Origin of the sequence: Sphingomonas sp. Leaf23, assembly GCF_001421585.1 — a bacterium.
Taxonomy (GTDB): Bacteria; Pseudomonadota; Alphaproteobacteria; order Sphingomonadales; family Sphingomonadaceae; genus Sphingomonas.
This window is the reverse complement of record NZ_LMKR01000006.1, coordinates 1-57,671: the sequence shown is the minus strand read 5'-3', so window position 1 is coordinate 57,671 and position 57,671 is coordinate 1. Positions and strand designations below refer to the sequence as shown.

Here is a 57,671-nt window from a genome sequence, read left to right as displayed (position 1 = left end):
GGCGCCCGGCCGAACAGCCGGGCATACTCACGGCTGAATTGCGATGCGCTCTCGTAGCCGACGGCATAGCCTGCAGCAGCGACGTCTCGCCCTCCGACGATCAGCCGGCGGGCTTCCTGAAGTCGCAGGCTTTTCTGGTATTGCAACGGGCTCATCGCCGTGGCGGTACGAAAGTGGCGGTGGAACGAGGCAGGGCTCATGCCCGCTGCCTCCGCCAACGTTTCGCTGCGGATCGGCTGATCGAACCGATCGCGGATCATCGCGATCGCGCGGCGCACCTGCGAGAGGCGGCTGTCGGCCCGTGCGATCTGGCGGACGATCGATCCCTGGGGGCCTTGCACCAGTCGGTACAGGATCTCGCGTTCGTACAGCGGCGCGAGCGCGGCGATATCGTGCGGCGTGTCCAACAGGCGCAGGAGCCGTAGCCACGCGTCGAGCAGATCGGCTGTGACCGGATTGACAGCGAAGGCTGGCTCGGCGGAGGGAAGTTCCGTCTCGATGTCCGTCAGCACCGACGCCAGTCGCTCGCTGTCGAGGTCGAGGCTGACCGCCAGATAGCGTTGATCCGGCAGATCCAGCTTGACGCAGCCCGAGGCCGGCAGTTCGACCGTGGCAATGAAGTAGCTGGCCGGGTCATAGCGGAGGCGGCGGTCGCCGATCGCGATCTCCTTGACGCCGCTAACGATCAACGCCATCATTGGCGGGTAGACGCCGGCGACCGGCTGCGGCGCGGCGCCGTCCTTGTAGAGCGCCACGCGTGGCAGCGCACCGGGCCGGTAGCGACCGGCGGCATGCCGATCGACGATGGTGCTCAGCCTGTCCAACATGTCGTCCATACCGACAAGGTGTGTCGGTTCGTCGCGCAAGGCAAGGTGACTGATCCGATCAGGCAAGTTCTCGCGCGGATCGCGCATGCCGCACACCAGCGGCATCCCATCTCCAGGTCACCGTATGGAGGAATGACGATGACCGACAAGCGCACGGCCGTGGTGACGGGAGCGAACAAGGGTATAGGACTGGAAATCGCACGAGGGCTCGGCAGGCTTGGCTATACCGTCTGGCTGGGCAGCCGCGACCAAGAGCGGGGCGAAGCGGCGGCAGACATCCTGCATGACGAAGGTCTCGACATCCGCTTGCTGACGATCGACGTCGCCGACGACGTCAGCGTCGGAGCGGCTGCCGAAGCACTGGCGGGCGTGACGAGCAAGCTCGACGTGCTCGTCAACAATGCCGGCATATCGACGGGCTGGGTCGCGCCGAGCGCCGACCGGATCTCGGATGTGCGGGCGATCTACGAGGTGAACGTATTCGGCGCGATCCGGGCGACGCAGGCCTTCCTGCCCCTGCTGAAAGCATCTGCCGCCCCGCGGATCGTCATGATGTCCAGCAGCCTGGGCTCACTGGCGTGGGCGTCGGACTTTGACGCGCCGATGGCGCACGAGGCGAACCTGCTCGGCTACAACAGCTCGAAGTCCGCCCTGAATGCCGTGACGGTGGCATTCGCCAAGGAACTGGCGCCGCTCGGCTTTAAAGTGAATGCCGCCTGTCCCGGCTACACGGCAACCGATCTTAATCAACACGCTGGCCCTCGTACCCCGGAGCAGGGTGCCGCCATCGCAGTCCACCTTGCCTCGCTAGCCGATGACGGCCCGACCGGCAGCTTCTACGATGATGCAGGCGTGGTAGCCTGGTAACCACCGCGACGCGGACGCTTGTTCGTGCCGATGAACAAGCGTCCGCTTCAGGTTCGCCTTATCTGAACTATCGCTCCGGATCGCCAAAGTGGCTGCGGTGCGTTTGATCGATCAGGATGCGATCCCGCTCGCTCGTCATCGCCGCCTTCGAGCGCTCCGCCGCATCGTGCGCTTCCTGTGCGATGAGCGATCGAGACGGCTCGGCATGTCGGGCCAGGGCAGCGAGGGTTTTTTGGAGCCGGATGCCGACTTCGACAAAAGCCGCGCCATCGCGCGCGATCGGACGACACCAGTCGTCGAGCAGGTCGGCAAAGTGGATCGGCGGGACATGAACCCGGGCGGGCACCTGCGCACCATCCCTTGTTCGATGATCCGCCAGGCGCAACATCACGCGGGCGATTGCCTCGATGACCGCGATTGCCGTGCCGGGATCGTTCACTGCCGGTGACAACGCGCGTGACGCGATCTCGGACAGTACGACCAGGCCGAAGCGTGGATCGTGATCGAAGGTGCGGTGATGGGACATGGTGAACGCCTGTCGAACCTTGTCGACCGCGCTGTCGTCGCACCCGCCCGCCACCAGCGCGATCGGCCGCTCGGGTTCGACGAGCTTGCCGGGCAACGCGAGGACGTGGATATCGGCACCGATCGCCTCTGCCAGCATTCCAAGTACCGCGACGTCGACGTGGGTGACCCGCGCCATCGTTCTTGGCATGACCGGCGTCATGCTGCCAGCGTCCGGCTGCGGTTGTTCGGTGCCGAGCGCCAGTGGCATGTGGATCGTGTCGACCGCCGCCATCGCCGCCCGCTCGACACGATCGATCGTGTCGGACACCCGTCCGAAGCGCGCGATATGCTCGATCCAGCGCAGCAGCGTGACGACGATAAAGAGGATGACCGCGATCGTGCCGACCAGGAGGATGACGCGCCCGGTATCGCCATAGAGCCCGGTCGACAGCGCGATGATGCCAACGATGGCGAACAGGAAGCTGCCCAGGAACGTCGCGAGCGTGTTTTGCGCCGTGCTGTCGTCGATCAGCAATTGGACCGCGCGGGGCGTGATCGTGCTGGTCGCGCCCGAATAGGCCGACACCATCGCGGTCAGCGAGAAGGTGGTCACCGCCAGCATGCTCGACGCCAGGATCGTCAGGATGCCATCGACCGATTGCGCGCCGATCGTCGCGGCGAATTCGTAGGATATGGTGTGTCCGACCAGTGCGCCTGCAAGGGCGAGCGCACCTCCGAACGCGCTGACCAGCGCCGCCCTGAACCACATCCTGCGTGTAAGCAGGCGGATGAGCCACTGCCACCGCATCAATGCCGTTCCCCTTCAAGCGTCAAAGCATCGGCGAGCCGCGCCGGTTCCGCTTTGGGCCGTCGCAATGTTCCGTCTCGGCCGCTTCCATCAGATTCCAACGACGGAGCAGCTGCGGCATCGTCAATCCTGCGAAGATCGAGAAGGCCGCCACGCCAAAGGGGATCGCGACAATCTCGCCCCGTTCGGCGACGCTGGCGGGATCATATTCCCGGTCGAACGCCGCGTTGGTCGGCGTGAAGGTGATCCGAACCTTTCGAGGCGCCGGGGCGTTCGACCCGCCAGTCCTGCCGCTCGTGCGCCACCCCGGCGTAGGTGGTTCAGGAGGCTTCGGGTTCGTCGCCGCAATCCGGGCGCGCTCGCACCCGCGTCCATCAGAGCTTCACCCCAGGACCCAGTACGGCAACGAACGCCACTACGGCGACGCCGGCCGCGGCACATAGGGGCCAGCTCGGTGACGCCGGAGGTTGCGCCGTCGAGGTCGCTGGCTTCACGAAGCGCGCGACGCTCAACAGGCCGGCATTGCCGCCGAGCGCGACACCGATCGACGCGCCGATGGTCGCGCGCCAATCGCTTCCCGCCGCTACAGCCGCCATGAGCGAGATCGCCCCCGTCGTCACCCACACGACGATCGCCATCCGCCGTACGTCGGCGACATTGGCCGCGCCGTCCGCCTTCTGGCACAGCATCGCCGCTGCCATCCGAACGATCGCGAAATAGCCCGCGACGCCGACGGCGGCGAGGGCACCGCGCGTCAGGATGGAGTCCGGCGAACCTGCCATCACGCCGGCCCGGTTCCAGTCGCCGATGTCGAACGCGGCGGAGAAAACCAGATAACCGAACGATGTCAGACCATTCAGCGCGAAAACGACCCAGCCAGCGAACCATCCCCTCGCCGTTGCGCTGTTCCGCCACCACAGCCAGCCCAATGCCATCAGGGTCAGATTGACGGCCGTCCCGGCACCGGCGACGATCCGCCCGCCCCAGGCCGAAACGGCCTGGCGTCCGCATTCGAAATGGAAGGTGCTCCACGCAAGTGGCTCTCCTCCCACAGCCTTGCAGGCCAGGCCATGGCCCGCACCCTCATGCAGGGTTGCCGCTGCGATCCAGGCCAGCGCCGTCAGCGCCACGATATCCGCTGTCGGCAGGCGTCCAGTGTCGCGAGCACCGGTCATGCCGGCGCTCCTGTCTGGACCAGACGGGTGCGGACCAGCCATCCGCCGATCAGGAACAGGGCGACGTTCAGCGCGACCATGAGAGGCCAATGGCTTGCTGGATTGCCGAGGCTGCTCAGGCCCATCATCGGATTGACCAGAAGCTCCGTAGCGAACGCCATCTAAAGGCCGACATAGTTCATCGCCATGCGGCGCTGATGCGTGACGAGGTCGCGCGGATTCTGCGTCCTGCGCCATCGACGCAGGGCGATAAGCCCCATCGCCAGCGTAGCGAGATTGACGATCGCAATCGCATGAAAGACGTTGGGCCGCCCCGTCAGGTCGTAGATCGATAGCGCCGTCGTATTGATGGCAACGATCGCAACGGCATACATCCGACCGACGTACCGATGGGCAACCGTGCCTTTTCGCATCATCAGAACGGCAGCGCCGCCTGCCAGCGCCATGCTTCCCACCGCGACATGCGCCGCGCCGATCACCGATATTCCGCTCATTCTCGTTCCTGCCCCTTTGGAAGGGGAGGCCTTATCGAGCGGCGGCGATCCGTGGCGGCGGATTGCGCCGTCTGCGTACGGTATTTCGTGAAACCGACTTCGCGTTACGCCAGTCCGTCACCGGGCGTCAGCCAGCCACGTGCGCGGCAAAGGGCGACGCTCGACTCGCTGACGACGACGCTTTCCCCGTCGGTCAGCTTCAGCGACCAGCGCCGTCCGCTGCGCTGCGCGCCAGTGACCGCATGATCCGCGACCCAGGTGCTGCGGTGGACTTGAGCGCCGGGCACGTTGGCAAGATCGGCAATGGCGTCCTTGAAGCGATAGTGGACGAGCAAGGTTTGTCCGTTGCGCAACGAGAGGCGGCAGTAATGATCCTCGGCGCACACACACAGCACGTCGAAGGGGTCGCTGATCCCGGCACGGGCCAAAATACCGGCACGCGGCGACTGTACCGGCGTGATCACCTTGTCGGGCGGCGGCCCGTCGACTTGTGCGGCCGGTCGTGCAAGTCCGGCTTTCAGGAAGACGACGAACGCCGTGGCCAGCAAGCCGTAAAGCGCCGGCCGCCAGTCGATCGTCACATCCGATCGGCCCATCAGCCGGTACAGCAACGGTACCTCGAGGCAGAGCAGGCCGTTCAGCAGCACGGCGCCCAACACCCAGCGACCATCGATCCGATCCCCGCGCAGGATAGTGTGTCGCCAACCATGCCAGCCAACGATGTTGACGCCCACGAGCACCATCCAGAACGTCAATGCGCCCGCCGATCCGAACGCACGCACGACCCCGAAGGCGTCCACGATCGCTAGCATGAGCGACAGCGTGAACCAGATGATCGCAGACCGCGTCAGCAGTCGGGTACTCGAGATGGCTCGTGGCGCCCTGGCGGTATTCACTTTTTCTATTCCTCAGGCCTTTCGGATCTGTGGGATTTAAGGGGCTGCATGGTGTTCGCAAAACACTATGATTTTTGAAGACATGCTTTCTGCCGTTAGGCAGGTGAGGAAGCCGCGAGAGGGCACGCGCGGCGTTACGTGCCGATGCGCGGATGGTCGAGCATGCTGATCGGGGTGGGTGTGATCCAGTCGGCACCCAGCATCGGATAGGGGCCGTAGAACAGGTCCCCGAGCGCGCGCCGGTAATGCGCATTCCTCCAGCGTCGGCGTCGATGCTCCGGACCATCGTGGAGCATATGGCAACGCTGGCACAGCGCTGCCAGCTGATGGAGTGCGCTGTCGCTGGGATCATGGTTGAGGTGGGCGCAGGCCAGCACCACCGGCGTCCAGGCACCGTGCGCCAGGATGTTCTCGACCGGACGCCGCACCCGTCGGCCCTGACCGCTACGCCAATATTGCCGCTTTCGGTCCCACCAGCGGCCATCGCGCATATGGAACACTCGTTGCCCGTGGGGACGCCCGCAATGCTCGCAAGCACCTCTGGCCCGCACGAAGCGCACATGATGCGAAAGCTGCGGCCAGTCGATCGGATACAGGAAAATGTGCTCCGGACGGATCGGCATCAGGCCTCCGATTGCGGCGACGTCACCGGACGCATCAAACCAGCGCCGCGGCGGTGAGGGCGCGATACAGGGTAGCGTGGTGACACTTGAGCAGCTTGGCGGCTTCCCGTACCGACGTGCCCTCGCCTACCAACCGTTCGCCCAATTTGATCTGGTCGGCTGTGAGTTTGGGTGGTCGCCCGAAGCGTACCCCCCGCTCCTTCGCGGCTACCCGCCCGCTGCTGGTACGCTGGTGGATCAGGTCGCGCTCAAACTCGGCGATACCGGCAAACACCGTCAGCACCATGCGTCCTGCCGGCGAAGTCGTATCTGCCCAGGGCTCCGCCAGCGAGCGCAGCCCGGCACCGGCATCCTTGAGCCTTTCGGCAATATCAAGCAGGTCGCGGGTCGAGCGTGCCAGTCGATCGAGCCGCGTGACGACGACCGTGTCATCATGGCGCAGCTGCTCAATCATTTTTGCCAGCTCGGGTCGATCGCGCTTCGCACCCGACACCTTCTCTTCGAACGTCCGGCCGCAGCCGGCCTCTTTCAACGCCGCGCGCTGCAGCCGCAAATCCTGGTCATCGGTCGAGACGCGGGCATAGCCAATCAGCATGTCGCAAATATGCATCGAAACTAAAAGGTTTTGCAACAGAGTTTTGCGACATAAAGGCGCGCAGAAATGCGTTTATCGATCAGCTGTCGCAAAACTTAGCATATAAGCGACACCGGCACGTTCACCAAACTTCGTCGCCGTGTGTCCGTTTCGGGAATGCGTGCCTGCTGGCGAGAGAGTGCGACTTCCCCTTCCGTTTGTAGCGCCAGCTGAGGTTCCCGATCGGGAAAATCGCGGACGTGCGCAGGTAGGGGGCGATTTGACGAAGCGGCGGCGCTAATTGTCGTGTCATGGAACTCCTGTTCGGTTGGCGTGCCGCGGCTCTGACGGTGGCGGCAGCCATTCTCTTGCCGTTGGCGGGCGCGCTTGCGACCTCGATCCGTCACCGATCCGCGACGCGGACATTGGCTGCGTTGCTGGTGGTCATGACCGGCGTCATCATTCCCTGGCTGATCGGGTTCGCCGGTTTCTATGATCGCTGGTGGTGGCTGACGTTCGCGCCGTTCTCCAACGCGCTGTTCGTTCCGCCGCTGCTGTACCTTCATGCCTGCGCGCTGGTGACCGGGCGCTGGCCCGATCGGGGCTGGCGTCATCTGCTGCCGGGTTTTGCGCAGTTCGTTTATCAGGGGGCGGCGTTCCTCCTGCCGCTGCCGCGCAAGCAGCGTTGGGCCGACATCGCGTTCGATGCCGGCGAGACGATTCTGGCCGTGCTGCTGGCGATCAGCTTCCTCGTCTATGCGCGCCGCACGATCCAGTTGCTGCGACACTATCGCGCAGCTCTGGCGCAGAACCGCAGCGATGACGCACGATTTGCGACCGCCTGGCTTGCACGGACCGTGATTGCCTTCACCGCACTGGCGCTGATCTGGGCCGGCGTGCTGCTGTTCAACGCCGTCACACCGCTCGGCTACAAGGGGCTGATGCCGCTCTACCTGGCGATCGCAGGGTTCGCCCTGTATCTTGGCATCGCGGGCTGGCGCTATCTAGCCCTGCCGTTTCCGACGCTCGACACGCTGCGGATCACGGCTGCCGTGCCCGGGCCTACGCCGGACTGGCCGGAGCGCGGGCGCAAATGGGAAGCGCTGACGCGCGAGAACGGATGGTATCGGGAGGAGGCATTGACGCTGCGACGGCTCGCAAGCCTGCTCGCCACCAACGAAAGCTATTTGTCGCGTGCGCTCAACGAAGGGCTTGGCCGCAGCTTTTCCGCGTTCATCAACGGCCTGCGCTGCGAAGACGTTGCCCACGCGCTGGATCGACAGGATGCGCGCCCCCTGCTCGCCATCGCGCTGGAGGCCGGATTCGCATCGAAGGCGAGCTTCAACCGGGCTTTCCAGCTTCGCTATGGCCAGTCGCCGAGCAGCTATCGCAAGGCGCATATTCCGTAATTTCGGCGGATTACCGATGGTGAGGCGACCGGACCCGGTCCTTTAGGCTTGCTGCGCAGAAGTCCATCGGAGCCACCATGCACATACCCTTCCGTCGCATCGTCGTATCTGTCATCGCGACCGTCCTTCTTGGCAGCCTGCCGACCACCGGCGCTACCGTTCCGCGCGCACCGACCGCGCTGGCCCAGCGATGCGTCATCACCTCGCTCCCCGCCTCGCAAGCCACCGCGATCGAGCGCATCGTGCGGCGGGAGATGCAACGTCGTCGCATTCCGGGCCTGCAGATCGTGATCGTGCGGCACGGGGCCGTCGCCTTCCGGGGCAGCTATGGCGTGGCGGACATCGAGACGGGCGCAACCGTCACGCCCCGCAGCCTCTTCACCCTCAACTCCGCGACCAAGGCGTTCACCGGCGTCGCCATCGCGCAGCTGGTCCAGGCTGGACGACTGTCGCTGGACACACCCGCTTCGGCATTCGTCCCCGACTGGCCGGCGCAATGGGGCGTCGTGTCCGTCCGCCAGCTGCTGACCCATGTCTCCGGGCTTCCCGACATTCTGGAGCAACCCAGGGGCCAGGGCACCGGCCGTCTCGTCGGCGACGGCGATCCGGACTCTGCCTGGGCGACGATCAGGACACGCCCTGTCGAAGCGCCGCCCGGCACCCGGTTTCGCTATAACCAGACCAATTACGTGCTGTTGGGCAAGATCATCGACCGTCTGACCGGGATGCCGTTCACCCGCTATATCGCAACCCATCAATTTGCGCCGGCAGGTGCGACGGGGTTCGCCTATGGCGAAACGCGCGACATCATTGCCGGGCGGGTCAGGATCTATCGCTATGCCAACGGAGCTGTCGACGGTTCCACCAGGGACGCCCCGCTCGAACATGCCTTTGACGAGTTCGCCCCGTTCATGCGGACGGCCGGTGGCCTGAACGGATCGGCGACCGACGTCGCGCGGTGGCTGATCGGATTGCAGAATGGCAGGCTGTTGAGCCCGGCCGCGTTGCAGATGCTCTGGACGCCGGGTCGCTATGCCGATGGCAGGCCGACGCAATGGGGCATGGGGTGGCCGCTGCGCAGCGATGAACGGCATCCCGTCGCGACGGGTATCGGTGGACGGCGCTCGGCCTTCTTCGTCTACCCGAAAGACGACCTGTCGATCGTCGTCCTGACCAACCTGGCTGGCGCCAATCCGGAAGAGTTTATCGGGGAGATCGCCGGAGTGTTCTATCCCGAGCTGCGTCTCGCAAACGGCGGCGGCCTGTCGCGCGATACGAACCGGTTGCGTGTCGCCCTGGCTGCGTTTCCGGATGACGCTCCCGCGACGATCTTTGCGCGATTGCGATCCGGCAGCCCGTCCTTCGATGTTACGGAAGACGATCTGAATGTCTGGGGCGGTCGGCTGCTGGCTGCCGATCGCGTGGAGGAAGGCATCCGCGTGCTGATGCTCAACACCAGCCTGCATCCCGACAGCGCGAACACCTGGGATAGCCTTGGCGAAGCCTATGAAGCTGCCGATCGGGTCACGGACGCACTGGCCGCCTATCGCCGCTCGCTGCACATCGATGGCAGCAATGAACACGCCCGGCGGCGATGTTCCGTCCTGTCCGCTCACCGGCGCACTGCGCCGGAGAGCGGGGAGCATCGTCAGAAGAACAACCGAACCGAGGTCGAAATCAGGCGTCCGTACAGCGTGTTGGCCTGTGCGATACCGGTGGCGGGAATCGCCGCGTCGAGGGTGCCGACGATGGCGTTGGCATCGAACAGGTTGGTGGCGCTGATGCCCAGTTCGACGCGGTCGACCGGACGAACCTGTGCATAGAGGCCGACCGTCGTATAGGCGGGCAGCCGCAGCCGGTTGACGTCCTGCGCATAGCTGCGCGTCACGCCGATCACATTCGCGCCGATCGAGAAACGCTCGCCATCATATTGCGGCGACATGCGGTAGATGAACGCGGGCTGGTGGCGCGGCGTATTGCCGACCAGCGCGGCGCTTTCGGCGGCGGTGATGCTGGCATCGGCCAGCGTGCCGTTGGCGGTCAGGCTGAACGGACCGCGACGGACGGCCCCCTCCATCTCGACACCGTAAGCGCGATAGCGCCGCGATACGAGTTGCTGGGTGGTGATGCCTTGCGCATTGGGAACCAGCTGCGTGTTGGTTTCCTGCGTGGTGGCGTAGAAGCCGGTCGCGTTGAGCGTCAGCCCGTCGTGGCGATATTTCACCCCCGCCTCGGCCTGGCGCACCCGGTCATAGCCCGACTGGCCCGTGACCAGATCGCCGCTGGTCCGGTCGATCGCGGAGGAATACAGGATCGCGCCCGCCCCGCCGCGGCCACCCTTGCTATAGCGCGCGAACACCGCAAACGGATCGGACAGACGCAAATTGATGCCGGTCGAATAGGACAGATAACGATACCCATAGTCGACCGGGCGCCCGGCACCGGGCGTGAAGACCACCGTCTGGCATTCCGGCGTCCCGGCGCGCGTCACCCCGTCGCCGTTGAAGTCGTAGCAGCCGATCCGCCCCTCGTGGATCGTGCCCTCCACATTGGCGATATCGTAGCGCAGCGACCCGCCGATCGCGACCGGCCCGGTCTGATAGTTGAACGAGCCATACGGTGCGATCGTCCGATAATCGGTCTCTGCGCCCCGGTTGAGCTGGGGCGTTCCCAATGCATAGTTCAGCAGGATGCCGTTCTGCGTCAGCGGCACGAGCCCGCTTGCCGCGGCGACGTTGATCAGCGCCGAGCGACCGTCGCCCCGCACGTCCTGGAACGCGGTCAGCAGCGCGTTGGCCTGATTCAACGTCTGGCGGGAGGCATACAGCCCCGCCGTGGTCGTCAGGTTGGCGTCGCCGAGTGCCCAGACGCGACTGGCGCGCAGGTCGTTGGTGACGTTGTCGGCGCTGTCGACCTTGGCGCGGAACAGCCCGTTCAGCGCGATCAGCCCGCTGCCGCGCGTGGTGTCGAAAGGCTGGCCGGCAAACGGCCCGGTCGCGTAGGTGAAGCTGGGCGCGGGGATCGAGAGGGCACCCGCGATCTGTCGCGGCGTACCCGCCAGTACGGAGATCGGCAGCACGCCGTCCAACTGCATCCCGGCATAGCGGAACCGCTCGGTGACGGTCCATTCCTCGACGCGGAACTGCCCCTCGAACCCGCCGGCGAGGGCGCGCACATGCGTGCTGTCCCCGAACTGGGGCTGCTCGACATCACCATCGGGCATCAGGAAACGGGCGCTGGGGACATAGCGCGAGAACATGCTGTCGCGGTTGACCGAGAAGCCCGGCAGGCTGTTGAACTGCGGGTCGCTGTCCGTCCCGGTCACACCGACCGGATAGTTGCGATATTGCGGCGTGCGGTCGTCGAGAAACTTGGCGTAGAAACGCAGATAGCCGTTCGGCAGCTCCCTGGTGACATTGGCCTTCACCTGGCCACCGGCATAGGAGGTGAAGCCGGTGCGGCGCGGCCCCTCTCCCTCGCGGTAGAAGCCACCGATGTGGAAGCGCCAACCGCCGCCCAGTCGGGCACCGTAATCGCCGTCGAGCCGGTAGCTGCCATAGTTGAGGCCGGTGCTCGCCATGATCGATCCGCCCTCGACCTCGCCGGTCTTGGAGATCAGGTTGATGACACCGCCCGGCGCGTTCGAGGCAAAGGTCGAGGACGAGCCACCGCGGATGGATTCCACCTGCGACACGTTCAGGTCGGCGCGAAGGAAGGCGTCGGCCGGGGCGTTGTTGAAATCGCCGAATTCCAGGACGGGCAGGCCGTCTTCCTGAAGCTGCAGATACTTGGCGCCCTCCGCGACCAGCGGCAGCCCCCGCACGGTATAGCCGTTGCCGAGATCGCCCGCGCCGGCTTCGACGCGGATACCGGGGATGTTGCGGAACAGGTCGGCCAGCGACCGCGGCGTCAGCCGGACGATCTCGTTCTCCTTGACCGAGCTGGTCGAGGTGGCGCTGTTCAGGCGGTCACGCCCCTTGGCGACGCCGGTGGTCACCATGTCATTCTCGTCGACGGTGCGGCTAGCTTCCCATGCCGTTTGCGCGGCATCGGCTTGTGCCTTGGCAGACTGGGCTGCGGCAGGCCCGGCTAAGCCGACGGCAGATACCAGCGACAATAAGCATAGCGACCCCTGCAACACGGAGGCCGTCGAACGATGATGCATTTAATTGATCTTCCGAGGTAATGGTGCGGCGGCACCTATCCACGGAGTGTGAAGGCACGCTTAAAGCGCGGCTATGCAACCTCGACCGGTAAGCCACGGATGAACGCGTGGCTTACCGGTCGTGGGTCGGCGTTGTGCCGGACACCGCAATCGACGCTATCCAAGCGCGATCCGTGTCCCAAGCGCCGCCAGCAGCGCGAGGGGCATGGCGACCGCTCCGATCTTCAGGAAGCGCCAGAACCCGATATCCTGCCCTTCGCGGCGGATCGCCTGCAACCACAGGATGGTGGCAAGGCTGCCGGTGATCGACAGGTTCGGTCCCAGGTCGACACCGATCAGCAGCGCATCGACCACCAGCTGCGGCGGGTGCGCCTGCGCGACGGCCGTGCTCGCGACCAGCCCGGCGGGCAGGTTGTTCATCAGGTTCGATGCGAAGGCCAGAATGGTGCCCGACAGCGCCGCCCCATAGGCCGGATCGGCCGATGTCGCCCGCAGCGCGGTCGCCACCCGCCCGATCACCCCGGTGCGATCGAGTGCCTCGACCAGCACGAACAGCCCGGCCACCAGCGGCAGGACGCTCCACGAAATATCGCGCAGCAGCGGGACCGGCGACGACCGGGCGATCACACAGACGACCAGCGTCGTCACGATCCCCGCGATCGCGGTCGGCAGCCCGAGTTCGATGTCGAGCGCGGACACGACCAGCAACACCGCCGCCGTGGCAAGGATGCCGACAAATGCCGCCTTGCCACCCGTCGTCAGGGGGGTGCGTTCGACATTGCTGATACACGTCCCCGCCAACCGGTCGCGTTCCATCCAGCGCAGCACGAGGAAGGTGACGGTGATCGCCGCCAGCGAGGGCAGCGCGAACGACGCGAACCATGCGCCGAGCGGCGGCATCCTGCCCCCGTACAGCACGAGATTGGCGGGGTTGGAGATTGGCAGGACGAAGCTGGCGGCGTTGGCGATCAGCGCGCAGGCGAACAGCAGGGGCAGGGGGTCGGCCTTGGCCTTTCGTGCGGCAACATAGACCGCCGGGGTCAGCACCACGGCAGTGGCGTCGTTCGACAGGAACGTCGTCGTCACGATGCCGGTGATGTAGACCAGCGCGAACAGGCGCGTGGTCGATCCGCGCGCGTGGATCACGGCCGTCGCCGCCACCCAATCGAACAATCCCTCGGCGCGCGCGACCTCGCTCAGCAACATCATGCCGATCAGGAACAGATACACGTCGCTGCCCTTGGCCACCGCCGACAGCGCGGCGGTCACCGGGATCAGGCCGAGGATCAGGAGCAGTGCGGCCCCGGCCACCGCCCAGATCGCCTCGGGCCAGCGGAAGGGGCGCGCGATGACGGCTGCAGTAGCGGCGGCACAAATGCCCCAGGTCGCTCCGGTCGCGAGGATCACCAATGCCGTCCGTTCTTGTTGGGGCCGAGTTGCGTGCCCGCGATGCCGCGTTCGGGCCATGCGCCGATATGATGGATGTCGTGACCGGGGGCGATGGGTACGCCCCGGCGGGGGATGCCGCCCTCGCCGCGCACCAGCATCGTGATCGTATCGCGGTCGTCGTCGACGGTGACGGAGACGCGGTGCGCCCCGGCCGCCACATCGACCATCGCCGACCATAGCCCGCCATCGCCGGCCGCCATCATCGGCACCGGGGCACCGCTATCGACCGACAGCATTACCGGACCAGTGGCGGTGCCGAACACTTTCGCGACGATTTCCACCTTGCCCGGACGCGGCACCTGCGTCGCGTCGGCCGGGCGCGTTACCAGTCGAAGGTCGGCAGGGGCGACGATCTGGACGAACGGCCAGGGACTGCCCGTTTCCCGGAAGCGCCAGCTTGGCACCCGGCCATGGAGCGTAACGATCGAATAGCCGGGGCGTCCGTCCCCCTCCTCGATCTCGCCGGTCGAACGGGTCGCGCCATAGATGACGCGGCCATCGTTCAGCAGTTCGTTATAATGGGTATGGCCGGTATCGACGAAGGCGACGCGGGCATCGGCAAGGATGCGGGCAATGTCCTCGCCATCCGCCGCCAGGTCGCCGGGGTAGGCGTGCATGAACACGACCGGCACCTGACCTTCCGCCTCCGCCCGCGCAAGTTCGGCCAGCAGGCGGTTGCGATGGTGGCGGGTCAGCCGGAAGTCGGGACCCCCCGCACCGGCCGACACGATGTCGAGAAAGATGCAGCGATGGCCCGCGATCACCTCCGCCTCCGGTCGGTTTTCGGGCGGAAAGGCGGCATCGTAATGGGCCAGATCGCCCCGTTCGTAATCATGGTCGCCGGGGATCACGCGGTACGGCAGCGCGAGCGGCGCCAGCGTATCGATGATAACGCGATACTGTTCTTCGGTCGCGTGATTGGCGTTGTCACCGGGCAGGTAGACGAACTGGGCGGCGTCGCCGACATGATCGTTGATCTCGGCAACGATCGCCGCGAGCCGGTCGCGGCTTTCCCAGCCATTCGCTTCGTCCATGTGCAGGTCGCCGATATGGACCCAGCTCAGCATCGGGGTGGGGGTCACTTCTGCGTCTCCGGCATCGCGATCAGGTACAGGACGAAGCCGACGGCGGCGATGCCGGCCAGCGTCAGGAACCCGGCGCTGTACCCGGCCGACACGATGATCCACCCGGCCAGCGTCGCCGACAGCGCCGCACCCAGGCCGAAGACGCTCGACACCACGCCCTGGCTGACGTTGAACCGGCCCGACCCCTTGGTCAGAGCGGCGACGACCACCGGGAACAGCGCGCCGAAGATGCCTGCCCCGATCCCGTCGAGCGCCTGTACCCCGACCAGCCACCACGGATCGTTCGACACGGTATAGAGCACGCCGCGCAGCGCGAGGAAGCCGAACGCGACGAGGAACATCGGTTTGGTGCCCCAGCGTTCAGTGTTACGGCCAACGACGATCGCGACCGGTACCATCACCAGCTGCGCAGCGACGATGCACGCCGCGGTCAGCGACGTCGCCTTGTCGGTACCGACCGTCCGCCCGAGCAGCTGGCTGACCGAGGTCAGCATCGCCGCATTGGCGAGGTGGAAGGTGAACGCCGCCGCGGCAAAAATCATCAACGTGCGATTTTCCAGCAGCGTCTTCCACCCGCTCGGTTCCTCGCACCCTTCCTCGGGTTCGCAGTCGAGGCCGCGCGCGACGGCATTGTCGATGTCGTCGTTGTTCAGCCGCGCCGCCACCACGACACTGGCGACGGTCAGCGCCGCCATCAGCCAGAAGACGACGACCGGCCCGAACGACCATGCCAGCACGCCCGCCAGCCCGGCCGACACCGCATTGCCCGCGTGATTGAACGCCTCGTTCCGGCCGACCCGCTTGGCGAACAGTTTCGGCCCGACCAGCCCCAGCGTGATCGCCGAGATGGCGGGCGCGAACACCGCCCCCGCCGCCGCCGCGATCGACTGGGTCAGGGTCACCATCGGAAAGCCGGAGACGATCGGCAGCGACAGGCTGCTCGCGGTGACCAGAAGCGCGGCGACGATGACGATGCGCGGCTTGTTCCTGGCCCGGTCGATCAGCCCGCCGGCCGGGGTCTGCGACAACAGCCCGACGATCCCGGCGATGGTCAGCACCAGGCCCACCGTCGCTTCGTTCCAGCCATACGACGGCCCGCGCACCACCAGCAGATAGATCGCCAGATACGGCCCCAGGCCATCACGCACGTCGGCAAGGAAGAAGTTGAGGGCGTCCAGCGTGCCGGTCGGCGTCTTTCCCGGTGCAGCGCGGGGCGGGCCGGAAGGAGCAGTCACGGTGGCCATCGGGTCAATCCCCATCGTTCGAGCACGCAAACAAGCGAACGACATGCTCCCGCGCAATGTCATCCGGACGTTCCGGGCCGACGTGTCGGATGGTAACGCCGTCGATCCCGCCCCCTTCGGCAGCGGTTTTTCGACGTTAGCAGGCTGAAACGATCGGTACGGGCAGGCCTGCGTCCAATCGTATAACCTTCTGTCAATGTTCCGATACAATATAGAAATAATCTGAAATAGCGGCGCGCCTTTTGCAGGGAAAGGTGACGATCGAGCCCGACCCAATTCGGTCTCAGCGGCGGTCGGCGTCCTTCACCTTCGCCGTCGACCGGATGAACCCCGCGACATCCGCCAGCACCGGTCCACGCCCGCGAAAGGGGCGGGCGAGCGCGAGCAGGATGCCGACATGGCCCAGTTTGGGATAGGCCCGTTGCGCCACGGTCACGCCGCCCGCGCGCAGCCTGGCGGCCAGCGCTTCGCTGTTGCGGGGACGCACGACGCTATCCTCCGTCCCGTAGAGCAGCAGGGCGGGGGGATCACCGGTCCCGGCCCATGTCACCGGCTGCGTCTCCGCCGGGTCGGCGACCTGCCCGAAGGCGGCACGGCTCGCATCCACATCGAACGGGGCGAAGTCATAGGGCCCGGCCAGCCCGACGAACCCCCGCACCACCGACCGCGTCTCGCCCAGCCAGCGCGGATCGACCGCCAGCATCGCGGCGATATACGCGCCCGCCGAATGGCCCATCACCACGACCGAGCGGCCATCGCCGCAATAGGTGCCGGCGTTCGCGCTTGCCCAGCGCACGGCGGCGGCGCCGTCCTCGACGAACGCCGGATAATGGACGTCGGGCACCAGGCGGTAATCGGGGATGACGGTCACGAACCCCTGCGCCGCCAGCGCGCGGCCGACGAACGCATAGCCCGCCCGCGTCCCGCTGTTCCAGCTGCCGCCATAGAAGAATACCACCACCGGGCGCGGTTGCCCGCAACCGCCGCGCGGCGCGTAGACGTCCAGTTGCTGGCGCGGCGCCGACCCATAGGCCAGCCCCTGGGCGACCAGCGTACCGTTCCGATCCTTCGGCACCAGCCTGTCGAACGCGCCAAGCGGCGAACAGGCGGTGGCAAGCGCCCCGAGCAACGCACCGATTGCCAGACCGATGCCACGCCGTCTCATGCCGTTCCTGCTCCGGGTCATCAAGGTGTGTCCTTCCGCTTTTCGCGCAGCATAGCCGACGTCGCGGGGCGGGGCACGCCCTGCGAACCTTTCAAACGCCGCCCTCGCACCGCATAGGGGGAGCGATGGCCGACCCCGTTCTCTACAGCTTTCGTCGTTGCCCCTATGCGATGCGCGCGCGACTGGCCCTCGCTGTCAGTGGCGTGCGACATGAACTTCGCGAGGTTCGCCTCTCGGCCAAGCCCGATGCGATGCTCGCAATCTCGCCCAAGGGAACCGTGCCGGTCCTGCACACCGCCGATGGCGCGGTGATCGACCAAAGCCTTGCGATCATGCGCTGGGCGTTGTCGCGCCACGACCCGGACGACTGGCTGGCACGCGACGATCCGGCCCTGATCGCCAGCAACGACGGCAGCTTCAAGCACCATCTCGACCGGTATAAATATCCCGATCGGCACGGGTCGAATGCTGCCGAGCATCGCCATTGCGGCCTGCTGTTCCTGCAGGAACTCGACGCGCGGCTATCCTCGACGGCACAACTCGCCGGGATGCAGATGGGGATCGCGGATGCGGCGATCCTGCCGTTCGTCCGGCAGTTCGCGGCGGTCGATCGCGAATGGTTCGACACCCAACCGCTGCCCCATCTGCAGGCATGGCTCACGGCCCACCTCTCCTCCGACCTGTTCCGGCAGATTATGTACCGCGCCGCGCCCTGGTGTCCGGGCGAGCGGCCTGTCATGGTACAGGGCGGTTCGCCGGACCATGACCCGACTCGCCCGCATTCCTCCACCCCCCGATCAGGCTAGCCGGGCAGCCGCGCAGTACGGATGGGTTCGTGTTCCGCGGCCAACCCGCATCAGGGCGCGATCAGTTCGACCATCACGACGTCGTTCTCCCGCATCGGAATCGCGCTGCGGGCAACACCGTCGCGACCGACCTCCAGCTGTGCCAGCATCGGCGTGTCGGTCGTCAGCGATTGCAACATGGCGTGCTGGGCGGGGGACAGCGTTGCCGGTCGGCCCATGCGCAGATAGGCCGAATAGGCGTCATTATGGTCATATCCCGTCCGCCGGATACGCAGGCCGTACGTCCCCGGTTTCAGGCCGCTTACCCTGAGCGTCAGCGGCGTGGCTTCCGCCGCTGGCCGGACCTTCGTGAAAAACGGGCGGTTGCTGACCGGCTGTTCGGGCAGCACGTCGCGCCACGCCAGTAGCTGGAGGGTGCGCCCTTTCAGGGTCGCGATACTCGCGGCATCGCCGGTCTGCAGTTCGCGGTCGCCCAGTTCGGCCAGATATTTGTACGCGAACCACGACGCCTTGCGAATGCCCTGCGGGGTCATCAACCCGAACCCGCCCTCGAACGGTTTGCCCTGCGGCCCCGGCTCCTCGAACAGATCGCTGTAGGTCCAATAGCTCATGCCCTGCGCCACCCCCTCGGTTCGACGCAGCTTCGACAGGATATAGGCGGCACCCATATAATCGTCGTGGATCGGATCGCGCGGATTGTAGCTGGTGCTCCATTCGGTGAAGAACAGCGGCAGCCCGGCATGGCGCGTGGCGTCGATCTCGGCGCGCACCTTGCGCACCTCCTGAACGATCGCGTCGGGATTGCGCGAGAGCTTGTTGTCGCCTTCGCCCTTCTCGTCGAGGAAGCCGCCCTCCACGCCGTAAGTATGCGTGGTCACGAAATCGACCGGCAGCTTTTCCCGGTCCACATAGCGCAGGAAGTCCGGGACCCATGCCGCACCCGCCGTCGACGGGCCGCCGACGCGCAGAGCCGGGTCGATCGCCTTGATCGTGCGGGCGGTGCGGCCGTAATAGTCGAAATAGGCCTGCTGATCGCCCTTTTCCCAGAAACCGGCGAGGTTGGGTTCGTTCCAGAATTCGAAATACCAGCTGCGGACCTCCTGCCGGCCATAGCGCGCGATCAGGTGCCGGACGAACGCATCGACCAGCGCCGTCCACTTTGCCGGCTGCGGATGGGAGGTGTTGCCCTTCCAGTAGAAGATGGTCTGGTCCGACTGCTTCATCGCATCGGGGGTGAAGCCCAGTTCGACGAACGGCTTCAGCCCCATGCCGAGCAACCGGTCGTAGAGATGATCGATCCGGGTCCAGTCATAGACCGGCTTGCCGCCCCGTTCGCGATAGGTGCCCAGTTCGTCGGCAAAGACATGATGGAAGCGGATGTAGCGGAACCGCAGTTCCTGCTGCACGGTCGCCAGCTGCGCCAGGCTGTCCTCGCGGATCAGCGTGCCCGGAAAGTCCGAACCGACCGACAGCTGCGCCATGCGATCGCGCGGCCTGGTCGCCCCGTGCATGTCGACGGCGATCTCCCGAACCGTCACCGACTGTGCCACCGCCGGGGCGATACCGGCCGGCCAGACCACGCTGCTCAACGCCATCGCCGGGAGGAGCAACGCACTCCGCAGGCCGGCGCGGATCGATGCGCGCGTCACTTCGCTGCCGCCACGATCGCCTGAACGATGTCCGCATGGACGACGCGGCCGGTCGCGCGATCGAACAGGCCAAGGGTGTGATTGCCGGTCGGGCCATTGTCCCAATAGATCGGCACCATGCCGTGCCGCACCGCCGACCGGGTGACGTATCGATCCCATTCGGTGCGGTATGTGCCGGTCGGATCATGCTCCGTCTTGGCGATCGCGCCATATTCGCCGAGGATGACGGGTATCCCCCGGTCGCCGAACGTCACCTGCATCTTTTGGAACATGGCATCGACATAGGGTTCGTTCGCCCATGCCAATGTGGCCTTCGGGTCGGTCGCACCGGCCCCCCATTGCCAGATCGCACTCTTCTCGTTCAGCGCGAAATCATAGGGGTCGTAATAATGCACCTCCATCATCATCCGGCCGGCAACGCTGTCGGTCGGGAGCGTGGCATTGCACGCGATGCTGTGATCGATGTTGGTGTTATAGCCCTGCACGACCAGATAGCGGTTCGCATTGCCGCCGCCGGTGGCACGCACCGCGTCGACGAATACCTTGTTGAAGCCGTTCTGCACCGCGCAGTTCTCGGGGGTCGGCGCGTTGTAATTGTCCTTCACCATCACTTCGTTGGTGCCGGCGAACAACAGGCGGTCGTCATGGTCGCGGAAGCGCGTGGCGATCTGGGTCCAGAAGCTTTTGAGCCGCGCATTGGCGGCCGGCTGCTCGGCATAGGTCGGTTGCAGCCAGCCCCCGTCCCAATGGACGTTCAGGATGACGATCAGCCCGGCCTGTTGCGCCTGATCGACCACCTGCGCCACCCGGTCGAACCACGCGGCGGCGATCCGGTCGTCGGCACCGGCATATTGTTTCCACGACACCGGCACGCGGATGCTCCTGAAGCCCGCGGCGGCAACCGCCTTCAGCAATGCCGGCGACACGACCGGATTGCCCCATGCCGTTTCCTGCGACCCGGCCGCCGGGGCAGGGCCGCTGCCGATCGCCTCCAGCGAATTGCCGAGATTCCACCCCGGCGACAGCTGCGCGGCGAACTGCATGGCGGCCGTCGTCGGCGGGGATGAAGGCGTCGGGGTAGGCGTGGGCGTCGGAGCAGGGGTCGGCGCGGCGGTGGCGGTCGGCGTGACGCTGCCCGATGCGCTACCGCCAGCGGAGCAATTGGCGATCAGGGCAACCGCGACCACGGCCATGGCGGCGCCAGGACCCTTGCGCATCGATCCGTTCACGTTCTGCACGATGTCGTCATCCCCCCTGGCCGCGGCCGTTTGTTGTCGTTTTACGCGTTGCGGACAAGCCTTCTGCACCACCCGTATCGCCATGGTACAAATTAACCAGATCTTGGGTTTTCGACCATCCAATAGATGATTGCGATCGACCGCCGACGATGCGAAGCACGCGCCGATACTCCCATGGGACGACTGGCGATGGCGACTGCAACCCCGATCCTGCTCGACGGCAATCTGGACGACTGGAACCAGTCGGATCGGATCGATCGGGGGCTGGGCGACGGCTATGCCGTCTATGCCCGCAGCGACGGCGATGCCTTTGCCTTTGCGCTGAAGGCGCCCGGCGTCATTGGCACCAACACCACCGCATGGCTCAATACCGATCGCAACGCCGCGACCGGGTATCAGGTGTTCGGCTTTGCCGGCGGTGCCGAATACAACGTCAATGTGAACGCCGACGGCACGGTGTCGCTCTATTCGGGCGGGGCCGGCGAAACGCTGGTGCTGGCGAACCTGCAGGCGGTGTGGTCGGCCGATCGCGCCACCGTCGAATTCCGCGTGCCCAAGGCGGCGATCGGCAATCCGCAGGCGATCGACACGCTGTATGACGTGAACGACGCGGTATTCCTGCCGGGCAGCTATTCGGCCAATCCGTTCACCGTCTTCAACGATACCGGCGCTGTGGCCGATCCGGCGCACCGCATCGCGATCGTATGGTCGGATTCGACCGCCAACGCCTATTTCAGCAAGACCGCCTATTCGCAGCTGTTCATGGCCGCGCAGAGCCAGGCAATGCAGGCCGGCGTGCCGTTCGACATCCTGACCGAAGGCGACCTGACCAGCCTGTCGACGCTCGCGAAATATGACAGCATCGTCTTCCCCTCGTTCCGCAACGTCGACGCCAGCAAGGCCGACCTGATCGCGCAGACGCTGGAACAGGCGACCAAGCAGTTCGGCATCGGCCTGATCGCGGCCGGCGAATTCATGACCAACGACCAGGCCGGCAATGCGCTGCCCGGTGACAGCTACAGCCGGATGAAGCTGCTGTTCGACGCCACCCGCGTGACCGGCGGCTTCCCCGCCGACGTGACGGTGCGCGCGACCGATGCGAACGGCACCGTGCTCGACGGCTATGCCAACGGACAGGTCGTACACGACTACAAGGCCGTGGGCTGGAACGCGTTCAAGAGCGAAAGCGGCACCGGCCAGACGATCGCGACCGAGACGGTGAACGGCCAGACCTATTCGGCGGCGATCGCCACGCAGACCGGCGGCCGCAACGTCATCTTCTCGTCCGAAGCCGTAATGGCCGACGAAAACCTGCTGCAAAAGGCGATCGACTATTCGGTCCATGGCAGCGGCCTGTCGGTCGGGTTGCAGATGACGCGGCAGACCGGCCTGTTCGCCTCGCGCGTCGACATGGACCAGAGCCAGGAACGCGACGAGGTGAACCCGGAAGGGACCGCGCCCGGCATCTATGACAAGCTGATTCCATTGCTGGCGGAGTGGAAGCAGACGTACAACTTCCTTGGCAGCTATTACGTCAATATCGGCAACAGCCCGGCGACCGGCCAGGCGACCGATTGGGCAGCGTCGCTGCCGGTGTACAAGGCGCTGCTCGACATGGGCAACGAGATCGGCACCCACAGCTATACCCACCCGCACGACACCAACGTCCTGACCCCCGAACAGATCGCCTATGAATTCGGGCAGAGCCGCGCCGAGCTGCAAAAGCAGATCAGCGACTATATCGGCCGCGATGCGAAGGTGGTCGGCGCGGCGGTGCCCGGCGCGCCCGAACAGATCGCGACGTCGCAGGAAATCCTGAAATACGTCCAGTATCTCTCGGGCGGCTATTCGGGGGTGGGCGCGGGCTATCCCAACGCCATCGGGTTCATGAACCCGGCCAATGCGGCATCGGGCCAGGTCTATATCGCGCCCAACACCTCGTTCGATTTCTCGCTGATCGAATTCCAGAAGAAGACCGTCGCCGAGGCGCAGGCGATCTGGGCGAGCGAGTTCGCCAAGCTGACCGCCAATGCCGATGCGCCGGTGGTGGTGTGGCCGTGGCACGACTATGGCCCGACCATGTGGTCGGCAGACGGCGTGGCCAGCGCCTATACCCAGGCGATGTTCACCGACTTCATCGCCATGGCGGCCAAGACGGGGATCGAGTTCGTCACGCTCGCCGACCTCGCCGCGCGCGTGCAGGCGTTCGACCAGTCGAAGATCGTCACCAGCGTCATCGGCAACACGATCAACGCCACCGTCACCTCGCCACTTGGCACCGGGCTGTTCGCGCTCGACGTCGATGGGCAGAAGACCGGGCAGGTGATCCAGAGCGTCACCGGATATTACGCCTATAACGCCGACAAGGTGTTCCTGCCGACCGCCGGCGGCAGCTTCGAGATCAAGATGGGTACGGTCGCTGACGACGTGACCCATATCGTCGAACTGCCGATGCGCGCCGCGCTGCAATCGGTGTCGGGCGACGGGCGCGACCTGTCGTTCACCGTGGAGGGCGAAGGCAAGGTCAAGATCGACCTGAAGGCGCCGGGCACCAGCTGGCTGTCGGTCGAGGGCGGCAAGCTGGAGTCGCTGATCGGTGAAATCGCGACGATCGATATCGGCGCGATCGGCGCCCATGCGGTCAAGGTGCAGCAGGTCGCCAACACCGGGCCGGTCATCAGCTCGTTCGGCGGCGCCGACACCGGCACCCTGAAGACGGCGGAAAATGCCACGGCGGCACTCACCACGATCACCGCGACCGATGCGAACATCAAGTTCGGCGATTCGATCAAGTTCTCGATCGCGGCGACGGCCGACGGCGACAAGTTCACCATCGACCCGACCAGCGGCGCGCTGAAGTTCCTCGCCGCGCCCGATTTCGAAAATCCGACCGACGCCAATCACGACAATATCTATTCGGTCACGGTCGTCGCCACCGACGCGCGCGGCGCGGTCGATACGCAGACCCTGTCGGTCTCGGTCACCGACGTCGTCGGCATCACCAAGACCGGCACGATCATGTCGGAAACGATCAACGGCACCGGCGAACAGGACGTGCTCGACGGCAGCTGGGGCAACGACGTGCTGAACGGGCTGGGCGGGAACGATCGCCTGATCGGTGGCCTTGGCAACGATACGCTGAACGGCGGCGACGGGAACGACATCCTGATCGGTGGCGATGGCCGCGACGTGCTGACCGGCGGGGCGGGGAACGACGTGTTCCGCTTCGAGAAATCGGGCGACTCTTCCACGCTCGCCTCGCAGCGCGACATCATCACCGATTTCCGGTCGGGCGCGGACAAGATCGACCTGTCGGCGATCGATGCCAACACGTCGATGCTGGCCCGCGGCGACCAGGCGTTCAACCTGCTCGCCACGCCCGGCGCGAAGTTCACCGGCGCGGCGCAGCTGCGCTTCAGCTTCCAGATGATCGACGGCAAGGAATATACCGTCGTCGAGGGGAATACCGGGGCCGGCACCATCGCCGACTTCTCGATCGCGCTGCTCGGTCACCACAATCTGACCGCGAACGACTTCTTCCTGTAAGGGACCGTTACGAAACCCGCGTTATAGGCCCTATTCCGACAGGCGGTCAGGGCCCGCATCCGGGGTTTCGAGGGTAGTGATGGCGGGCATCGGGTTTCAACTGGCGCGGGTGGCGCGCGAAGGCGGTGTGGGCGGGATCGCCGCCGCCGCCGTGCATGGCGCGATCATCAGTTCGGGACCGTGGCTGCTGACCGCCGCCGGCATGATCCTGCTCGAACGCTGGACGGCGCACCATCTGCAGGGGCAAGCCGCGCATCTCGTGCAGACGGTGCTGATCTATGCCTTCAGCCTGTCGGCGCTGGCGGCCGCGCCGGTCGGGATCGTCGCGACCCGACTGGTCGCCGACCGCCTGTTCGCGCGCGACAGCGCGGCGATTCCCGGCATCCTGCTGACCGCACTGGCGGCAGGCGGCGCGATTGGACTGACGGTCGGCCTCGTCCTGTATGCCGGGCTGGGCGGGTTGCCGCCGGCGACCGCGCTGCTGTCGGCGGTGACGCTTGCGTGGCTGACGCAGATCTGGATCGCGGCCCCGATGCTGACGACGCTCGACCGGTTCCGCGCGGTGCCGGCGGCCTATCTGCTGGGCATCGTGCTGGCGACCGGGGCGTTGCTGCTGGTGCCGCATGCCGGGGCGACCAGCGTGCTGGCGGCCGTGGGGCTGGGCGTCGGCGCGACGCTGGCCGCGATCCTGATGTTGTTGCGCCGGCATTTCACCGGCGACGTCGTGCTGCCCGGCCCCGACGCGATGCCGCGCCGATTGGCGACGATCATCTCACTCGCCGGGATCGCCGCGGTGATCGCCATCTGGATCGACAAGTGGATTTTGTGGTTCGGCCCGGAAAGCGGCCGGGCGCTGGGGCTGCTCCGGCTGAACCCGATCAACGACGAAGGCAGCTTCCTCGGCCTGCTGACGATCGTGCCGGGGCTGACGCTGCTGCTGATCGTCACCGAAACCCGGTTCGACCGCGCGTTCGGCAGCATGCTGGCGCGCTGCACCGGCACGTCGACGATGGACCGGATCGAGGAGGCGCGCACCGATCTGGTCCGCGTGATGCTCAACGGCATTCGCCTGTTGATACTGGTGCAGCTGCTGGTCGCGGCGCTGGCATGGGTGCTGGCGGTGCCGCTGTTCGACCTGATCGGCGCCGATGTTCGCGCAATTTTCGCCTTTCGCCAGACCTCGCTCGGGGTCGTGTTCCACCTGGCCGCGATCGCGACGACCGTGGTGCTCGCCTATTACGACCTGTTCGGCCGGATTCTCGCGACCTGGGCGGCCTTCGCGATCGGCAGCGCGATCGCGACATGGTTGCAATTCGATGCGGGGCTGGCGGCGTTTGGCTGGGGCTATATGGCGGGCGCGGTGGTCGGTGCCTCGGTCGGTATCGCCATGGTGGCGGAGGCTAGCGTGAACCTGACCTATCTGTTGTTCGTCGGCAATAATCCGGCGGTGGTCGGCAATGGCGGACGCTGGCTGTGACGATGATCGGACGGCGGCGATTGATGGGCCTTGGCGCGGGCACGATGGCGCTGACCCTCGCGCTGCGCCGCCGCGCGGACGGCAGCCCGCCGCCGCGCACGCGCTGGGCGGTCGATTATGGCGCGGCGAGCGTGCCGGCCATCGCCCGGACGTACGACCTGCTGGTCCTCGAACCGCATCATGCCCGCCCGATCGCGCCGCTGCGTGGTCCCGGCGCACGGCTGCTCGGCTATGTCAGCTTTGGCGAGGTCGAACGGCAGCGGCCCTATTTCACCGATCTGGAACGGGCGGGCGCGCTGGGGGCCCCCAATCCCAACTGGCCCGATGCGCGGTTCGTCGACCTGCGCCATCCGGCATGGACCGCCGCGATCGTCGACACGATCGTCCCGCAAATTCTGGCAAAGGGCTATGACGGAATCTTCATCGATACGATGGATAACGCCGAAGCGATGGAACGGCAGAATCCGATCGGCAACAAGGGCATGGTGCAGGGCGGGGCGGCGCTGATCGCGGCGGTTCGCGCGCGGTTTCCCGCCATCCGCATCATGCTGAACCGGGGCTATGCGCTGCTCGACGCGGTGGCCCCCAGCATCGACCATGTGCTGGGCGAAGCGATGGCGAGCCGGTGGAACTTCACGACCAAGGCGTATGAGCCGCTGTCCGACAGCGATTGGCAATGGCAGGCCGATCGGCTGCGCCACGCGCGGACGCTCCACCCCGCCCTTGCGCTACATACGCTCGATTACTGGGACCCGGCCGATACGACGGCGGTCGCCGCGCTGTACGACCGCGAACGCGCCGCCGGCTTCCTGCCCTATGTCTCCACGCTCGCGCTCGACCGGCTGTGGCCGGAGCCGCGCCGATGAGGGCGGCCGCCTCCGAACGCTGGCTGGCGATCGGCGTGCCGGCGATCGTCGGCGGGGCGACACTGGCGGCCGCACTGATGCTCCTGCCGGGGCAGCTGGAGGTCCGTCATGCCGAACGGCGCGCGCATCCGCAGCTATCCGGCGCATCGGTGGCCGTCCCGCCGCCGGCGGTTCCGCTGTCGGTGATCCCGGCGGATCGCCCGCCGCCCTTGCCCCAGATCGCCGCCCAAATCCGCACCGCCGATGCGGCGACGCTGGCCGCGCTGACCAAACAGCTGATCGACGCGGGGGAACGCGTCACGACGCTGCAGGTCGCCTATGACCTTGCCGCCGCCGGGCGCGGCCCCGTTGCCTTGGCCTTTCTGGCGGCGCGGCCCGATGGCGACAGCGCGGAAAGCTGGCCGCTCAGGATGGATTTGCTGGCCAAGACCGGACGTCGGGCGGAGGCGGCTGCGCTGCTGGCGCGCACCGTCGCCACGCCGGGCGGCGTGCCCGCGCCGGCGATCGTCGCGGCGGCCTATGCGCTCGACCGGCCGGACCTGCTGGTGACCGCCGCCGCGCGCGGTGCGATTCCCCGCCCCGATCCGGCGCTGACGCTCGATCTGGTCCGGCGACTGGCGGCGAAGGGGCAATATGACCTGATCGCGACGCTGGACCGGGTGGGCAGCGACTGGCGGCGCGGCGATCCATGGACCGCGATCCGCGTCGCACAGGCACGCGGCGACCGCGATGGCGCACTGGCGGCGGCGGCGCTGTTGCCGGCAGAACAGGTGGAGGCGGCGCGCGAAGCGATCCTGACGCAGGCGGGCGACACCGCCGGATTGCGGCGGCAACTCCTCGCCCGTGCGGAGGGTCCCGGTGCCGACCTGCCGACCCTTGCCGAACGGCTGATCGCGCTTGGCGCGCGCGACGACGCCGCCACGCTGCTCAAGCGCGCGGCGGCGCAGGGGGGGACCGACACCGCGCCCGCCCGCCGGCTGCTCTACCTGCTCGGTCCCCGGCCGGGGGAAGGCGACCTGGCCTGGCTGCGACAGCGCGCCACGTCGGGCAGTGCCGAGGAACAGCGCCAGTGGCTGACCGCCTATGCCGAACGCGACCGCCCGGCCACGGCGCTGGCGTTTCTCGGCCGTCACCCGCTGGCCGATCGGACCGAGACGCTGTTGACGCAATTGACGCTCGCCAATGCGGTGGGTGACGGCGCGGCGGGGCGGGGACTGCTCGCCCGGCTGCTCGACGGGCGGGCGCTGTCGGTCGAACAGCTGCGTGGCGTCAGCGCGGCGACTCCGCGGCGCGTCGATCCGGCACAGGCCGCCGCCCTTGCGCGCGCGCGGATCGCCGCCGGGATCGCGGCCCCGCGCGACCGGATGGACCTGGCGTGGAGCGCGTGGAACGGCGGCGATGCCCCCCGGACCATCGCGTTGCTCCGCGACCAGCTCGACGATACGCCGGGCGATGTGGTCGCGCTGCGGCTGATGGCCGATGCGCAGGCAAAGGTGCATGGCGCCCCGGCGGCGCGGCCGTGGCTGGAACGCGCGCTGGCGGCGACGCCGGAGAGCGGCCGGGACCGCGCCGAACTGCTCGACCGCCTCGGCCGCACGCGCGAAGCGGTGGCGATGGTCGAACGGCTGCGCGCGGCCGATCCCGGAGACCGGGCGCTCGCCAATTTGCAGACCCGCCTGCTGATCGCGCGCGGCGAACCGGGTCGCGCACGGGCGGTGCCGGCCCCGTGATCCTGCTCGCGCTCCTTGCCGCCGCCACGCCGACGCTGCGCGTGCCGCCCGACCTGCTCCACGATACGCAGATCGCGGGCGGTGCGACGCAGCTGGTCTGGCAACCGGGCACGACGATCACGGCCGAGGAACAGGACCGCGAGCTCGTCGTCCGGTTCGACCGGCCGATCGACGATGCGACGATCGACGCCTTTCGCCGGGCCGGTGGCGCGGCGATCGGCGACCTGCGCTGGAACGACGCCAGCCTCGTGCTGCGCCCGGCGATCGGGTGGGACATGGCATGGCGGCAGGACGGGGCGCTGATCGCGGTCGATTTCGCCGCGCATGGCGATGCCGTCGCTGCCGATGCGCCCGAACCGCCGGTCGACCTCGACACCCGGCTGCTCGCGATCGAGGCGGATGTGGCGGCGGGATATCCGGGGCAGGGCCGCCGCGCGGCCGAGGCGCTGGCCCGTTCGCAGCCCGATGACCCGCGCGTCGGGCGCATCCTGGCCGATGCGCGCAATGCCGATGGCGATGTGCGCGGCGCGGCGGCGGCGTATCGCCGGATCGGCGCGACCGATCCCGTCGCGCGCCGGGCACGGGCCTTTGCCCCCGGTGTCGCCAGCATCGGAACGACGCTGCGCAGTGGCGGCGACCTGTCGCAGGTCGAAACGGCGGCGCGGGTCGATGCCGCGCTCACCGACCGGCTGACGCTGGGCGCTGGCGTGCGCGCGGTGGCGAGCCGGGTGGATACCGACGCGGGAGTGCTGCGGCATACCGCCCCGGTCGTCGATGTCGCCGCGACGGTGCGGGTGAGCGACGACATGCGGATGCAGGCGGTGCTGTCCGGCGCGCTCGACAGCGGCGTGACCGGCGGCGGTGCCCGTCTGGTCGCCGGATCGGCGGAGGCGCAATGGCGCGCCGCGCTGCTGCTGCACCAGCCCGATTATTCGACCGTCGAACAGGCGATCGGCGGCGGCTATCTGTCGCGCATCTCTGCCGGCGGGACCTATCGCATCGCGCCGGGTCTGGTCGGCCAGATCGATGTCGGCGGCAACCGCTACGGCCTTGCCGGGCTGGACCCGACCAGCGACACGCTGACGCTTTCCGGCGGGCTGGACTATATCCTCAGGCGGGGGGGGCTGGCGTTCGGGCTGACCTATCGTCTGGACGGCGAATATGTCCAACGGCTGCGGCGGACGGCGGTCGATCTCGCAACCCGCGAAAACCATACGCTGCAGGGGCTGGTCAGCGGGTCGATGGGGCGGGCGCAGCTGACCGGCCTCGCGGGCTGGACGGTCGATCGTTTCGGCGGTAACGGGCCCAGCGCCAGCCTGGGCCTCGACCTGCCGGTCGCAACGGCGTGGCGGATCGAGGCCAGCGGCGGGATCAGCTCGATCGCGCGGCCGGGCTTTCCGGGGCAACAGGTTTTCGCACGCGCGCTACTCAGCCGCGGCCTAGGGAGTGGACGATGACCGGGCGGATTCCCCGCATCGCGCGGGTCGCGGCCGAACTGGCGGTGGGGTTCGGGGCGCTGGTCGTGATCGACCGGGTTGTCGGCCATGGCAACGCCTTTGCCGATATTCAGCCCAATCCGCTGTGGCTGCCGGTGCTGGTCATGGCGCTGGCTTACGGCACGCTGCCCGCGCTGGCGGCGGCGGGGATCGCGTCGGGCCTGTGGCTGCTCCATGCCGGTTCGGGCGGGGGCGAGCGCGACTATCTCGACCACCTGCTGCACCTGTCGCTGCCGCCACTGCTGTGGTTCGTCGCGGCGGTCATCGTCGGCGAGGTGACGATCCTGCGCGTCGGGCGCTATCGCCTGCTCGACCGGCGCGCCGGGATCGCGCAGCGCAACGTCGCGCGCCTGACCGACGCGTTCCACCGCCTAGCGCGCACCAACCGCGCCCTGCAGGTCGAGGTCGCGACTGATGCCCGCACGCTGGGCTATATCGTGGCGACCGCCACCCGGCTGAGCGCGATCGAGCCGACCGAGCGGCGGGCAGCCCTGGCGGCGTTGATCGCGATGGCCGCGCGCAGCGAGGATTTCACCTGCTACCGCTTTGCCGGGGCGGAGGCCCGCGCGTGGCTGCGCGGTGCGACCGCGATGACCCGGCCCGACATCCTGCCCGACGCGCTCGCAATGCAGGTGCTGCGGCGGAGCGAGCCGATCCATGTCGGCCATCGTACCGATCGCGTCGTGCTGGACGGGATCGGCGTCATCGCCATTCCGCTGATCGAACGGGACGGCGGATCGGTCGTCGGTTGCCTGGTGATCCACAGCCTGCCCTTCGCCGCGCTGGGCGCCAATGCGCTGGCGGAAATGGCCGAGATGGGGGGGTGGCTGGCCCCGTTGATCGCCGCGCGCGAACGAAGTGCTGCCACCATGGTCGCGCCGTCGGGCCGCGCGGCATGAAGCCGATGCTGCCGATCGCGGCGGCAATCGATATCGCGGTCATCGGCCTGGCCCTGAGCTCCGGCGAGGCGGTGCTGCTGTTCATCCACATGCTGCTGGTCGTGCTGGGCTATGCCCTGTGGCTGCGACACGGGCGCGCGATCGGATTTGCCGCGGCGATGGCGGGCATCTTTGGCCCCGCGGCGCTGATCGTGGTCGGCGGGATCGTCGCCCGCCTACCACGCACGAGCCGCCCGCCGCTGCCGCTGCCCGACCGGGTGATCCGCGCGCGACCGGCGCGCCGGGGTGCCAGCCTCGCCGTTGCGCGGATGCTCGACGGGCGGGTCCTCCATGCCGAACCGGACACGCTCCATTCGCTGGTGACGGTGATGCGCCACGGCAAGGTCGCGGATCGGCGGCGCGCGCTGGAAACGGTGGTCCGCTCGTTCCAGCCCGCGCTCTCGCCGCTGATCGCGCTGGCCCTTACCGACAGCGACCAGACGATCCGCGCGCTGGCCGCTGCCGCGTCGGCGCGGGTGGTGCAGAATCTGTCCGATGGTCGCGCCATGCTGGAGGCGAAGGGCGCGGATGGCGAAGCACGCGCCACGCTGATCGCGCTGCTGGCCGACCATGCGCGCGCCAACCTGCTGCTGTCCGATTCGCAGCGGGCGAATCTGCGCGACGACGCGCTGGCGCTGCTGGACGATGCCACCCCCCATACGGTGCGGATCGAGGCGCTGTGGGCGGCCGGCGACTATGCCGCGATCGACGCGCTGGTCGCAGCGGCCGATGTGAGCCCGGTGGAGGACGACCGGATGGTGCCGGCGACGGCATGGTGGCGGAACAGCGCGGCGGCATGAGCGTACCCGACGACGCCGATATCTGCCTGATCGTCGAGGGGGCCTATCCCTATGTCGTCGGCGGCGTGTCGGGATGGTTGCAGGACCTGATCGCCAGCCTGCCCGACATTCGCTTTGCGATCGTCGCGATCAAGCCGTCGGCCAGCCCCCTGCCGTTCCAGCTGACGCCGCCGCCGAACGTTGTGCAGGTGGTCGAGATCGCGCTTGCCCCCGAAACCGCGATGCCGCGCGGGTTGCCGCGCGGACGCGCCACCGCGATCGCCGACGCGCTGGTCGATTTCGTCGCGGTCGGCGGCGGTGACGCGCTGGCACGGCTCATCGACCTGCTCGACGTCGATGGCCGGCGACCGACGCCGGGCGACATCCTTGCCCATCCGGCCTGTTTCGCCCGGCTGAAGCGGCATTATCAGGCGCTGCTGCCCAAGGCATCGTTCCACCATTATTTCTGGGCGATGCGGGTGCTGCTGGGCGGGTTGCTCGCGGTGCTGACCGCGCCGTTGCCCCGTGCCCGCGCCTATCACACGATCTCGACCGGGTTCGCCGGGTTGCTGGCGGCGCGCGCGGCGAAGGAAACCGGGCGACCGGCGTTCATCACCGAACATGGCATCTACCTGCTCGAACGGCAGATCGAGGTGATGATGGCCGAATGGATCGGCGATCAGGTCGATACCGGGCTGGAGATGGATCGCAGCGTCCGCGACCTGCGCGACCTGTGGGTGCGCGCCTTCACCAGCTATGCCACCGCCTGCTACGACGCGTGCGACCCGATCGTCGCGCTCTATGGCGAAAACAACGCGGTGCAGCGGCGACTGGGCGCGGCGGCCGACCGGGTACAGGTGATCCCGAACGGTATCGATGCGCGGCGCTTCGCGCACCTGGCCGACGCGCGCGACCCGGCGCACCCGCTGGTCGCGCTGCTCGGCCGGGTGGTGCCGATCAAGGATATCAAGACCTTCATCCGTGCCTGCGCCATCGCCCATGCGCAAAAGCCGCATCTGCGCTTCGTCGTGCTGGGTCCGGAGGACGAGGACCCGGAATATGCCGCCGAATGCACGCGTTTGGTCGCCGACCTGCAACTGGGCGACGTGCTGACCTTTGCCGGACGGGTGAAGATCGAGGACTGGATGAACCGGATCGACCTGCTGGTGCTGACCAGCCTGTCGGAGGCGCAGCCGCTGGTCATCCTCGAAGGGGGGGCGTGCGGCATTCCGGTCGTCGCCCCCGATGTCGGCAGCTGCCGCGAAATGATCGAAGGGCGCGGCCCCCATGATCCGGGCCATGGCGGCATCGTGACCCCGCTGGTCAATCCACAGGCAACGGCGGCGGGCATCTGCGCGATCGCCGGCGAACCCGATGTCCGCCACGCGATGGGGGAGGCAATGCGCCGCCGCGTGCTGCGTGATTACGACCACCCGACCATCATCGGCGCGTATCGCGACCTCTATGGCGAGCTGGCGGCGCGGTAGCAGGCGGGCGTGCCTGCTATCCGGTGACCATCGTATCGTTCAGCTCCGCGATGACCGGATTGGGCAGCAACGGGAGTTTGTCGCCGAGGCTCCCCTGCGGCGGCGGGGTCGTGGCCGGGCGCAGGGCCGGATCGACCGCGACCGGCAGCGGCGGTTGCGGGGTGAGGGCGCTGGACGGCAGCTGCGCCCGGTCGATCGCCGCCATCACCGGATCGATCGGCCCGATCACCGCCGCCTTCGCCGCGCGCGCGGGTACGGCGGGGTCGTAGGCCGGCACCCCTTGCGCCAGCAACGCCGCCTGCAACCGGCCCAGCGTTGCGAGCAGCCGCGCCTGCGCCGCATAGGCGGAATAGGTAGCGTTGGTCAGCACCAGCTGCGCGTTCAGCAACCGCTGTTCGGAATCGAGCACCTCGAAGTTCGAGCGGAACCCCTCGGCGAAACCCCGCTGCACCCCGGTCAGCGCCTCTTGCGCCGATTGGGTCGCGATCCGCCCGGCCGCCGCCGCGCTGGTCGCCGCTAATGACTGGTTCCACGCATCCTGCGTTTGGGCCAGTGCCTGTCGCCGGACGCTTTCGACTTCGAAGCCGAGCCGTTCGCGATCGGCCTGTGCCGCGCGGATGCGCGACCCGATCACCCCGCCGGCGATCAGCGGCATGGTGAGCGTCACCCCGCCGCTGGCCTGCGCGCCCAGGTCGCGGGTCTGGAAACTGTTCGCCGTGCGATAGCCATAACCGCCCGACAGCGCGACCACCGGCGCGCGTTCGGCCCGTTCGGCGGCGATCCGCGCATCCCCGGCGCGGGCCGACAGCAACGCTTCGCCGATCGCCGGGCTTTCCCGCTGGGCAATGGCGAAGGCGGCGTCCAGCGAGGGTGGCACGCCGTGCAACACCGGCGGTTCGCCCAGCGTCCCCGGCATCCGCCCGACGACCGTGGCGAAACGGGCGCGGCTGACCTGCAGATTGGCCTGGCTCTGCGCCAGCTGCGCGCGGATGATCTCCGCCTGCGCGCGCGCCTGCGCGATGTCGGTGCGGGTCAGGTCGCCGCCGCGTTCGCGGGCGATCGCCTGCGCCACCTGCCGGTCATAGCTGTCGAGCGAGCGGCCCTGGATCGCGACCAGATCGCTGTCGCGCCGGACGGCGACATAGGAGTCGACGACTTCCAGCAGGATCGCGTTTTCGACCAGACGCAACCGTTCGCGCGCGGCCAGCACCCGCGCCTCGGCGATCGACACCTGCGCGGCGGTGCGCCCACCGTTCAACAGGATCTGCTGCGCGCTCAGCGTCGCGGCCATCGTGCGGCTGCGATTGGTGACGAAATCGTCGAGCAGGTTGCGCTGATCAGCCGAGCGATATTGCAGGTCCATGTTCAGCCCGACCGTGGGGCGATAGGGCGCGCCGGCCTGCACGATCGTTTCGTCGAGGCTGCGCAGTTCGGCGCGTTGCGCGTCGAGCGTCGGGTTGCTGCGATACGCATCGGCGATCGCCGTAACCAGCGCATCCTGCGCCTGCGCCTGTCCCGTGGCGGCGACGAACATCGCCGCCGCCAGCGGAACGACACGAAGATCAGCGTTCATGGAGCGACCTCGAAAAGGCTTCGGTCAGCGGATCGAGCAGATATTGCAGCGCCGTGCGCGCACGCAGCTTCACCGTCACCTGCACCGGCACGCCCGGCCGGATGCCGGTATCGCGCCCGCGCACCGCCTCGATCTGCGCGATCTGGCTGCGCGGTACGGTGATCTCCGCGCTGAAATAGCTGCGCCCGCTGGCCTCGTCGCGCAGCGCGTCGGCCGAAACGGTGGCGACGGTGCCGAGCAGGATCGGCAGGTCGCGTTCGTGCAGCGACAGGAACTTCACCTCCGCCTCGCGCCCGGGCACCACCCCGTCGATATCGGTCGGCAGGAACGTGGCGCGGATGACCAGCGGTGCGGCATCGGGCACGATGTCGAGGATCGGCTGTCCCGCCTGGATGACGCCGCCGACCGAGAAGACCCGCAATCCGACCACCCGCCCGCCGACCGGGGCGCGGATGTCCGTGCGCGCCAGCTGTTCACGCGCCGCCGCCCATTTGGGCAGCGCCTCGTTCAGCTGGAACTGAGTGTCGCGCAGCAGGGTCGCCGAATCCTCGACATAGCGGCGGCGCGTCTGCACCTGTTCGGCGCGTGCCTGCCCGATCTGTTCGCGCGCGGCCGCGACGCGGGACGAATAGTCGCCATCGGCCCCGTCGAGCTGCTGGATCGACCGTTCGATCGCCCGCACCGTATTGCGCGAGACATAGCCCTGGTCGGCCAGTTGCCGCGTGCTCTCCAGCTGCTGCTGGAGCGACTGGCGCTGGCGTTCGGTCGCGCGCGCCTGTGCGGCGAACCCGCCCGATTGTTGTGCGACGCCCGCCGCCTGCTGCTGCAACACCGCGCCATTGGCGGCGAGCGCAGACGCGCGGGCGGCGGCCTGTGCGGACTGCAGCGACTTGGCGCGTTCGACCAGTCGCCGGTCGTCGCCGGTCGCGCGAGCGAATTCGTCGGGCCAGCGGATCGCGCCGCCGCGGACATCCGCCTCCAACCGGGCACGTTGCGCCTGCAGGTCGATGACGCTGGCGGCCAGCGCCCGCTCGGTCGCGGCGACCTCCCCGCCGTCGAGCCGGAACAGCAGCTGCCCGGCGGCGACATGCTGTCCGTCGCGCACGTGAATCGCCCGGACGATCCCGCCGTCGCGGTGCTGGACCGTTTGCCGGTTGCCGGCGACGACGACCTGCCCTTCGCCCGCCGCCGCCGCGTCCAACCGGGCAAACGCCGCCCAGCCCAGCGCCACAACGAAGAACAGGATCGCGACGATCGCGCCCATGCGGACGGCGGACCGGGGCGAATCGTCGAGCGCCAGCTCCCGCGCGATCCGCGCATGGACCGCGTCCTGCCGGCGATCGGCGGGAATGATCGTGCCGTCCATCAGCCAGCTCCCCCGGCGGTCACCGGCGGCGGCACGGCACCTTGCGCCGGGGCGGGGCCGCGGATCACGCGGTCGCGATCGTCGAACAACTGGATGCGTCCGTCCTTCAGCAGCAATATCTTGTCGACCGCCTGCAACAGCCCGGTGCGGTGGGTCGACACCACGACGGTCGCGCGGCGCGCGCGCAACGCTTCGATCGTCTGCACCAATCGCGCCTCGCCTTCGCTGTCGAGATGGGCATTGGGTTCGTCGAGGAACAGGATCGCCGGATCGCCATAGAGAGCGCGGGCCAGCGCCACCGCCTGCCCCTGACCCGCCGACAGCCCGGCCCCGTCCGCCATCGTCAGCATCGTGCCATAGCCCGCCGGCAGCCCCAGGATCAGCGGATGCGCGCCCGCCTGCATCGCCGCTGCGACCACGCGGTCGTCGATGTCGGGACCATCGCCCGCCAGTACCGCCTGAAACCGCGAGATATTGGCATGGACCGTCGTCGGAAACAGCGAGGGCGACTGCGGCATATAGCCCAGATGGTGGCCCAGCTGTTCCGGATTCCAGTCCGGCAGGCTGGCCCCGTCGATCCGCACGTCGCCGCTGTCGGGCGACAACGCACCGGCCAGCGCGCGCAGCAGCGTCGACTTGCCCGCCCCGCTCGGCCCCACCAGCGCAACGACCTGCCCCGGTTCGACCGAGAAGCTGATGTCGGACAGGATTTCGCGGTCGCTGTCGGGCGCGCGGACGGTCAGTGCGCGCACGTCGATCCGCCCCTCGGGCACCGGCAGCTTGGTCGCGGTGGTGCCGGGTTCGGGCAAGGCGCAGAACGCGGCGAGGTTGCCCCATGCCTGGCGCGCGCTCGCCAGCGGCTTCAGCGCGCCCAATATCTGTTCGACCGGCTGCAACGCGCGGCCGAGCAGCAGCGAGGCGGCAAAGATCGCGCCGCCCGAAATCTCCTGCCGGATCGCCAGCAACGCCCCCAGCGCCAGCGCCAGCGATTGCAGCAACAGGCGCAGGAACTTGGTGATGCCGAGGAACCGCGATTGCGTCGCCGCGATATCCGCCTGCCGCCGAACGAGGTCGGCCCGCTCCAGCAGATGCCGCGTGACCAGCGCGTTGCGCATTCCCAGCACGCGCGCGACCTCCGCCATCCGGATCGAGAAATCCTGTTCCCGGTTGGCCAGCATCGCCCGGCCATTGGCATCGCGCGTCGCGGTGGCCGTCGTCCGGTCCCCGGCCCAGGCAAGGACGGCGAGCAGCAGCGAACTCAACAGCGCCAGCACCCCGATCCAGGGATGCAGCAGGAACGAGATCGCGATGTAGATCGGTGCCCATGGCGCGTCGAACAGCGCGATCATGATCGGCCCGGCCATCGTGCCGCGCAGCGTGTCGAAATCGCGCAGCGCCTGCAACTGCCGGCCGGTGCTGCCGACATCGCTGCCCATAATCCGCATCAGGATGCCGGGGGCGGCGCTTCGTTCCAGACGCATCGACGCGCGCAGCAGCAGCCGCATCCGCACCGCATCCAGCACCGCGAACACCACCAGCGATACGCCCAAAATCAGCGTCAGCAGCAGCAGCGTCGCCTCACCCCGCGTCGGCACCACCCGGTCATAGACCTGCAGCATGAAGATCGACGGCACGAGGTAGAGAATGTTCACCAGCCCGGAAAACAGCGCCGCCGCCCACAAGTGACGACGGCACCGCCGCAGCGTGTCGTGCAGCAGATTGCCGGAAGGGGACGACGAAAGCGTAGGCGACATGCGTGGCGTTATGGCGGCGAAAGGTTAAAAGCTGCCTTGCACGGAGACGTCGATCCGGTGCGCGGAAGCCGCAGTCCCGTCGCTATCCCTCGGCGTCACAGGCAAAGCGGAAACTGTTGTCGAGCGCCAGCGCCAGCACCAGCGTGTGCAGCCCGGCCGCGCGGGACGCCGAACACAGCCGGTCGCGCGCGCCGCCGCTATTGTTGCGATAATCGCCCTTGTATTCGGCGACGAACACCGGCTTGGCAGCGGCGATGAACGGCTTGAGCTGTCCGCATTCGTCGAACTCGTGGCATTGTTCGTTGACCGCGAAGTCGAACACCCCCTCCAGTTCCGCAATCTGGTCCAGATCGTTCTTCAACCCGATCGCCAGGCCGCGGGCATGCGCTTCGCGCGCGAGGAAGCGGTTATAGTCGAGTTGCTGCGCGGCGGTGATGCCCAGGCCGTTGCGGTTCGCATAGCCATCGACATTGTCGGGCTCGACGCCGTCGCACCCCTTCGACCGGGCAAGGTCGAGCCGGCCCTGCATCACGGCGCGCACCGTGGTCGACGTGACCGACAGCCAGCGTTCCCCGACCCAACCGTCCAGCGCCGAACCCCGGTCGGACGCGGCGAACTTGCCGTCGTCGCTGCGCCAGTTTTCGGACGACCCGGCCGAGAAATAACAGATCACCCGCCGCTTCGCCGCGTGCAGCTGGGCGATGGTGGTGACAGGCGTGTCGAATAGGTCGATGTCATAGGCGGCGACCGCATAGCGGGTGTCGACGGACCCGCTCAGCTGCCACTGCCACGTCGTCGCTGCGTCGGGACGCCACCAGCTGCCGGTCGTCGACGGGACGGGGGATGGGGTCGCGGTGGGGGTCGGAACGGGCGACGGCGTGGGGGTGGGGGTGGTCGTCACGATGCCGTCGCCGTCATCCCCGCCACCGCCGCCGCATCCCGCCATGCCCAGCGCGACCATCATGCCCAGCACAGCCCGCCATCCGGCTCCCGATCGCATCGTCCATCCCCCTTGAGTCGCGACGCCGCTACGGCACGGATCGGGGGATCGCAATCGATTCCATGAGACGCGGATCGGGCCTTCCGTGCCGGTCGGGTATTTGTAGGGCAATTCCACCGGCTTAGCCGCGCGAGCGGGCGGATCGCCGCGCGCCGGCTATTCCGCGGCGGGCAGGGCGGCGGCGTGGGGCGGCAGCGCCAGCGCGGTGCGGCGATAGGCGGCGCGCATATCGGCCATCGCCGCCTCGACCGACGCGGCGTTCAACCGATCGACCGCCGGGTCATAGGCAGCGGGCCACCATTCCTGCCCGGTCAGCACCGCCGCCCAGCTCGGGACCTGGAACACGTCGCCCTCCTGCGGGATCAGCCGCCCCTGCGCGCGCCACAATTCGATGCGGTGGGCCAGGCTGTCGGGCACGGTCATCGCCTGCACCATGCGCCAGAACGCGCTGTCGTCGCGCCGCGTCGCCTTGTAATGTAGCACCACGAAATCGCGCACGGCGGCAAAGGCGCGAGCCATGTCGGCGTTATAGGCGTCGCGTTCGGCGGGATGGACCACAGCACCCGGAAACAGCGCCAGCAACCGCAGGATGCCGTGCTGGATCAGGTGGATACTGGTCGATTCGAGCGGCTCGACGAAACCGGCGGCAAGGCCGAGTGCCACGACATTGTGCGACCATGCCCGCCGCCGCATCCCCGTGGTGAACGACAGCGACCGCACATCACCGCACGGATCGCCCGGAGCATGCGCGCGCAGCAGCGCCTCGGCCGCATCGGCGGTGGTGAAGGCGCTGGCGAACACATGGCCGTTGCCGGTGCGGTGTTGCAACGGGATGCGCCATTGCCACCCGGCGGGATGCGCGGTGGCGCGGGTATAGGGGGGTAGCGGATCGATCCGTCCGGTCGGCATCGCCAGCGCGCGATCCATCGGCAGCCAGTGCAACCAGTCGTGATAGCCGGTGGCGAGCGCCCCTTCGATCAGCAGCCCGGCAAACCCCGAGCAATCGACGAACAGGTCACCCGCGATCCGCCGCCCGTCGTTCAGCAGCAGCGCGGTCACGTCGCCATGCTCGCCGTCGCGATCGACCCGAACGACGCGCCCTTCGTGGCGCACGACGCCCTGCGCCTCGCTCACCCGGCGCAGGAGGGCGGCATAGAGCGTCGCGTCGAAATGATAGGCATGAGCGATATGCGCGAGCGGGGTGCGATCCCCCGGCGCGGCGATGCCGAAACGCCCCTCGCGCGCGGCGACGGTACACATCGAATATTCGGTCAGCCGGGTGGTGCCGCCCCGCGCGCGGTGGCGCAGCCAGAGCTGGTGAAAGGGGACGCCGTGGAAATCCTGCCCCGCCGCGCCGAACGGATGGAAATAGCGCGCGCCGATCCGGCTCCAGTCGACAAATTCGATGCCCAGCTTGTAGCTGCCCATCGTCTCGCGCAGGAACCGGTCCTCGTCGATGTCGAGCATGGCGTTGAACGCGCGGATAGGCGGGATCGTCGCCTCGCCCACGCCGACCGTCCCGATCGCATCGGATTCGACCAGCACGACGCTGCGGCCGATCGGTCCCAGCGCGCGCGACAGCGCCGCCGCGGCCATCCATCCGGCGGTGCCGCCACCGACGATGACGATCCGTCGTACCCCGCCCGGCGCTTCGTCGACCACGCATCCCCCTCCGTCCTGCAATCCGCCTGCCGGTGCCCTGACCCGCTATCCGAGCCTAAGCGGCTAATATTGTTACCTGAAACCGGCGAGTACGCCTGAAACATGCAAATCACGGCCGATAATTGATATATTATAACAGTTGCGTTTCTGCAACGGTTGGCCTGAAGCAGACATATATCGGCAACAAAAGCCTCTTGTAAGTATGACAAATCGCGCATAGCCATTTGTCAGACAGAAAAAGAATATCCATGGGGGAGGAATCATGCGTCGCTTCACGCTGATGGCGTCGGTCGCCATCGTGCCGTTCATGCTGTCCGCAACACCGGCATTTGCCCAGACGTCGCCGACCGAAAAGCCCGCCGGCGCCGATGCCGGTGCCACAATCGAGGTGCCCGACGCCACGAAGAAGGACGAAGAACAGGGCGAGATCCTGGTGCGCGGCCTGCGCCGCAGCCTTGCCAGTTCGCAGGCGATCAAGCGCAATTCGGACGCGATCGTCGACGTGATCGTCGCCGACGATATCGGCAAGCTGCCCGACTATACCGCCGCCGAAAGCCTAGCGCGCATCGCGGGCGTGCAGGTCGAACGCTTCAGCGACGAAGTGAACACCGTCCTGATCCGCGGCCTGCCTGACGTCGCGACGTCGGTGAACGGCCGCGAACTGTTCACTGCCGAACTGCGCCGCGTCCAGCTGCAGGATTTCCCGGCGCAGGCGATCGCCAGCATGGAAGTCTACAAATCGGGCACCGCCGATCTGGTCGAACCGGGCCTTGCCGGCCTCGTCAACGTGCGCACGCGTCGCCCGCTCGACTTCAACGGCCGGGTGATCGCGGGCGGCTTCCGGGGCACCTACAACGACCAGAGCCGCAAATATGATCCGGGTGGCAACGTGCTGATTTCCGACCGGTGGAAGGTCGGCGATGGCGAAATGGGCATCCTCGCCAACATCACCTATGCGCAGTCGCAATATTATAACGGCGTGCGCTACAATGACGGCTATGTCCGCGACTCGTTCTATTCGGACTATCTGACACAGGGACGCAAGGTCCGCGAGAACCTGCCGAACGGCCTGTTCTATTTCCCGAACAATGTCGGCCTGTATAATGACGGCGGCAAGCGGTATCGCCCGTCGGGCAACTTCTCGCTGCAATATAAGCCGACGCCCGATATCGAACTGTATGTCGATGGCATCTATCAGGGCTATCGCGGGCGCGGCTATGCCGACAATTTCAACGTGCCCGTCGAAAACTGGGGCCCGAATTCGACGCCGCCGGTGTTCACCAACGTCGTGCTGCTCGAAGGGCAGTCGTTCGGCGACATCAAGCTGCGTCCGGGCCAGAATCCCGGCTTCGATCCGGCAAGCGTGCCACAGGCCGCATCGCTGACCAAGTCATCGGGGTCCGAGGCGCAAGGGTATCGCAGCACCAAGGCGGACGAAACCAACACCTATCAGCTGGCGACCGGCGGCCGCTGGACGACGGATCGCGCAACGCTCTCGACCGACCTCGCCTATACCTGGAGCCGCTACAACTCCGACAGTTTCAGCCTCGATTTCCGTACCGTCGGTGCCAAGACGGTCGACATCAATTTCAATCGCGATGGCGGGGCGGCGTTCAATTTCCCGACCTGGGACCCGTTCAATCCCGCGAACTACATGTTCCGCGGCTATTATGAAGACACCTATGACGTGAAGGGCGACGGGTGGCAGTGGCGCGGGGACCTGGCACTCGACACCGACTGGGCGGTGCTGCCCAAGCTGCAATTCGGCCTGCGCGCGACGCAGCGCCACAGCGAGCGGACCTTTCAGGGCAATCGCTACGCCGACCTGACCGACGCGATGATCCCCTATACCTCGCTGCCGGTCGGCGAACTGCAGCGCACGATCGATCCGTTCCGGGGCAGCGCGCAAGGGTTCGTGTCGTATCTGCAACCCTCGCGCGCCGGCATTTTCGACAACCGCGAGGCGCTGCGCAAATACACCTACGACACGCTCGTCCGCCTCGTCGCGCAATTCCCGACGAGCCAGTATTTCAAGGACCGGCTGACCGAATGGTCGACCGAGGAAATCCAGGTGTCGCCGACCTCGGGCTGGTCGGCCGACGAACGCAGCTATGCGGCCTATGTCCAGGGCAAGTATAATTTCGCGCTGGGCGGGATCGAGGTCGACGGCCTGCTCGGCCTGCGCGCGGTGATGACCAACGGCACCAGCACCGGCACCTCGTCGATCTGCACGCTGAACGATGGCGGCACGCCGACCGATCCGCGCGACGATACCTGCACCCGGTCGCTGTCGCAGCGTACCGAGAAGCAGGATTATCTCGACCTGCTGCCCAACCTCAGCGCGCGCATCCGCTTTACCCCCAAGCTCCAGCTTCGCCTGGGCTATACCAAGACGCGGACGAAGCCGAATTTCGGCGACCTCAATCCGGGGCTGAACATTCAGCCGGTGATCTATCAGCCGTGCCTCGATGCGACCTCGCCGAACTACAACCCCAACGATACGACGAGCTGCCGGATTCCGGGGCGGATCTATCCCAATTATTCGGGGTCGCAGGGCAATCCGTCGCTGAAGCCGTTCACCTCGACCAACTACGATGTCAGCCTCGAATGGTATTTCTCGCGCACCGGCTTTGTCAGCGTTGCGGTGTTCCAGCGGGATATCTTCGGCTTCACCACCAACGTCACGCGCTTCCGCGACGATCCGCAATACGGCATCCTGCAGCTGTCGAACCCGATCAACGCGGCCGATGCCAACATCAAGGGGGCCGAGGCCAATTTCCAGACCTTCTTCGACTTCCTGCCCGGCGCCCTGAGCGGCCTCGGCGTGTCGGCGAACGTCAGCTACCTGACCGGCAAGAACCGCTATCCCAACGGCTATGATCCGCAGACCGACACCTTCAAGGGGCCGGGCGAGTATCTGACGATCCCCGGCCTGTCGAAATGGACCTACAACGCGGCGGTCTTCTACGAAAAGTCGGGGCTGGTCACGCGGCTGTCGTACAACCGGCGCTCGGACTGGGTGAACAGCTACGACACCGATCCGCAGACCGGGTTCCAATATGCCGGCCGCAGCACCTATGCCCGCGACCGACTGGACGCCGGCATGAGCTACGATCTGAACAAGAACATCACGCTCAGCGCCGATATCGGCAACATCCTGGCGCGGCCGTTCCGCAACTATGTGAACTTTCAGCCGGGCCGGACCTCGCCGATCGATGTCCGCGACGAGGGGCGCTATTACGGGGTCGGCCTGCGCTTCCGCTTCGGCGACTGACGACCGCAAGCGAGAGGTGGCCTGATGTCTGTCGCGGCATCAGGCCACCGCCACGGTTGCCCTCGATCGCAGCCGGATGATGGTCAAGGACGTGCCAACGCGGCGCTCCGTGCCAGTTCCGATAAGAATGATTATGTAAAGCCGGCTATCCCTCGACCAGTTCGACCACCTCGAACGCATAGCGTTGCCAGCCCCGTTGCCGCGCGGCTTCCTCGGTCGCGGCGCGTTTCCCCGTCGCCTCCTTCAGCGATGCGGCGTGGCCCCAGAAGACTTCGGTCCTGCCGTTTTCCAGCGCCGCGACGATCCGCCAGAAATGGGTGAAGGGCGCGGTCGTCGGGCCGATCGTCTTGACCCAGCCATCGGCCATCGTCGCGGTCAGCCGCCGCTTGCGCCGCGCCACCGGCTATTGCCCCGTCAGCAGCGCATCGACCCATGCAGGCACCAGCTCGCTCGCCGGTCCCAGACGGCTTTCGTCGAACCGTGCCGATCCGGCCGAGCGTTCGAGGTTCAGCTCCAGCGTCGCCGCGCCCCGGTCGCGCGCCCATTCGACGAAGCCGGCGGCGGGATAGACCGCGCCCGACGTGCCGATCGACACGAACAGGTCACAGTCGCCGATCGCCGCGACGATGCGGTCCATCGCATAGGGAATTTCGCCAAAGAATACGATGTCGGGCCGCAGCGCTGCCGCGCCGCACGCCGCACAGACACTGCCCGGCGGCAACGGCCCGCTATGCGGCACCCGCGCACCGCATTCGGCGCACAGCGCGGAACACAGCTCGCCATGCATGTGCAGCAGCCGCTGCGCCCCGGCGCGTTCGTGCAGGTCGTCGACATTCTGCGTCACGATCAGCAGCCCGCCGGCCCACGCCCGGTCAAGCGCGGCCAGCGCATGATGCGCGGCATTGGGTGCCACCCCGGCCAGCGCCGCGCGCCGCAGATCATAGAAGCGGTGGACCAGCGCCGGATCGTCACGCAGTGCCTCGGGCGTGCACACTTCCTCGACCCGGTGCCCCTCCCACAGCCCGCCAGGCCCGCGAAAGGTGGCGATGCCGGATTCGGCGGAAACGCCCGCCCCGGTCAGGACGACGATATTGCGGATCGCGTGCATCGCCGATGCATAGGCCGACGGGGCCTCCACGGGAAGGTCCGGGGGCTATCCGCCGGCGCGGTACCACGCGATCGGCAGCGCGTCCGGCACCGACAGGCGCGGGACCGGCCGGGCCGCCGCCACCGCGATCCACGCTGCGCCGCCGTCGCGGTGCCGGATCGACCCGTCGCCGCGCGTCGCCACCCGGCCATAGACCGGCCGTTCGGCATCCGCCGGGCTGCCGCCGAACATCGCGGCGATGTTGCCGTAGGTCGACGGATCGCGCCCGTCGAGGCTGAGCCGGTCGTTGAGGTAGCAGGCGGTAGCCCACGCCACCTCCGGATTCGGGGTCATCGCGATGATCCGCTTGGCCCAGTACATCCGCAGGTTGTTGTGCATCCAGCCATCGATCACGAACTGTTTCTGGCACGCATTCCACAGGGCGTCGCGCGTCTCGCCGTGCAGCATCGCGTCCAGCGTCTCCCCCTCCGGCCGGGGATCGTCTGCATGCGCCGCCAGCGTCGCCACTGCCCAGTCGGCCACCCGGTCATAGCGTTGCGCGCCGCGCAGCATCCGCGCCTGCCAGTGGAACCATTCGCGCCAGCCCAGCAACTCGTCGGCGAACTTCGCCTTGTGCGTCTTGCCCGCCGTCGCGCCGTCGACGGCCGCCATCACCTCGCGCGGGCCGAGGATGCCGAAATGGAGATAGGGCGACAGGCCGCTCGCCCCGCTGTCGCGCGTCGCATCGTTGCGGGTGGCGGCATAGCCCGGCAGCACCGTGTCGACCAGACGCCGCAGTCGTTCCTCCGCCGCCGCGCGCCCCGCCGGGAATTGCGCGCTCGGCGGCAGGCTGTGGTCGATCGACAGGCCCGCGATCAGCGCGTCGGGGTCGTGTATCGACGGATCATCGGGCGTAAACGGCAGCGGCCCGGCATAGGGCGGCACCGCCGCGACCTCCGCGATGCCCCGCGCCCATGTCGCACGCGCCGGTTCGTGGTGGCGCAGAAACCCCGATCGGCCGCGAATATCGCTGCCGAGCACCGCGGGCGGCACCAGGCACGCGGCGTTGACGGCATAGACCGGCACGGTGGCACGCGCGGCGACGCGCGCCGCCTGCCACCGCGCGACGAACACCGGCTGATCCTCGACGATGATCGCGGCGGCATCGGCGGCCAGACGATAGACCAGCCCCTTCTCCCGCCGCCCCTCGCGGTCGACATGGCTGACGCAGGCGATGCCGCGCGCGGCACAGCCGGCGGCCAGATCGCGTGCCGCCCCCAGCAGGAAATGGTGCAGCCGGTCGGAGGCATAGGGATAATCCTCGCGGATGCCGTGATAGACCAGCACCGGCAGGCCCAGCGCATTGCCGAGGCGCAGCGCGGCATCGATCACCGGATTGTCGACCGCGCGCAGCGCCTGTTGCAGCCAGCACAGGACATAGCGCGCGCCGTCGCCGACCGGCAGGCGATCGTTCAGCGCCCCCACGCGCGGGGCCTCCGCCCATTCCCGCAAGGCGTCCGGCAACATGGTCGTATCTTCCCGGCCCACGCGGCCCTCCCCTATCGGTATCCGCCGCTACAGCGAGCGATCCGCGCAGACGTTCCGCAACCCGCCACCGGGTTCGCGCGTCTTGCCGCGACGGCACGCATCGCCGCACGGGAAAAGGAACCTGCCATGCCGCCCCGCTGGTCCATCGCGCTGGCCGCGATCCTACTCACCGGGCTTTCCGGCACCGCACAGGCCACGCCCGAATGCCGCGTGCGCATCCTGCGCCCGGTCACCGATGATCTCGGCAATCGCTGGCGCACAGGCAAGATCCTGCCGACGACGCTGGAGCGTGAGACGCGCGGGCGGACCTATTTCTGCGCGGAACACGGGTCGTGCATCCCGGCGACCATCAACCGCAAACCCGCCGCGCGGCTGCTCGACTGCACCCGCGGGCGCGCAGTCTCCCCCGGCGACTATCTGTTGGTCCCCGTCCGGCACCGGCAGCGGTAAATAAGGTCATACCACGTCATCGAGGCTGAACGCGTCGCGATCCTCGTCATAGGCGAAGACCTCGGCATAGCGACCCCATAGCGTGACCGTGCGCAGCGTTTCGGCGGCGAAGGCGGGGGACATATGATCCTCCAGCTCGTCGCGGAATCGTTCGGCGCGGGCGGGCTGTCCGGCGCGGTCGTCCAGCACCTGCCGGATATGCGCGGCCAGCGGCACCTGCGCGAGCAGCGCGGCGCGGAACAGCGCCTTTCGCGTGTCGACATCGGCCCCGGCATAGGCACGCGCGTTGGCCGTCAGCACCAGTTCGGCCCCGCGCAGCTCGGCAAAGCGCAGCAGCTGCAACGCCTCGGCAATCGGGAAGAGTTCGTCGATCTCCAGCTGCAACTGGTCGGCGAGTTCCGCCATCGGTGCCCGCCCGTCGAATGGCGGCGCGTCGACCTCCTCGATCAGCCCGGCGAGGCTGTTGGTCGACACGCGCGGCAGGACCGTGCCCCGCCCCGGCGCCTCCCCCTGCCCCGCCCCCTGCCCCGCCTGGGCCACCGGCACCTGCGGCGCGCGCTCGGTCATCCGGGCATAGATCGCATCGACCAGCGCGCGGAACGCGGGGTCGAGCCGGTCGCGCGGATGCGCCAGCGTCACCGGAATCTCCGCCGCGATCCGCCCCGGATTGGACGAAAAGACGAGGATACGGTCGCACATCAGCACCGCTTCCTCGATATTGTGCGTGACCAGCAGCATCGACCGGATCGGCATCCGCCCCTCGAACCACAGATCGAGCAGGTCGGTGCGCAGCGTCTCGGCAGTCAGCACGTCGAGCGCGGAGAAGGGTTCGTCGAGCAGCAGCAGCGTCGGATCGACCACCAGCGCGCGGGCGAGGCCGACCCGCTGGCGCATCCCGCCCGACAGCTCCTTGGGATAGGCGTTCTCGAACCCGTCGAGGCCGATCAGGTCGATCGCCGCCAGCGCGCGCACGCGGCGTTCGGCAGCGGGCACCGCCTGCGCCTCCAGCCCCAGCTCGACATTCTGCAGGACGCTCAGCCACGGGAACAGCGCGAACGTCTGGAACACCATCGCCACGCTCGGGGCGTGTCCGGCGGGGGTCGGGGGGAAATGGATCGTGCCGGTATCGGGCCGGATCAGCCCGGCGATCGTGCGCAGCAGCGTCGACTTGCCCGATCCCGACCGGCCGAGCAGGCCGACGACCTCGTTTTCGCTGAGCGTCAGGTCGACGCCCGCCAGCACGGCGCGCCCGCCCTTGCCGGGGTCGCCATAATGATGGCCGACGCCGGTGACCTGAACGATCGGGGCGGCGGTACGGGGATGGGTGGTTGCCATGGTGAATTCCTCAGGCAAGCCGCAGCCGCCGCTCGGCATAGCCATAGAGCGGACGCCACAGCAGGCGGTTGAAGGCGATGACGAAGAGCGACATGACCGCGATGCCCAGCGTAACGCGCGGCATGTCGCCGGCGGCGGTCGCGCGCGCGATATAGCTGCCAAGGCCGGCGGCCTGCAGGTGGTCCTGCCCCCACGACACCGCTTCGGCGACAATGCTGGCGTTCCACGACCCGCCCGACGCGGTGAGCGCACCGGTGACGTAATAGGGAAAGATCGCCGGCAGCCCCAGGCGCCGCCACCACGACCAGCCCGTCAGCCCGCTCAGCTGCGCCACTTCGCGCAGGTCGTTGGGAATGGCGCTGGCGCCCGCGATCACGTTAAACAGGATATACCACTGCGTGCCCAGCACCATCAGCGGCGACAGCCAGATATCGGGGCTGAGGTGCCAGCGCAGGATCGCGATGACCGCGACCGGGAACAGCACGTTCGCCGGAAAGGCCGCTAGGAACTGCGCCACCGGCTGCAACCGCGCGGCCCAGCGCGGGCGCAGGCCGATCCACATGCCGATCGGGACCCAGATCAGGCTGGCGAGCGCAATCAGCGCCAGCACGCGGACCATGGTGAACAGCCCCAGCGTCAGCGCGGCACGCGCATCGCCCCAGCTCAGCCGCGTCGACAGATAGCCCGCGACCAGCCACGTCCCCCCGCCGACCGCCAGCGCGATCAGCGCGCGCCACGCCCCGAGCGACCGCGCCACCGTCCCGCGCGGGGCGGGCCGCACCGGCCGCGCCGCACGCCGGGGCAACGACGGCAGCCGGTCGACCGCGCGGCGTAGCGTAGCAGCGATCGCTCCGGGCAGGCCAGCGCGGCGGAACAGGTCGTACACCCACGATCGCGGGCGGGTCTGCGCGGCGGTCTGTTCGAAGCGGAACCGGTCGGCCCACGCGACGACCGGGCGGAACATGATCTGGTCATAGGCAAGGATGACGATCGCCATCGCCGCCACCGCCCAGGCGACGCTGCGCACGTCGCCCGCATCGATCGCCAGCGCCAGCCACGATCCGATACCGGGCAGCAGCACCCGCGTATCGCCGACGCTGATCGCTTCGGATGCGACGACGAAAAACCATCCGCCCGACATCGACATCATCGTGTTCCACACCAGCGCCGGCGTCGCGAACGGCAGTTCGAGCCGGACGAAGCGCCGCCACGGCGACAGGCCGAAGCTGGCCGACACTTCCTTCAGGTCCTCGGGCACGGTGCGCAGCGACTGGTAGAAGCTGAACGCCATGTTCCACGCCTGGCTGGTAAAGATCGCAAAGATCGCCGCCAGCTCGACGCCCAGCTGCCGCGCGGGGAACAGCCCCATGAAGAAGCTGACGGTAAAGGTCAGGAACCCCAGGATCGGCACCGATTGCAGGATGTCGAGCGCAGGGATGATGAGCATTTCCGCGCGGCGGCTCTTGGCCGCGAGCGCCGCGGCGGCAAAGGTGAAGGCAAGGCTGGCCCCCAATGCCGCGAACATGCGCAGCGTCGTGCGCAGCGCATAGCCTGGCAGCAGCGCGGGATCGAGCGTGACCGGCGCGGTGCGCAGCCGCGCCAGCGGTTCGGCCGTCCCCTCCGCCCCGCGCGCGACCAGCACCGCGATGGTCGCAAGCAGGACGAAGGCGGCGATGTCGTTCCACGGGATCGCGCCCCCCCGCCATGCCCGCCGGCGGGCCTGTGGGGGGAACAGCGGTACGGCGGCGGCGAAGTCGGTGCGGTCGATCACAATATGGCACTCACGGTCCAGGTTGCGCCGACGACCCCCTCGGTCGCGCGCAACCGCGTGCAGAAGCGTTCGAGCGCTTCGGGATCGGCGGTGGTCGGGATCAGCGTCGCGGCGATCTCGATACTGTCATCGGTGTCGGTCACGACGTCGATCGACTGCACCGGATAGCCGATCGACTCCAGCCCGTCGGCCAGCAGGTCGCGCGCCAGCGTGACGCGTTCGGGCAGGCAGACGACATGCGCGCGGTACACCGCCTCGGTCGTGGCGGCGTCGACGGGCTGGCGGTTGATGTAATTGACCAACGGACGCAGCATCGTGTTGCCGACCAGCACGATGACGGTCACCCCCGCCGCCTCGGGCAGCAGTCCCGCGCCGCAGAACGCACCGATAGCGGCCGACGACCACAGGGTCGCGGCTGTGTTCAGCCCACGAACCTGCGCGCCTTCCTTCATGATGATGCCTGCGCCCAGGAAGCCGATGCCCGACACGACATAGGCGACGACATGGACCATGCCGCCGACCCCGGTCAGCCGCCCGCCCAGATGGACGAACGCCGCCGCCCCGACCGCGCCCAGCGCCATGGTGCGCAGGCCGGCGGTACGCTGCCGGATCTGGCGCTCCAGCCCGATCAGCCCGCCGAACAGCAGCGCGGTGCCAAGCTTCGCCAGCACGACCGCGAAGTCGTGGCCGGTGGTGACCAGTCCGGTCAGCGCCGCCCCGGTCACCGCCATGCCCCGTCCCAGAAGCGCCACGCATGGAACCCCGCGCGCGACAACCGCGCCGACAGCCGCAGCAACCGGGCAAAGGCCGGGCGATCGACCCGGCGCGCGCGCATCATCGCGCGGACAAGGGCGAGCGTCAGCGCGGCGGCGGCCAGCCAGCAGCGCGCCGGCAGGACCGGTTCCCACCAGCGGATCGGCACCGGGCCACGCGCCTCCACGCGGCACGCGGCATTGGGCGATGGCGCACAGGCATGAAGGCACCCGCGCGCGGAATATCTGGTCGACATGGCGACCCTCCTGTTCGGTATTCGACCGGTCGGAGGGGCGGGCGCAGCGACGGGCTAGCGGCGTTCCCTCGATCCGGTCGTGCCCGGCGTTGCCGGCAGTGCGATCGTCTCGCTACTGTCCGCGTCGTCGGGCATGGGGGTGGATCGGGATGGCATGGAGGTTCCTGGGAGCTTCCTGTTGGTATCGCCGCCCTTGCGGTGACAGGGCGGGCCGTTATGGGATTTGCGCGTCCACATCAACACGTGATTTCGGACGACATACCACAGTATATTCCCGATATACCTTGGTATAGATCACAGTAAAACGCCACGGCGTCGAAAGGAAAACCGGAATCATGGCGGTCGTCGCGGCGTATCTCTATCGTAACGGAAAGCAGGTTCGCGCGGTCACGATCGACGAACATGTGCATTGTCCCGACGACAAGTCCGAATTCGTCTGGATCGGACTGATCGATCCGACGGCGCAGGAGCTGCTGGAACTACAGGCGCGCTACGGCCTGCACCCGCTGGCGGTCGAGGATGCGCTGAAGGCGGACCAGCTGCCCAAGGTCGACGTCTATGCCGACCAGCTGTTCGTCGTCGCGCGCACCGCCCGCCTCGACGGCGATGCGATCCGCTATGGCGAAACCGCGATCTTCGTCGGGCACAGCCACATCATCACCGTCCGCCACGGGTCGCTGCGCGACCATCGCCACCTGCGCGCCCAGCTGGAGGCCAGCCCCGACCTGCTCGGCCACGGCGTCGACTATGTGCTGCACGCGGTGCTCGACTTCATCGTCGACGGCTATTTCCCGGTGATCGAGGCGATCGAGCGCGAGGTGGAGGCGATGGAGGCGCAGACGCTCGACACGTTCCTCGGCCGGGCGGACATCGCGCGCATCTTTGCCATGCGCCGCGAACTCAGCCGGTTCCAGCGTATCCTGATCCCGATGCAGGAGGTCGCGACCAAGCTGGTCCGCATCGACCTGCCGTGCATCGACCCCAATACCCGGCCCTATTTCTCCGATGTGCGCGACCATGTGCGCCGCGCGCAGTCGATGGTCGACGGGCTGCGCGAGGTGCTGACCTCGGTCTTCGAATTCAGCAACCTGCTCGAACAGCAGCGCACCGGCGCGATCACCCGCCAGCTGGCAGCGTGGGCCGCGATCCTGGCCGTGCCGACCGCGATTGCCGGCATCTACGGCATGAATTTCGAACACATGCCCGAACTGAAGACGACCTATGGCTATTTCGTCGTGCTGGGCGTGATCGCCGCCGCCTGTACCCTGCTCTACATCCGGTTTCGCAAGGTCGGGTGGCTGTGACCTTTCCCGCGCGCGCCGCCGCGCCGTCGGTCGTGGCGCTGATGGCGGCGGTGTTCGTCGCCGATACGCTGACCGACCTCGAAATCACGGTCGCGGTCTTCTACGTCGTGCCGATCCTGCTGTCGGCGCGCGCGCTGCCCCGGCGCGGCGTCCGGGCGCTGGCGGTCGGCTGCGTCGCGCTGGCCGCGCTCAGTTCGCTGCTGACCGCGCATGGCGCGTGGGAGGCGGGGCTGACCAACCTGGCGATCAGTTCGGTCGCGATCCTCATCACCACGCAGCTTACGCTGCGGCTGCTGGCGGCGGAGGCCGCGTTCGGCGAGGCGCGGGCGCAGCTGATCCGCGTATCGCGGGTGTCGAACCTCGGCGCGCTGGCCAGCTCGATCGCGCATGAGGTGAACCAGCCCCTCGGCGCCATCGCCAGCAGCGCGGGCGCGGGAGAACGCTGGCTGGCCGCCGATCCGCCGGGGCTGGAACAGGCGCGCGCCTCGCTGCGCCGTATCGCCGACGATGCGCGGCGGGCGAGCGCGATCGTCGTGCGCATCCGCCGCCTGTCGCAACGCCACGCCGTCACCCGCATGCCGGTCGACCTGAACGAGGTCGCGCGCGATGCGCTGGCGCTGGCCGCGCGCGAACTGGACGCGGGGGGAATCGTGGTGCGCGCCGACCTGGCCGTCGACCTGCCCCCGGTGACGGGCGACCGTATCCAGCTGCAACAGGTCGTCGGCAACCTCCTGTCGAACGCCGTCGAGGCGCTGGCCGAAGTAGCGCACGACCGGCGGACGATCACGCTGTCGAGCGAAATGGCGGCGGATGGGCGGGTCACGCTGTCGGTCGCCGACAGCGGCATCGGCATCCCCGCCGAGCACCTGCCGCACATCTTCGATTCGCTGTGGACGAGCCGGGAGGGCGGCACCGGCCTTGGCCTCACCATCGCGCAGACCATCATCGAGGCGCATGGTGGCCGGATCGCGGCGCATCCCGCAGCACCCGGCACCCGCATGGTGATCACCCTGCCCGCATCGGAGGAACCGCGATGACCGCCCCCGCCCCCGTCATCCGCATCGTCGACGACGATGATTCGATGCGCGCCGGCATCGCCGACCTGCTCGCCTCGGTCGGGTTCGCCACCCGCGCCTTTTCCTCGGTCGCCGAATTGGTGGCGGGCGATGCCGCGGGGCCGGGCTGCCTGATCCTCGACATCCGCATGCCCGGCGAAGGTGGCCTCGCCTTCTTCCAGAGCGCCGCGTTTGCGGCGGTAGCGTTGCCGGTCATCTTCGTATCAGGCCATGCCGATATCACGATGGCGGTACAGGCGATGCGCGCGGGCGCGGTCGATTTCCTCGCCAAGCCGTTCGCCGACCAGGCGCTGATCGATGCGGTCAACCGCGCGCTGGCGATCGACCGCGATCAGCGCGCGACGCTGAGCGACACGGCGGCGTTGCGCGCGCGGTTCGCGACGCTGACCCCCGGTGAGCGCGCGGTGACCGAACTGGTCGCCGCCGGCCTGCCCAACAAGACGATCGCCGCACGCCTGGGCGTCAGCGAGATCACGGTAAAGGTCCGCCGCGGCCACGCGATGCGCAAGGTGGGCGCGGCCACCCTGCCCGATCTGGTCCGCGCGACGGACCGGATTGCCCCACCCCAAGCCGATACGCCCTGACCCCATCCGCTCCAATCGAGTTTTCCGCCAAGTGTGAACGAGACAATCGCTTATCGTCGGCGCGGGGAAGCGGTTAGGCTCTGCACCAAGCAGATGGAGAGCTGACACATGGACGCGAAAACCGGAGAGATGAGCGGCTGCCCGATCCACCAACCGAATACGGTTCGGTCGCTGGTGGGCCGCACCAACCGCGACTGGTGGCCCGATGCGCTGCCGCTGGAAGTGCTCAACCAGGGTGGCACCTCGCCCGACCCGATGGGCCATGAATTCGACTATGCCGAAGCCTTCAAGCAGCTCGACTATGTCGCGCTGAAGGCCGACCTGACCGCGCTGATGACCGACAGCCAACCGTGGTGGCCGGCCGATTACGGCAATTATGGCGGCCTGTTCATCCGCATGGCGTGGCACGCGGCGGGCACCTACCGCACCGCCGACGGCCGCGGCGGCGCGAACAGCGGGCAGCAGCGTTTCGCCCCGCTCAATTCGTGGCCGGACAACGGCAACCTCGACAAGGCGCGTCGCCTGTTGTGGCCGATCAAGCAGAAATACGGCAAGCATATCAGCTGGGCCGACCTGTTCATCCTGGCCGGCAATGTCGCGATCGAATCGATGGGCGGCCCGGTGTTCGGCTTCGGCGGCGGTCGCGCCGACGTGTTCGAACCGGAAAAGGACATCTACTGGGGGTCGGAAGAACAGTTCGTCGGCCATCCCGACAACAAGACGCGCATCCTGCCCGAGGAGGAGCTGGAGCTGGAACAGCCGCTCGCCGCGATCCAGATGGGCCTGATCTACGTCAATCCGGAAGGTCCCGGCGGCGTGCCCGACGCGATGCAGTCGGCGCGCGACATCAAGGAAACGTTCGCGCGCATGGCGATGAACGTCGAGGAAACCGTCGCGCTGACCGCCGGCGGCCATACCTTTGGCAAGGCGCATGGCGCGGGCGATCCGACGCTGGTCGGGGAGTCGCCGGAAGGTGCCGATATCTCGCTGATGGGGCTTGGCTGGACCAACAGCTTCGAAAGCGGGATGGGACAGCACACCACCACCAGCGGCATCGAGGGCGCGTGGGTGAACACGCCGACCGAATGGTCGGGCAATTATTTCCGCCTGCTGCTCGATTACGAGTACGAACTGGTGCGCAGCCCGGCGGGTGCCAAGCAGTGGCAGCCGATCAACCAGCGCGAAGAGGACATGGCCCCGGCGGCGCATGATCCGAACCTGCGCGTGCCGACGATGATGACCACCGCCGACATGGCGCTGAAGGTCGATCCCGAGATGCGCGCCATTTCGGAGAAGTTCCGGAACGACCATGAAGCGTTCAAGGACGCCTTTGCCCGCGCGTGGTTCAAGCTCACCCACCGCGACATGGGGCCGAAGGTCCGCTACTTGGGACCCGAAGTGCCGGAGGAAACGCTGATCTGGCAGGACCCCGTGCCCGCCGGCACCACCCCGTCCGATGCGGACGTGGCGGCGTTCAAGACGAAGATCCTCGATGCCGGCTTCACGGTCGGGCAGCTGGTGAAGACCGCCTGGACCTCGGCCTCGACCTATCGCCGGTCGGACCATCGCGGCGGCGCCAATGGCGCGCGCATCGCGCTGGAACCGCAGCGCGGATGGAAGGTGAACGAGCCGGAGGAACTGTCAGCCGTCCTCGCCAAGATCGGCGAGCTGAAGGGCAGCCTATCGCTCGCCGATGCGATCGTGCTGGCGGGCAATGCGGCGGTCGAGAAGGCGGCGAAGGATGCGGGTTTCGCGGTCGACGTCCCCTTCACCGGCGGTCGCGGCGACGCGACGCAGGAATGGACCGATGCCGACAGCTTCGCGGTGATGGAACCGGTCGCTGACGGCTTCCGCAATTACCTGAAGACCAAGCACAGCGTGAAGACCGAGGAGCTGCTGCTCGATCGCGCCTCGCTGCTGGGCCTGTCGGTGCCGGAAATGACCGTGCTGGTCGGCGGCCTGCGCGTGCTGGGTGCCAACTACCGCGACGCACCGGAAGGCGTGTTCACCGACCGTAAGGGGCAGCTGACCAACGACTTCTTCGTCAACCTGCTGAACAACGACACCTTCTGGAAGGTGGTCGACACCAGCGCCGACGAGGAGTTCATCGGTTATGACCGCGCCGGCAGCCACGAACGCTGGCGCGCGACGCGCACCGACCTGATCTTCGGGTCGAACAGCCAGCTGCGCGCGGTGGCCGAGGTCTATGCCGAGAACGGGCATGAGGAAAAGTTCGTCCGCGATTTCGTCGCGGCCTGGACCAAGGTGATGAACGCCGACCGGTTCGACGTGCCGCAGCAGGCGGACAGCGTACAGCCCGCCGGGATTGCCGAACCGGCCTGATCCACGGCACAACGCAGCGGCGCGGGAGCGATCCCGCGCCGTTTTGCTGTCCGGGGCCTGATGCGATGCGGTGTTTTTTCGACGAACGGCAGCTGGGCCATGCCCCGACACGCGAATTTCACAATGGCGGGTGGACCGACCATGCCGAGATTCCCGCACGCGGGGCGACGATCGCTGCGACGCTGCCGGCAATCGAGCCGCCCGCCGACCATGGCACCGCGCCGATCGCGGCGGTGCACACCGCGCGCTACCTCGATTTCCTGCAAAATGCCTGGGCTGACTGGACGGCGGCGGGGCGGGTCGGCGATGCGATCGGCTATGTCTTTCCGGTCGTGCGGCGGCGCCCGCTCGACCTGACCCGCATCGACGCACGCCTGGGCGCGTTCAGCATGGACGCATCGACCCCGATCACCGCGCACAGCTGGGACGCGGCCTATTGGGGGGCGCAGTGCGCGCTGTCCGCCGTGGATGCACTGGCACAGGGGGCGCGGCACGGCTTTGCGCTATGCCGCCCGCCCGGCCACCATGCCGGGGCCGATTATCTGGGCGGTTATTGCTTCCTGAACAATGCCGCGATCGCCGCGCGCCATGCCGTGGCGCAGGGGTTGGGGCCGGTCGCGATCCTCGACGTCGATTATCATCACGGCAATGGGACGCAGGATATCTTCCTCGACGATCCGACCGTGTTTTTCGCATCGATCCATGCCGACCCGAAGACCGATTATCCGTTCTACTGGGGCCATGCCGACGAAACCGGCGAGGGCGCGGGTGCGGGCACCACGCTGAACCTGCCGCTGCCGCGCGGGACCGACTGGACAACCTATGCTTCCGCGCTCGACACCGCGCTGGCGGCGATCCGGGCATGGGGCGCGCGCACGCTGATCGTCTCGTTCGGCGCGGATACCTTTGCCGGCGACCCGATCGCGGGCTTCGCGCTGCAGACCGCCGACTTCACCACGATGGCGCAGGCCATCGCCGCCGCCGGCCTGCCGACCGCGATCGTGATGGAAGGCGGCTATGCGGTCGACGCACTGGGCGCGAACGTCGCCGCCTTCCTCGCGGGGTTTACGGATTAGAGCGGTTTCCGACCATGTTGGATCACCGGCACGGAGGTGATTTCGGTCCGGGGCAAGGCGCGAGGAGCGGAGCGATGCAATAGCATCGTGACCGACGAGCAACGCAGTCCCGGATCGAAAGCGCCCCGCCGCGTCAGCGGTCGCCCGCAGGGCGATGAC

Annotated in this window: 45 protein-coding genes and 1 pseudogene (1 of these 46 running past the window's edge); 19 read left to right on the top strand and 27 right to left on the bottom strand. The window is 67.7% G+C overall.

Features of this window, described 5'->3' with window-relative positions; translation table 11 throughout:
* A protein-coding gene (locus tag ASE67_RS16230; protein ID WP_235511955.1) for an AraC family transcriptional regulator crosses the window boundary here: on the bottom strand, nucleotides 1-932 show its 5' portion. 88 nt of this gene lie to the left of the window's left edge; only the first 932 of its 1,020 coding nucleotides appear in the window; its start codon is at nucleotides 930-932; its stop codon lies off the left edge, out of view.
* A 33-nt stretch (nucleotides 933-965) separates the two neighbouring features.
* On the opposite strand from ASE67_RS16230, the gene ASE67_RS16225 reads away from it, so the two are divergent.
* Complete coding sequence (locus ASE67_RS16225) at nucleotides 966-1,694, top strand: SDR family oxidoreductase (protein WP_055763987.1); 729 nt, start codon at nucleotides 966-968, stop codon at nucleotides 1,692-1,694.
* 67 nt (nucleotides 1,695-1,761) lie between these two features.
* Here ASE67_RS16225 and ASE67_RS16220 read toward each other — a convergent pair whose 3' ends face one another.
* From ASE67_RS16220 to ASE67_RS16195, 7 genes are all read right to left on the bottom strand, one after another.
* Nucleotides 1,762-2,970, bottom strand: coding sequence for a DUF2254 domain-containing protein (locus ASE67_RS16220; protein WP_055763985.1), 1,209 nt, complete (start codon nucleotides 2,968-2,970; stop codon nucleotides 1,762-1,764).
* 413 nt (nucleotides 2,971-3,383) lie between these two features.
* Nucleotides 3,384-4,184 (bottom strand): hypothetical protein, encoded by an 801-nt coding sequence (locus ASE67_RS16215; protein WP_156348663.1) that lies wholly within the window; start codon nucleotides 4,182-4,184, stop codon nucleotides 3,384-3,386.
* Nucleotides 4,181-4,345 carry a hypothetical protein gene (locus ASE67_RS18290; protein WP_156348662.1) on the bottom strand — a complete coding sequence of 55 codons (165 nt, stop codon included), beginning with the start codon at nucleotides 4,343-4,345 and terminating at the stop codon, nucleotides 4,181-4,183. Before ASE67_RS18290 ends, ASE67_RS16215 begins: the two co-directional genes overlap by 4 nt.
* Nucleotides 4,346-4,663 carry a DUF2306 domain-containing protein gene (locus ASE67_RS16210; RefSeq protein ID WP_162236356.1) on the bottom strand — a complete coding sequence of 106 codons (318 nt, stop codon included), beginning with the start codon at nucleotides 4,661-4,663 and terminating at the stop codon, nucleotides 4,346-4,348.
* Between the two features lie 119 nt (nucleotides 4,664-4,782).
* On the bottom strand, nucleotides 4,783-5,574 hold the full coding sequence (locus tag ASE67_RS16205) for a LytTR family DNA-binding domain-containing protein (protein WP_156348661.1): 792 nt from the start codon (nucleotides 5,572-5,574) through the stop codon (nucleotides 4,783-4,785).
* Between the two features lie 134 nt (nucleotides 5,575-5,708).
* Complete coding sequence (locus tag ASE67_RS16200) at nucleotides 5,709-6,197, bottom strand: hypothetical protein (RefSeq protein ID WP_235511954.1); 489 nt, start codon at nucleotides 6,195-6,197, stop codon at nucleotides 5,709-5,711.
* Between the two features lie 34 nt (nucleotides 6,198-6,231).
* Nucleotides 6,232-6,792: a recombinase family protein gene (locus tag ASE67_RS16195; protein ID WP_055763750.1), complete on the bottom strand. Its 561-nt coding sequence runs from the start codon at nucleotides 6,790-6,792 to the stop codon at nucleotides 6,232-6,234.
* Nucleotides 6,793-7,082: 290 nt separating this feature from the next.
* Between ASE67_RS16195 and ASE67_RS16190 the strand changes: the two genes are divergently transcribed.
* Together ASE67_RS16190 and ASE67_RS18655 are read left to right on the top strand one after the other, a co-directional pair.
* Nucleotides 7,083-8,180 (top strand): helix-turn-helix domain-containing protein, encoded by a 1,098-nt coding sequence (locus ASE67_RS16190; RefSeq protein ID WP_055763748.1) that lies wholly within the window; start codon nucleotides 7,083-7,085, stop codon nucleotides 8,178-8,180.
* Nucleotides 8,181-8,257: 77 nt separating this feature from the next.
* Nucleotides 8,258-9,370: pseudogene (locus ASE67_RS18655) on the top strand (serine hydrolase domain-containing protein); the annotation flags it as partial.
* Nucleotides 9,371-9,828: 458 nt separating this feature from the next.
* On the opposite strand, the gene ASE67_RS16185 reads toward ASE67_RS18655, so the two are convergent.
* The 5 genes from ASE67_RS16185 to ASE67_RS16165 form a co-directional block, all read right to left on the bottom strand.
* Nucleotides 9,829-12,180 (bottom strand): TonB-dependent receptor, encoded by a 2,352-nt coding sequence (locus ASE67_RS16185; protein ID WP_235511953.1) that lies wholly within the window; start codon nucleotides 12,178-12,180, stop codon nucleotides 9,829-9,831.
* Nucleotides 12,181-12,501: 321 nt separating this feature from the next.
* Nucleotides 12,502-13,752, bottom strand: coding sequence for an arsenic transporter (locus tag ASE67_RS16180; RefSeq protein ID WP_055763747.1), 1,251 nt, complete (start codon nucleotides 13,750-13,752; stop codon nucleotides 12,502-12,504).
* Complete coding sequence (locus ASE67_RS16175; RefSeq protein WP_235511952.1) at nucleotides 13,749-14,876, bottom strand: metallophosphoesterase family protein; 1,128 nt, start codon at nucleotides 14,874-14,876, stop codon at nucleotides 13,749-13,751. Before ASE67_RS16175 ends, ASE67_RS16180 begins: the two co-directional genes overlap by 4 nt.
* Nucleotides 14,873-16,123, bottom strand: coding sequence for an MFS transporter (locus tag ASE67_RS16170; RefSeq protein ID WP_055763743.1), 1,251 nt, complete (start codon nucleotides 16,121-16,123; stop codon nucleotides 14,873-14,875). Before ASE67_RS16170 ends, ASE67_RS16175 begins: the two co-directional genes overlap by 4 nt.
* A gap of 283 nt (nucleotides 16,124-16,406) precedes the next feature.
* The gene (locus ASE67_RS16165) at nucleotides 16,407-17,309 is read right to left on the bottom strand and encodes an alpha/beta hydrolase (RefSeq protein WP_235511951.1); all 903 of its coding nucleotides are present in this window, start codon (nucleotides 17,307-17,309) and stop codon (nucleotides 16,407-16,409) included.
* A 104-nt stretch (nucleotides 17,310-17,413) separates the two neighbouring features.
* Here ASE67_RS16165 and ASE67_RS16160 point away from each other — a divergent pair, with 104 nt between their 5' ends.
* Nucleotides 17,414-18,094, top strand: coding sequence for a glutathione S-transferase (locus ASE67_RS16160; RefSeq protein ID WP_055763739.1), 681 nt, complete (start codon nucleotides 17,414-17,416; stop codon nucleotides 18,092-18,094).
* A 50-nt stretch (nucleotides 18,095-18,144) separates the two neighbouring features.
* On the opposite strand, the gene ASE67_RS16155 is transcribed toward ASE67_RS16160, so the two are convergent.
* Both ASE67_RS16155 and ASE67_RS16150 read right to left on the bottom strand, forming a co-directional pair.
* Complete coding sequence (locus ASE67_RS16155) at nucleotides 18,145-19,743, bottom strand: GH39 family glycosyl hydrolase (protein WP_235511950.1); 1,599 nt, start codon at nucleotides 19,741-19,743, stop codon at nucleotides 18,145-18,147.
* Complete coding sequence (locus ASE67_RS16150; RefSeq protein ID WP_200922246.1) at nucleotides 19,740-20,981, bottom strand: glycoside hydrolase family 5 protein; 1,242 nt, start codon at nucleotides 20,979-20,981, stop codon at nucleotides 19,740-19,742. Before ASE67_RS16150 ends, ASE67_RS16155 begins: the two co-directional genes overlap by 4 nt.
* Before the next feature lie 189 nt (nucleotides 20,982-21,170).
* Between ASE67_RS16150 and ASE67_RS16145 the strand changes: the two genes are divergently transcribed.
* The 8 genes from ASE67_RS16145 to pelF all read left to right on the top strand — a co-directional run bounded on the left by ASE67_RS16145 (nucleotide 21,171) and on the right by pelF (nucleotide 33,300).
* Complete coding sequence (locus ASE67_RS16145) at nucleotides 21,171-24,527, top strand: M10 family metallopeptidase C-terminal domain-containing protein (RefSeq protein ID WP_082457219.1); 3,357 nt, start codon at nucleotides 21,171-21,173, stop codon at nucleotides 24,525-24,527.
* 79 nt (nucleotides 24,528-24,606) lie between these two features.
* Nucleotides 24,607-26,004: an exopolysaccharide Pel transporter PelG gene (pelG, locus tag ASE67_RS16140; protein WP_055763735.1), complete on the top strand. Its 1,398-nt coding sequence runs from the start codon at nucleotides 24,607-24,609 to the stop codon at nucleotides 26,002-26,004.
* A 2-nt stretch (nucleotides 26,005-26,006) separates the two neighbouring features.
* Nucleotides 26,007-26,870 (top strand): endo alpha-1,4 polygalactosaminidase, encoded by an 864-nt coding sequence (locus tag ASE67_RS16135; RefSeq protein WP_055763734.1) that lies wholly within the window; start codon nucleotides 26,007-26,009, stop codon nucleotides 26,868-26,870.
* Nucleotides 26,867-28,600, top strand: coding sequence for a hypothetical protein (locus ASE67_RS18285; RefSeq protein WP_156348660.1), 1,734 nt, complete (start codon nucleotides 26,867-26,869; stop codon nucleotides 28,598-28,600). The genes ASE67_RS16135 and ASE67_RS18285 overlap by 4 nt, the downstream gene beginning before the upstream one ends.
* Nucleotides 28,597-30,057: a hypothetical protein gene (locus ASE67_RS16125; RefSeq protein WP_055763730.1), complete on the top strand. Its 1,461-nt coding sequence runs from the start codon at nucleotides 28,597-28,599 to the stop codon at nucleotides 30,055-30,057. The genes ASE67_RS18285 and ASE67_RS16125 overlap by 4 nt, the downstream gene beginning before the upstream one ends.
* Nucleotides 30,054-30,995, top strand: coding sequence for a hypothetical protein (locus ASE67_RS16120; RefSeq protein WP_055763728.1), 942 nt, complete (start codon nucleotides 30,054-30,056; stop codon nucleotides 30,993-30,995). Before ASE67_RS16125 ends, ASE67_RS16120 begins: the two co-directional genes overlap by 4 nt.
* Nucleotides 30,992-31,834, top strand: coding sequence for a hypothetical protein (locus ASE67_RS16115; protein WP_055763725.1), 843 nt, complete (start codon nucleotides 30,992-30,994; stop codon nucleotides 31,832-31,834). Before ASE67_RS16120 ends, ASE67_RS16115 begins: the two co-directional genes overlap by 4 nt.
* Nucleotides 31,831-33,300 carry a GT4 family glycosyltransferase PelF gene (gene pelF, locus ASE67_RS16110; protein ID WP_055763978.1) on the top strand — a complete coding sequence of 490 codons (1,470 nt, stop codon included), beginning with the start codon at nucleotides 31,831-31,833 and terminating at the stop codon, nucleotides 33,298-33,300. The genes ASE67_RS16115 and pelF overlap by 4 nt, the downstream gene beginning before the upstream one ends.
* Nucleotides 33,301-33,316: 16 nt before the next feature.
* On the opposite strand, the gene ASE67_RS16105 is transcribed toward pelF, so the two are convergent.
* The 5 genes from ASE67_RS16105 to ASE67_RS16085 all read right to left on the bottom strand — a co-directional run bounded on the left by ASE67_RS16105 (nucleotide 33,317) and on the right by ASE67_RS16085 (nucleotide 40,655).
* Nucleotides 33,317-34,873, bottom strand: a complete 1,557-nt coding sequence (locus ASE67_RS16105; RefSeq protein ID WP_055763723.1) for a TolC family outer membrane protein — start codon at nucleotides 34,871-34,873, stop codon at nucleotides 33,317-33,319.
* Entirely contained in the window at nucleotides 34,863-36,239 is a 1,377-nt protein-coding gene (locus ASE67_RS16100) for an HlyD family type I secretion periplasmic adaptor subunit (protein ID WP_055763722.1), read from the bottom strand. The genes ASE67_RS16105 and ASE67_RS16100 overlap by 11 nt, the downstream gene beginning before the upstream one ends.
* Nucleotides 36,239-37,993 carry a type I secretion system permease/ATPase gene (locus ASE67_RS16095; protein ID WP_055763720.1) on the bottom strand — a complete coding sequence of 585 codons (1,755 nt, stop codon included), beginning with the start codon at nucleotides 37,991-37,993 and terminating at the stop codon, nucleotides 36,239-36,241. The genes ASE67_RS16100 and ASE67_RS16095 overlap by 1 nt, the downstream gene beginning before the upstream one ends.
* Nucleotides 37,994-38,075: 82 nt before the next feature.
* Nucleotides 38,076-38,993 (bottom strand): endo alpha-1,4 polygalactosaminidase, encoded by a 918-nt coding sequence (locus tag ASE67_RS16090; protein WP_082457202.1) that lies wholly within the window; start codon nucleotides 38,991-38,993, stop codon nucleotides 38,076-38,078.
* Between the two features lie 156 nt (nucleotides 38,994-39,149).
* Complete coding sequence (locus ASE67_RS16085; protein ID WP_235511949.1) at nucleotides 39,150-40,655, bottom strand: tryptophan halogenase family protein; 1,506 nt, start codon at nucleotides 40,653-40,655, stop codon at nucleotides 39,150-39,152.
* A gap of 262 nt (nucleotides 40,656-40,917) precedes the next feature.
* On the opposite strand from ASE67_RS16085, the gene ASE67_RS16080 reads away from it, so the two are divergent.
* Nucleotides 40,918-43,929: a TonB-dependent receptor gene (locus ASE67_RS16080; protein ID WP_200922245.1), complete on the top strand. Its 3,012-nt coding sequence runs from the start codon at nucleotides 40,918-40,920 to the stop codon at nucleotides 43,927-43,929.
* Nucleotides 43,930-44,074: 145 nt separating this feature from the next.
* Here the strand turns inward: ASE67_RS16080 and ASE67_RS16075 are convergent, their stop codons facing one another.
* Genes ASE67_RS16075 through ASE67_RS16065 form a run of 3 tightly spaced genes read right to left on the bottom strand, consistent with a single transcriptional unit; the run spans nucleotide 44,075 to nucleotide 46,543 of the window.
* The gene (locus ASE67_RS16075) at nucleotides 44,075-44,329 is read right to left on the bottom strand and encodes a hypothetical protein (RefSeq protein WP_055763718.1); all 255 of its coding nucleotides are present in this window, start codon (nucleotides 44,327-44,329) and stop codon (nucleotides 44,075-44,077) included.
* A gap of 3 nt (nucleotides 44,330-44,332) precedes the next feature.
* The gene (locus ASE67_RS16070; protein ID WP_055763971.1) at nucleotides 44,333-45,037 is read right to left on the bottom strand and encodes an NAD-dependent deacylase; all 705 of its coding nucleotides are present in this window, start codon (nucleotides 45,035-45,037) and stop codon (nucleotides 44,333-44,335) included.
* Between the two features lie 45 nt (nucleotides 45,038-45,082).
* Nucleotides 45,083-46,543: a deoxyribodipyrimidine photo-lyase gene (locus tag ASE67_RS16065; protein WP_055763716.1), complete on the bottom strand. Its 1,461-nt coding sequence runs from the start codon at nucleotides 46,541-46,543 to the stop codon at nucleotides 45,083-45,085.
* Nucleotides 46,544-46,690: 147 nt separating this feature from the next.
* On the opposite strand from ASE67_RS16065, the gene ASE67_RS16060 reads away from it, so the two are divergent.
* The gene (locus tag ASE67_RS16060) at nucleotides 46,691-47,014 is read left to right on the top strand and encodes a hypothetical protein (RefSeq protein ID WP_055763714.1); all 324 of its coding nucleotides are present in this window, start codon (nucleotides 46,691-46,693) and stop codon (nucleotides 47,012-47,014) included.
* A gap of 6 nt (nucleotides 47,015-47,020) precedes the next feature.
* Here the strand turns inward: ASE67_RS16060 and ASE67_RS16055 are convergent, their stop codons facing one another.
* The 4 genes from ASE67_RS16055 to ASE67_RS16040 are packed head-to-tail and all read right to left on the bottom strand — an operon-like array spanning nucleotide 47,021 to nucleotide 51,129.
* A complete protein-coding gene (locus tag ASE67_RS16055; protein WP_055763969.1) occupies nucleotides 47,021-48,349 on the bottom strand; it encodes an ABC transporter ATP-binding protein in 1,329 nt (442 codons plus the stop codon).
* A gap of 10 nt (nucleotides 48,350-48,359) precedes the next feature.
* On the bottom strand, nucleotides 48,360-50,084 hold the full coding sequence (locus tag ASE67_RS16050) for an ABC transporter permease (protein WP_055763967.1): 1,725 nt from the start codon (nucleotides 50,082-50,084) through the stop codon (nucleotides 48,360-48,362).
* Between the two features lie 32 nt (nucleotides 50,085-50,116).
* A complete protein-coding gene (locus ASE67_RS16045) occupies nucleotides 50,117-50,872 on the bottom strand; it encodes an MgtC/SapB family protein (protein WP_235511948.1) in 756 nt (251 codons plus the stop codon).
* Complete coding sequence (locus ASE67_RS16040) at nucleotides 50,842-51,129, bottom strand: hypothetical protein (protein ID WP_156348659.1); 288 nt, start codon at nucleotides 51,127-51,129, stop codon at nucleotides 50,842-50,844. The genes ASE67_RS16045 and ASE67_RS16040 overlap by 31 nt, the downstream gene beginning before the upstream one ends.
* Nucleotides 51,130-51,464: 335 nt before the next feature.
* Here ASE67_RS16040 and corA point away from each other — a divergent pair, with 335 nt between their 5' ends.
* The 5 genes from corA (at nucleotide 51,465) to ASE67_RS16015 (ending at nucleotide 57,512) form a co-directional block, all read left to right on the top strand.
* Nucleotides 51,465-52,433, top strand: coding sequence for a magnesium/cobalt transporter CorA (gene corA, locus ASE67_RS16035; RefSeq protein ID WP_055763708.1), 969 nt, complete (start codon nucleotides 51,465-51,467; stop codon nucleotides 52,431-52,433).
* Nucleotides 52,430-53,470 carry a sensor histidine kinase gene (locus ASE67_RS16030; RefSeq protein ID WP_055763706.1) on the top strand — a complete coding sequence of 347 codons (1,041 nt, stop codon included), beginning with the start codon at nucleotides 52,430-52,432 and terminating at the stop codon, nucleotides 53,468-53,470. The genes corA and ASE67_RS16030 overlap by 4 nt, the downstream gene beginning before the upstream one ends.
* Nucleotides 53,467-54,093 (top strand): response regulator transcription factor, encoded by a 627-nt coding sequence (locus tag ASE67_RS16025; RefSeq protein ID WP_055763703.1) that lies wholly within the window; start codon nucleotides 53,467-53,469, stop codon nucleotides 54,091-54,093. Before ASE67_RS16030 ends, ASE67_RS16025 begins: the two co-directional genes overlap by 4 nt.
* A gap of 108 nt (nucleotides 54,094-54,201) precedes the next feature.
* Nucleotides 54,202-56,436, top strand: a complete 2,235-nt coding sequence (gene katG, locus ASE67_RS16020) for a catalase/peroxidase HPI (RefSeq protein WP_055763701.1) — start codon at nucleotides 54,202-54,204, stop codon at nucleotides 56,434-56,436.
* Between the two features lie 65 nt (nucleotides 56,437-56,501).
* Nucleotides 56,502-57,512: a histone deacetylase family protein gene (locus ASE67_RS16015; protein ID WP_055763699.1), complete on the top strand. Its 1,011-nt coding sequence runs from the start codon at nucleotides 56,502-56,504 to the stop codon at nucleotides 57,510-57,512.
* Nucleotides 57,513-57,671 lie beyond the last annotated feature (159 nt).

Bases quoted from the DNA above. Each gene is read 5' to 3' on its own strand.
- ASE67_RS16015 (WP_055763699.1), top strand. From the start codon at position 56,502: ATGCGGTGTTTTTTCGACGAACGGCAGCTGGGCCATGCCCCGACACGC.
- ASE67_RS16025 (WP_055763703.1), top strand. From the start codon at position 53,467: ATGACCGCCCCCGCCCCCGTCATCCGCATCGTCGACGACGATGATTCG.
- ASE67_RS16225 (WP_055763987.1), top strand. From the start codon at position 966: ATGACCGACAAGCGCACGGCCGTGGTGACGGGAGCGAACAAGGGTATA.
- katG (WP_055763701.1), top strand. From the start codon at position 54,202: ATGGACGCGAAAACCGGAGAGATGAGCGGCTGCCCGATCCACCAACCG.
- ASE67_RS16070 (WP_055763971.1), bottom strand. From the start codon at position 45,037: ATGCACGCGATCCGCAATATCGTCGTCCTGACCGGGGCGGGCGTTTCC.
- ASE67_RS16160 (WP_055763739.1), top strand. From the start codon at position 17,414: ATGGCCGACCCCGTTCTCTACAGCTTTCGTCGTTGCCCCTATGCGATG.
- ASE67_RS16065 (WP_055763716.1), bottom strand. From the start codon at position 46,543: ATGTTGCCGGACGCCTTGCGGGAATGGGCGGAGGCCCCGCGCGTGGGG.
- ASE67_RS16120 (WP_055763728.1), top strand. From the start codon at position 30,054: ATGACCGGGCGGATTCCCCGCATCGCGCGGGTCGCGGCCGAACTGGCG.
- ASE67_RS18290 (WP_156348662.1), bottom strand. From the start codon at position 4,345: ATGGCGTTCGCTACGGAGCTTCTGGTCAATCCGATGATGGGCCTGAGC.
- ASE67_RS16170 (WP_055763743.1), bottom strand. From the start codon at position 16,123: ATGGCCACCGTGACTGCTCCTTCCGGCCCGCCCCGCGCTGCACCGGGA.
- ASE67_RS16200 (WP_235511954.1), bottom strand. From the start codon at position 6,197: ATGCCGATCCGTCCGGAGCACATTTTCCTGTATCCGATCGACTGGCCG.
- ASE67_RS16135 (WP_055763734.1), top strand. From the start codon at position 26,007: ATGATCGGACGGCGGCGATTGATGGGCCTTGGCGCGGGCACGATGGCG.
- ASE67_RS16185 (WP_235511953.1), bottom strand. From the start codon at position 12,180: ATGGTGACCACCGGCGTCGCCAAGGGGCGTGACCGCCTGAACAGCGCC.
- ASE67_RS16060 (WP_055763714.1), top strand. From the start codon at position 46,691: ATGCCGCCCCGCTGGTCCATCGCGCTGGCCGCGATCCTACTCACCGGG.
- ASE67_RS16100 (WP_055763722.1), bottom strand. From the start codon at position 36,239: ATGGACGGCACGATCATTCCCGCCGATCGCCGGCAGGACGCGGTCCAT.
- ASE67_RS16095 (WP_055763720.1), bottom strand. From the start codon at position 37,993: ATGTCGCCTACGCTTTCGTCGTCCCCTTCCGGCAATCTGCTGCACGAC.
- ASE67_RS16195 (WP_055763750.1), bottom strand. From the start codon at position 6,792: ATGCTGATTGGCTATGCCCGCGTCTCGACCGATGACCAGGATTTGCGG.
- corA (WP_055763708.1), top strand. From the start codon at position 51,465: ATGGCGGTCGTCGCGGCGTATCTCTATCGTAACGGAAAGCAGGTTCGC.
- ASE67_RS16145 (WP_082457219.1), top strand. From the start codon at position 21,171: ATGGCGACTGCAACCCCGATCCTGCTCGACGGCAATCTGGACGACTGG.
- pelF (WP_055763978.1), top strand. From the start codon at position 31,831: ATGAGCGTACCCGACGACGCCGATATCTGCCTGATCGTCGAGGGGGCC.
- ASE67_RS16190 (WP_055763748.1), top strand. From the start codon at position 7,083: ATGGAACTCCTGTTCGGTTGGCGTGCCGCGGCTCTGACGGTGGCGGCA.
- ASE67_RS16090 (WP_082457202.1), bottom strand. From the start codon at position 38,993: ATGCGATCGGGAGCCGGATGGCGGGCTGTGCTGGGCATGATGGTCGCG.
- ASE67_RS16165 (WP_235511951.1), bottom strand. From the start codon at position 17,309: ATGACCCGGAGCAGGAACGGCATGAGACGGCGTGGCATCGGTCTGGCA.
- ASE67_RS16080 (WP_200922245.1), top strand. From the start codon at position 40,918: ATGCGTCGCTTCACGCTGATGGCGTCGGTCGCCATCGTGCCGTTCATG.
- pelG (WP_055763735.1), top strand. From the start codon at position 24,607: ATGGCGGGCATCGGGTTTCAACTGGCGCGGGTGGCGCGCGAAGGCGGT.
- ASE67_RS18285 (WP_156348660.1), top strand. From the start codon at position 26,867: ATGAGGGCGGCCGCCTCCGAACGCTGGCTGGCGATCGGCGTGCCGGCG.
- ASE67_RS16105 (WP_055763723.1), bottom strand. From the start codon at position 34,873: ATGAACGCTGATCTTCGTGTCGTTCCGCTGGCGGCGGCGATGTTCGTC.
- ASE67_RS16040 (WP_156348659.1), bottom strand. From the start codon at position 51,129: ATGTCGACCAGATATTCCGCGCGCGGGTGCCTTCATGCCTGTGCGCCA.
- ASE67_RS16115 (WP_055763725.1), top strand. From the start codon at position 30,992: ATGAAGCCGATGCTGCCGATCGCGGCGGCAATCGATATCGCGGTCATC.
- ASE67_RS16055 (WP_055763969.1), bottom strand. From the start codon at position 48,349: ATGGCAACCACCCATCCCCGTACCGCCGCCCCGATCGTTCAGGTCACC.
- ASE67_RS16220 (WP_055763985.1), bottom strand. From the start codon at position 2,970: ATGTGGTTCAGGGCGGCGCTGGTCAGCGCGTTCGGAGGTGCGCTCGCC.
- ASE67_RS16215 (WP_156348663.1), bottom strand. From the start codon at position 4,184: ATGACCGGTGCTCGCGACACTGGACGCCTGCCGACAGCGGATATCGTG.